The sequence below is a fragment of the Propioniciclava sp. MC1683 genome (genome assembly GCF_014164675.1).
In the GTDB taxonomy this organism is placed as follows: domain Bacteria; phylum Actinomycetota; class Actinomycetes; order Propionibacteriales; family Propionibacteriaceae; genus Propioniciclava.
Genome location: NZ_JACJFX010000009.1, coordinates 1 through 57548 on the forward strand (window position 1 = coordinate 1; position 57548 = coordinate 57548).

General features: G+C 70.6%; 50 protein-coding genes (1 of these 50 running past the window's edge). 23 read left to right on the forward strand and 27 right to left on the reverse strand.

From position 1 onward, the window contains the following. Window positions 1-303: 303 nt before the first annotated feature. Complete coding sequence (locus tag H5397_RS07660; RefSeq protein WP_182816249.1) at window positions 304-1245, reverse strand: DUF2510 domain-containing protein; 942 nt, start codon at window positions 1243-1245, stop codon at window positions 304-306. 151 nt (window positions 1246-1396) lie between these two features. Between H5397_RS07660 and H5397_RS07665 the strand changes: the two genes are divergently transcribed. Continuing rightward, entirely contained in the window at window positions 1397-2380 is a 984-nt protein-coding gene (locus tag H5397_RS07665) for a hypothetical protein (protein ID WP_220492107.1), read from the forward strand. Between the two features lie 76 nt (window positions 2381-2456). On the opposite strand, the gene pstB is transcribed toward H5397_RS07665, so the two are convergent. From pstB to H5397_RS07720, 11 genes are all read right to left on the reverse strand, one after another. Beyond that, window positions 2457-3236 carry a phosphate ABC transporter ATP-binding protein PstB gene (gene pstB / locus H5397_RS07670; protein ID WP_182816251.1) on the reverse strand — a complete coding sequence of 260 codons (780 nt, stop codon included), beginning with the start codon at window positions 3234-3236 and terminating at the stop codon, window positions 2457-2459. Between the two features lie 21 nt (window positions 3237-3257). Beyond that, on the reverse strand, window positions 3258-4325 hold the full coding sequence (gene pstA / locus H5397_RS07675) for a phosphate ABC transporter permease PstA (protein WP_182816253.1): 1068 nt from the start codon (window positions 4323-4325) through the stop codon (window positions 3258-3260). Then, on the reverse strand, window positions 4325-5290 hold the full coding sequence (pstC, locus tag H5397_RS07680) for a phosphate ABC transporter permease subunit PstC (RefSeq protein WP_182816255.1): 966 nt from the start codon (window positions 5288-5290) through the stop codon (window positions 4325-4327). The genes pstA and pstC overlap by 1 nt, the downstream gene beginning before the upstream one ends. 108 nt (window positions 5291-5398) lie before the next feature. After that, a complete protein-coding gene (pstS, locus tag H5397_RS07685) occupies window positions 5399-6517 on the reverse strand; it encodes a phosphate ABC transporter substrate-binding protein PstS (RefSeq protein WP_182816257.1) in 1119 nt (372 codons plus the stop codon). 228 nt (window positions 6518-6745) lie between these two features. Further along, window positions 6746-7636: an NUDIX hydrolase gene (locus H5397_RS07690; protein WP_182816259.1), complete on the reverse strand. Its 891-nt coding sequence runs from the start codon at window positions 7634-7636 to the stop codon at window positions 6746-6748. Beyond that, window positions 7636-9741, reverse strand: a complete 2106-nt coding sequence (locus tag H5397_RS07695; protein ID WP_182816260.1) for an RNA degradosome polyphosphate kinase — start codon at window positions 9739-9741, stop codon at window positions 7636-7638. The genes H5397_RS07690 and H5397_RS07695 overlap by 1 nt, the downstream gene beginning before the upstream one ends. Then, the gene (gene mshD, locus H5397_RS07700) at window positions 9742-10593 is read right to left on the reverse strand and encodes a mycothiol synthase (protein WP_182816262.1); all 852 of its coding nucleotides are present in this window, start codon (window positions 10591-10593) and stop codon (window positions 9742-9744) included. A gap of 21 nt (window positions 10594-10614) precedes the next feature. Beyond that, window positions 10615-13779 (reverse strand): DEAD/DEAH box helicase, encoded by a 3165-nt coding sequence (locus H5397_RS07705; protein ID WP_182816264.1) that lies wholly within the window; start codon window positions 13777-13779, stop codon window positions 10615-10617. Next, entirely contained in the window at window positions 13776-14456 is a 681-nt protein-coding gene (locus H5397_RS07710; protein ID WP_182816266.1) for a response regulator transcription factor, read from the reverse strand. The genes H5397_RS07705 and H5397_RS07710 overlap by 4 nt, the downstream gene beginning before the upstream one ends. A 64-nt stretch (window positions 14457-14520) precedes the next feature. Continuing rightward, a complete protein-coding gene (gene dtd, locus H5397_RS07715) occupies window positions 14521-14961 on the reverse strand; it encodes a D-aminoacyl-tRNA deacylase (protein WP_182816268.1) in 441 nt (146 codons plus the stop codon). Between the two features lie 13 nt (window positions 14962-14974). Then, a complete protein-coding gene (locus H5397_RS07720; RefSeq protein ID WP_182816270.1) occupies window positions 14975-16600 on the reverse strand; it encodes a hypothetical protein in 1626 nt (541 codons plus the stop codon). A 154-nt stretch (window positions 16601-16754) separates the two neighbouring features. Here H5397_RS07720 and H5397_RS07725 point away from each other — a divergent pair, with 154 nt between their 5' ends. The 4 genes from H5397_RS07725 to rfbA are packed head-to-tail and all read left to right on the forward strand — an operon-like array spanning window position 16755 to window position 20549. Beyond that, window positions 16755-17249: an FABP family protein gene (locus H5397_RS07725; RefSeq protein ID WP_182816272.1), complete on the forward strand. Its 495-nt coding sequence runs from the start codon at window positions 16755-16757 to the stop codon at window positions 17247-17249. A gap of 1 nt (window position 17250) precedes the next feature. Further along, window positions 17251-18177, forward strand: a complete 927-nt coding sequence (locus H5397_RS07730; RefSeq protein WP_182816274.1) for a folate-binding protein YgfZ — start codon at window positions 17251-17253, stop codon at window positions 18175-18177. Further along, window positions 18177-19631 (forward strand): NAD-dependent succinate-semialdehyde dehydrogenase, encoded by a 1455-nt coding sequence (locus H5397_RS07735; RefSeq protein WP_182816275.1) that lies wholly within the window; start codon window positions 18177-18179, stop codon window positions 19629-19631. Before H5397_RS07730 ends, H5397_RS07735 begins: the two co-directional genes overlap by 1 nt. A 48-nt stretch (window positions 19632-19679) precedes the next feature. After that, window positions 19680-20549 (forward strand): glucose-1-phosphate thymidylyltransferase RfbA, encoded by an 870-nt coding sequence (gene rfbA / locus H5397_RS07740; RefSeq protein WP_182816277.1) that lies wholly within the window; start codon window positions 19680-19682, stop codon window positions 20547-20549. Here the strand turns inward: rfbA and H5397_RS07745 are convergent. From H5397_RS07745 to H5397_RS07765, 5 genes are all read right to left on the reverse strand, one after another. After that, window positions 20537-21919, reverse strand: coding sequence for a bifunctional dTDP-4-dehydrorhamnose 3,5-epimerase family protein/NAD(P)-dependent oxidoreductase (locus tag H5397_RS07745; RefSeq protein ID WP_182816279.1), 1383 nt, complete (start codon window positions 21917-21919; stop codon window positions 20537-20539). The two genes, rfbA and H5397_RS07745, sit on opposite strands and share 13 nt — an antisense overlap. A gap of 2 nt (window positions 21920-21921) precedes the next feature. Further along, window positions 21922-22920 (reverse strand): dTDP-glucose 4,6-dehydratase, encoded by a 999-nt coding sequence (gene rfbB, locus H5397_RS07750; protein ID WP_182816281.1) that lies wholly within the window; start codon window positions 22918-22920, stop codon window positions 21922-21924. Between the two features lie 34 nt (window positions 22921-22954). After that, window positions 22955-24817, reverse strand: coding sequence for a translational GTPase TypA (gene typA / locus H5397_RS07755; RefSeq protein ID WP_182816283.1), 1863 nt, complete (start codon window positions 24815-24817; stop codon window positions 22955-22957). A gap of 101 nt (window positions 24818-24918) precedes the next feature. Next, complete coding sequence (locus tag H5397_RS07760; RefSeq protein ID WP_182816285.1) at window positions 24919-26187, reverse strand: hypothetical protein; 1269 nt, start codon at window positions 26185-26187, stop codon at window positions 24919-24921. Then, window positions 26184-27176, reverse strand: coding sequence for a glycosyltransferase family A protein (locus tag H5397_RS07765; protein WP_182816287.1), 993 nt, complete (start codon window positions 27174-27176; stop codon window positions 26184-26186). The genes H5397_RS07760 and H5397_RS07765 overlap by 4 nt, the downstream gene beginning before the upstream one ends. A gap of 80 nt (window positions 27177-27256) precedes the next feature. Here H5397_RS07765 and H5397_RS07770 point away from each other — a divergent pair, with 80 nt between their 5' ends. Genes H5397_RS07770 through H5397_RS07785 form a run of 4 tightly spaced genes read left to right on the forward strand, consistent with a single transcriptional unit; the run spans window position 27257 to window position 31078 of the window. Next, window positions 27257-28360 carry a UDP-N-acetylglucosamine 2-epimerase gene (locus H5397_RS07770; protein ID WP_220492108.1) on the forward strand — a complete coding sequence of 368 codons (1104 nt, stop codon included), beginning with the start codon at window positions 27257-27259 and terminating at the stop codon, window positions 28358-28360. Window positions 28361-28392: 32 nt separating this feature from the next. After that, window positions 28393-28995, forward strand: a complete 603-nt coding sequence (locus H5397_RS07775) for an acyltransferase (protein ID WP_182816289.1) — start codon at window positions 28393-28395, stop codon at window positions 28993-28995. Continuing rightward, window positions 28995-30092, forward strand: coding sequence for a DegT/DnrJ/EryC1/StrS aminotransferase family protein (locus tag H5397_RS07780; protein ID WP_182816291.1), 1098 nt, complete (start codon window positions 28995-28997; stop codon window positions 30090-30092). The genes H5397_RS07775 and H5397_RS07780 overlap by 1 nt, the downstream gene beginning before the upstream one ends. Then, window positions 30092-31078: a Gfo/Idh/MocA family protein gene (locus H5397_RS07785; RefSeq protein WP_182816293.1), complete on the forward strand. Its 987-nt coding sequence runs from the start codon at window positions 30092-30094 to the stop codon at window positions 31076-31078. The genes H5397_RS07780 and H5397_RS07785 overlap by 1 nt, the downstream gene beginning before the upstream one ends. Window positions 31079-31085: 7 nt before the next feature. Here H5397_RS07785 and H5397_RS07790 read toward each other — a convergent pair whose 3' ends face one another. Genes H5397_RS07790 through H5397_RS07800 form a run of 3 tightly spaced genes read right to left on the reverse strand, consistent with a single transcriptional unit; the run spans window position 31086 to window position 34139 of the window. Then, complete coding sequence (locus H5397_RS07790) at window positions 31086-33032, reverse strand: DUF6541 family protein (protein WP_182816294.1); 1947 nt, start codon at window positions 33030-33032, stop codon at window positions 31086-31088. 10 nt (window positions 33033-33042) lie between these two features. Next, window positions 33043-33417 carry a DUF2304 domain-containing protein gene (locus H5397_RS07795; RefSeq protein WP_182816296.1) on the reverse strand — a complete coding sequence of 125 codons (375 nt, stop codon included), beginning with the start codon at window positions 33415-33417 and terminating at the stop codon, window positions 33043-33045. Beyond that, complete coding sequence (locus tag H5397_RS07800) at window positions 33414-34139, reverse strand: glycosyltransferase family 2 protein (RefSeq protein WP_220492109.1); 726 nt, start codon at window positions 34137-34139, stop codon at window positions 33414-33416. The genes H5397_RS07795 and H5397_RS07800 overlap by 4 nt, the downstream gene beginning before the upstream one ends. A gap of 202 nt (window positions 34140-34341) precedes the next feature. Here H5397_RS07800 and H5397_RS07805 point away from each other — a divergent pair, with 202 nt between their 5' ends. The 6 genes from H5397_RS07805 (at window position 34342) to H5397_RS07830 (ending at window position 39943) form a co-directional block, all read left to right on the forward strand. Continuing rightward, a complete protein-coding gene (locus H5397_RS07805) occupies window positions 34342-35835 on the forward strand; it encodes a methylmalonyl-CoA carboxytransferase subunit 5S (protein ID WP_182816298.1) in 1494 nt (497 codons plus the stop codon). A gap of 5 nt (window positions 35836-35840) precedes the next feature. Further along, window positions 35841-37400 (forward strand): acyl-CoA carboxylase subunit beta, encoded by a 1560-nt coding sequence (locus H5397_RS07810; protein WP_182816299.1) that lies wholly within the window; start codon window positions 35841-35843, stop codon window positions 37398-37400. Between the two features lie 11 nt (window positions 37401-37411). Beyond that, window positions 37412-37678, forward strand: coding sequence for a hypothetical protein (locus H5397_RS07815; protein ID WP_182816300.1), 267 nt, complete (start codon window positions 37412-37414; stop codon window positions 37676-37678). Window positions 37679-37696: 18 nt separating this feature from the next. Then, window positions 37697-38062, forward strand: a complete 366-nt coding sequence (locus H5397_RS07820; RefSeq protein ID WP_182816302.1) for a biotin/lipoyl-containing protein — start codon at window positions 37697-37699, stop codon at window positions 38060-38062. Between the two features lie 117 nt (window positions 38063-38179). Further along, window positions 38180-38542: an NAD(P)-binding domain-containing protein gene (locus H5397_RS07825; protein WP_182816304.1), complete on the forward strand. Its 363-nt coding sequence runs from the start codon at window positions 38180-38182 to the stop codon at window positions 38540-38542. Window positions 38543-38557: 15 nt separating this feature from the next. Beyond that, window positions 38558-39943 (forward strand): DUF6056 family protein, encoded by a 1386-nt coding sequence (locus tag H5397_RS07830; RefSeq protein ID WP_182816306.1) that lies wholly within the window; start codon window positions 38558-38560, stop codon window positions 39941-39943. Window positions 39944-39951: 8 nt separating this feature from the next. Here the strand turns inward: H5397_RS07830 and H5397_RS07835 are convergent, their stop codons facing one another. Genes H5397_RS07835 through H5397_RS07845 form a run of 3 tightly spaced genes read right to left on the reverse strand, consistent with a single transcriptional unit; the run spans window position 39952 to window position 42159 of the window. Beyond that, window positions 39952-41079 carry a hypothetical protein gene (locus tag H5397_RS07835; protein ID WP_182816308.1) on the reverse strand — a complete coding sequence of 376 codons (1128 nt, stop codon included), beginning with the start codon at window positions 41077-41079 and terminating at the stop codon, window positions 39952-39954. Next, a complete protein-coding gene (locus H5397_RS07840; RefSeq protein WP_182816309.1) occupies window positions 41057-41476 on the reverse strand; it encodes a DUF2304 domain-containing protein in 420 nt (139 codons plus the stop codon). Before H5397_RS07840 ends, H5397_RS07835 begins: the two co-directional genes overlap by 23 nt. Further along, a complete protein-coding gene (locus H5397_RS07845) occupies window positions 41476-42159 on the reverse strand; it encodes a glycosyltransferase family 2 protein (protein WP_182816311.1) in 684 nt (227 codons plus the stop codon). The genes H5397_RS07840 and H5397_RS07845 overlap by 1 nt, the downstream gene beginning before the upstream one ends. Window positions 42160-42269: 110 nt before the next feature. Between H5397_RS07845 and H5397_RS07850 the strand changes: the two genes are divergently transcribed. The 7 genes from H5397_RS07850 (at window position 42270) to H5397_RS07880 (ending at window position 51749) form a co-directional block, all read left to right on the forward strand. Then, window positions 42270-43787 (forward strand): DUF6056 family protein, encoded by a 1518-nt coding sequence (locus H5397_RS07850; RefSeq protein WP_182816313.1) that lies wholly within the window; start codon window positions 42270-42272, stop codon window positions 43785-43787. Then, the gene (locus H5397_RS07855) at window positions 43784-44977 is read left to right on the forward strand and encodes a glycosyltransferase family 4 protein (protein ID WP_182816314.1); all 1194 of its coding nucleotides are present in this window, start codon (window positions 43784-43786) and stop codon (window positions 44975-44977) included. Before H5397_RS07850 ends, H5397_RS07855 begins: the two co-directional genes overlap by 4 nt. Then, complete coding sequence (locus H5397_RS07860; protein ID WP_182816316.1) at window positions 44974-46068, forward strand: hypothetical protein; 1095 nt, start codon at window positions 44974-44976, stop codon at window positions 46066-46068. Before H5397_RS07855 ends, H5397_RS07860 begins: the two co-directional genes overlap by 4 nt. Beyond that, the gene (locus H5397_RS07865) at window positions 46065-47180 is read left to right on the forward strand and encodes a glycosyltransferase (protein ID WP_220492110.1); all 1116 of its coding nucleotides are present in this window, start codon (window positions 46065-46067) and stop codon (window positions 47178-47180) included. Before H5397_RS07860 ends, H5397_RS07865 begins: the two co-directional genes overlap by 4 nt. Next, on the forward strand, window positions 47173-48630 hold the full coding sequence (locus H5397_RS07870) for a lipopolysaccharide biosynthesis protein (RefSeq protein WP_182816318.1): 1458 nt from the start codon (window positions 47173-47175) through the stop codon (window positions 48628-48630). The genes H5397_RS07865 and H5397_RS07870 overlap by 8 nt, the downstream gene beginning before the upstream one ends. 237 nt (window positions 48631-48867) lie before the next feature. Beyond that, on the forward strand, window positions 48868-50187 hold the full coding sequence (locus tag H5397_RS07875; RefSeq protein WP_182816320.1) for a cell wall-binding repeat-containing protein: 1320 nt from the start codon (window positions 48868-48870) through the stop codon (window positions 50185-50187). A gap of 116 nt (window positions 50188-50303) precedes the next feature. Next, window positions 50304-51749: a cell wall-binding repeat-containing protein gene (locus tag H5397_RS07880; protein ID WP_182816322.1), complete on the forward strand. Its 1446-nt coding sequence runs from the start codon at window positions 50304-50306 to the stop codon at window positions 51747-51749. 50 nt (window positions 51750-51799) lie between these two features. Here H5397_RS07880 and H5397_RS07885 read toward each other — a convergent pair whose 3' ends face one another. From H5397_RS07885 to H5397_RS07895, 3 genes are read right to left on the reverse strand one after another with little or no spacing between them, the layout of a single operon-like run. Further along, a complete protein-coding gene (locus H5397_RS07885) occupies window positions 51800-52339 on the reverse strand; it encodes a GNAT family N-acetyltransferase (RefSeq protein ID WP_309224320.1) in 540 nt (179 codons plus the stop codon). Window positions 52340-52380: 41 nt separating this feature from the next. Continuing rightward, window positions 52381-53436 carry a GNAT family N-acetyltransferase gene (locus H5397_RS18795; RefSeq protein WP_182816326.1) on the reverse strand — a complete coding sequence of 352 codons (1056 nt, stop codon included), beginning with the start codon at window positions 53434-53436 and terminating at the stop codon, window positions 52381-52383. A 44-nt stretch (window positions 53437-53480) separates the two neighbouring features. Then, the gene (locus H5397_RS07895) at window positions 53481-54353 is read right to left on the reverse strand and encodes a PIG-L deacetylase family protein (protein WP_182816327.1); all 873 of its coding nucleotides are present in this window, start codon (window positions 54351-54353) and stop codon (window positions 53481-53483) included. A 209-nt stretch (window positions 54354-54562) separates the two neighbouring features. Between H5397_RS07895 and H5397_RS07900 the strand changes: the two genes are divergently transcribed. Next, window positions 54563-56023, forward strand: a complete 1461-nt coding sequence (locus tag H5397_RS07900) for a cell wall-binding repeat-containing protein (protein ID WP_182816329.1) — start codon at window positions 54563-54565, stop codon at window positions 56021-56023. A 74-nt stretch (window positions 56024-56097) separates the two neighbouring features. On the opposite strand, the gene H5397_RS07905 is transcribed toward H5397_RS07900, so the two are convergent. After that, window positions 56098-57548, reverse strand: the 3' portion of a protein-coding gene (locus H5397_RS07905) for a glycosyltransferase family 39 protein (protein ID WP_220492111.1). It continues 55 nt past the right edge of the window; 1451 of the gene's 1506 nt are visible here — the last part of the coding sequence; its start codon lies beyond the right edge, outside the window; its stop codon occupies window positions 56098-56100.

Sequence of the window (57548 nt, forward strand, 5' to 3'; positions counted from 1 at the left end):
CTACCGAGGCGTCACGAAGAACGACAACTGGCTCCACCAACGAGTCGCGGCGATCAACCTCCGCCGCCTCCTGAACCTCGGCCTCAGCTTCGGCAACACCGGCTGGGCGATCGCCTGACCAGCCCCGCAACGAGCTTGAACACCAAACCACACGGGTCCACCACGACCCTCAGACAAGCGCGACGACCCCGCTGTCGCACTCAACTGCGCTGACTCACACTCGCGGCTCGACAGCCGCGGCGGCGTCCCACCCGCCACCCACGTCCAACCCGCCGTCAGATAGACGCCTTGTTCAGCAGGCTCCTAGGCCTCGACGCGCAACTGGCCCTGGATCTGCCGCGCGGTCTGCAGCAGGTCGGGCCGGCTGTCGGGGATCGACGCGTAGTAGATGCTCGACGACTCGGGCGCGGTCGCCACGATCATGATGATCGCGGTCTCGCCCTTCTCCTGCAGGCCGGGGATGTCGAAGGTGAGGTGCATCTCGACCAGCCAGGCGTCGTGCCCGTCGACGGTCGTGGCCTGGTTGACCCGGTCGGTGCGGCCGATCTCGGCGTCGCCGTAGAACACGCCCAGGACGCAGCGCGTGACGATCTCGGCGCCCTGCTCGGGGGAGAAGAAGCCGTCACCGGCGACCAGCTCGCCGACCACGAGGGAGGCGACCCAGCTCGAGCCGCGGCCGTCGTAGTTCGACTCGAGCATCACGTCCTGGCCGAAGACGTCGCGGCCGAACGGCACGCGGGTCTCCTCCTTGACCACGCCCCACGGCTCGCCGAGCTGCGGGTAGGAGAGCTTGCCGCCCTGGACCCGGCCGGGCGGGTTCACGTGCGGGGCGGGGGAGACGTCGACGGCGCTGCGGCGCGGGCACAGGTCGGCCGTCGGGTTGGACGCCGGCTGCTCGCCCCCCAGCGGGCCCAGCCGGCCGCCGCCGAGGAGGAAGAGGGACCCGACGATGAGGCCGACCAGCAGGACGGCGACGGCGGCCAGGGCCAGGATCGGGCCCGGCCCGGAGCGGCGCCGGGTGTCGTAGGACGAGTAGTCGTAGGGGGCCTGCGGGTGCGGCTGGGTGCCGTCCTGCATGGGCAACGCGCCGGGGCCGGTGGGCGCCGCGAACGGCTGCATCGGGTCCGCCTGCGGCGGGCCGGCGTACGGGTTGGCCGTGAGCTGCGGCGTCCACTGCATGCCGTCCCACCACCGGAACATGCCCTGCTGGCCGCCGGGGTCGGGGTACCACCCTGCCTTGCTCATGGGTCGAGTCTAGATGGGGTGCCTGACCCCCGAACGGGGACCGCCCGGATGGGTGCCATGGCACCCATCCGGGCGGTCCCCGTTCAGGGGTCGCTCACGTTGCCTGTGGATCACGGTCGCGGCGCACCCTCGCTGCGCCACGATGGAGCACATGGACACCCCCACCCCATCCAGCAACCGTTCCCGCGCCGAGAGAGCAGCGGCGTCCCGGGCCGAACGCGAGCGACGCCAACGCTTGGCCGAGGACCTCGCCCAACCCCACGACGGCGTGGTGACCCGCGCGATGCTCCACGCCGCGGGGTTGACCCGCGGCCAGGTGCGCAGCGAGGTCGAGCGGGGGGCGTGGCACGCGATCGGGCGACACACGATCAGCGTGTGCGGCGCGGAGGCCGGGGAACGCGCCCGCTGGTGGTGGGCCTTGTGGGAATCGGGCGAGCGGGCGGTGCTCGACGGTGCCACCGCACTGTTGGCAGCCGGGCTCAAGGGGTGGACCGAGCCGACCATCCACGTGTCAGTGCCCAACAGCGCGAGCGTGCGCCCGCTGGTGGGCGTTCGCCACCATCGGCCGCGCTCGCTCGGCCGCGTGGTCGAGGCCGGCCTGCGGCGCACAGCCCCCGAGGTGGCGGTCATCCGGGCTGCGCACTGGGCGTCCAGCGACCGTGCGGCGGCCACCCTGATCGCGATGACGGTGCAACAGCGGCTGCTGCTGACGGGGACGCTGATGGGGGCGTGGGCCGACGTGAAGGTGTCGCAGCGGCGGACTCTGCTCTGTGAGGTCATCGCGGATGTCTGCGATGGCGCCCACTCGCTGTCGGAGCTGGACTTCGCGCGCATGTGTCGTGAACGCGGCATCCCGGAACCGACGCGCCAGGCAGTGCGCGCAGGCGCGAACGGACGGGTGTACTTGGATGTGCTGTGGGAGGACCTCGGCGTCCACGTTGAGATCCAGGGCGCTCAGCACGCCCAGGGGCTCGCCGGAATCGACGACGCACTGCGCAGCAACCAGCTCCAGTTGCGCAAGGCGGTGAAGACCAGCCTGCAGGTTCCCGTGCTGGGGCTCCGCCTGCGTCCCGATGACTTCATGGCGCAGGTGGCGGAGGCGCTTGCGGCGGCCTCCAGGGAGTCGGCTGCCTGAGCGACCCCCGAACGGGGACCGCCCGGATGGGTGCCATGGCACTCATCCGGGCGGTCCCGAACGACAGGTCGGACGGTCAGCCGAAGCGACCGGTGATGTAGTCCTCGGTCGCCTTCACCTGGGGGGTGGAGAAGATCTTCTCGGTGGTGTCCATCTCGATCAGCTTGCCGGGCTGGCCGGTGCCGGCGATGTTGAAGAACGCCGTGGTGTCGGAGACGCGGGCGGCCTGCTGCATGTTGTGGGTCACGATCACGATCGTGTAGTTGGCCTTGAGCTCCTGGATCAGGTCCTCGATGGCCAGCGTCGAGATCGGGTCGAGGGCCGAGCAGGGCTCGTCCATGAGCAGCACGTCGGGCTGCATGGCGATGGCGCGGGCGATGCACAGGCGCTGCTGCTGGCCACCGGAGAGGCCGGAACCGGGCAGGTCGAGGCGGTTCTTGACCTCCTCCCACAGGTTGGCGCCGCGCAGGGCCTTCTCGGCGGTCTCGTCCAGCTCGCTCTTCGAGGCGCGCTTGTTGTTCAGCTTGAGGCCGGCGAGCACGTTCTCCTTGATCGACATCGTGGGGAACGGGTTCGGGCGCTGGAAGACCATGCCGATCTGGCGGCGCACGTTCACCGGGTCGACGCCGGGGCCGTAGAGGTCCTCGCCGTCGAGCAGGATGTGCCCGTCGACGTAGGCGCCGGGGATGACCTCGTGCATGCGGTTCAGCGAGCGCAGGAACGTCGACTTGCCGCAGCCCGACGGGCCGATGAACGCCGTCACCGCGCGGGGCTCGATCACCATGGAGACGTCCTCGACGGCCTTGAACTTGCCGTAGTAGATGTCGAGGTTCTTCGCTTCGATTCGCTTGGACATGGGTGGTTCGTGTCTCCTTGGTTAGCGGCCGGCCTTGGGGGCGAACCGCTTGGCAATGATACGGCCGACGAGGTTCAGCGTCATGACGATGAGGATCAGGGTGAGGGCACCGGCCCAGGCGCGGTCCACGTACGCCTCCTGGGGCACGCTGCGGTACGCGTACTGCCCGTAGACGAACGTGGGCAGCGTCATCATCGGGCCCTGGAAGAAGTTGTTGTTGATGCTCTGGGTGAAGCCCGAGGCGATCATCAGCGGGGCGGTCTCGCCGATGATGCGGGCGATGGCCAGGATCACGCCGGACACGATGCCCGAGATGGCGGTCGGCAGGACGATCTTCAGGATCGTGCGCCACTTCGGGACGCCCAGGGCGTAGGACGCCTCGCGCAGCTCGTTCGGCACGATGCGGAGGAGCTCCTCACACGAGCGGACCACGACGGGGATCATCAGCACCGACAGGGCGATGGAGCCGGCGAAGCCGCTGACGAAGCCCGGGCGGAAGACCAGGCCCATGAGCGCGTAGGCGAACAGGCCGGCGACGATGGAGGGCACGCCGGTCATGACGTCGACGAAGAAGGTGATGCCGCGGGCCAGCGCCTTGCCCTGCCCGTACTCGGACAGGTAGATGGCGGTGAGCAGGCCGATCGGCACCGAGATCAGGGTGGCGACGCCGGTGATGGCCAGGGTGCCGTAGATGGCGTGGATCGCGCCGCCGCCCTCACCGACGATGTTGCGCATCGACCAGGTGAAGAACTGGCCGTCGAACCGGTTCAGGCCGGCCCGCAGGGTCGAGATCGCGACCCAGAGCAGCGGGATCAGGGCCAGGAGGAAGGCGCCGACGACGAAGCCCTGCATGAGGCGGTCGGCGGCCTTGCGGAGGCCCTCGATGCTGGCCGAGGCCACGTAGATCGCGACTTGGTGGAGCACGAACGCGAAGAAGGCGGCCAGGCCGGGGTTGAAGGAGCCCAGCAGGACGGTGGCCAGGACGCCGACGACGACCGCGGTCGCCGCGATGGCGGGCGTGGCCCAGCGGGGCAGCTGCCCTGCGGTGAGCGAGTTCGAGGCCCGGGAGGGCGTGAGCGTGGCGGTCATCAGTTGGCTCCTGAGAAGGCGGCACGGCGGGCGACGATCCAGCGGGCGACCATGTTCACGGCCAGGGTGATGACGAACAGCACCAGGCCGGCGGCGATGAGCTGGTTGACCGCGATGCCGGAGGACTCGGGGAAGTCGAGGGCGATGCGGGCCGCGATCGAGATCGGGTTCTGCTGGGTGAGCATCTCGAGCTTGATCACGTTGGCGCCGGACAGGACCATGGCGACCGCCATGGTCTCGCCCAGGGCGCGGCCCAGACCCAGCATGATCGCCGAGACGATGCCGGCGCGGGCGAAGGGGAACACGGCCATCCGGACCATCTCCCAGCGCGTGGCACCGAGGGCCAGAGCGGCCTCCTCGTGCAACTTCGGCGTCTGGAGGAAGACCTCGCGGCACAGCGACGTGATGATCGGCAGGATCATCACCGCGAGCACGAGCGAGGTGGTCAGCAGGGTGCGGCCGGTGCCGGAGGCGGGCCCGGCGAAGATCGGGATCCAGCCCAGGTAGGTGGTCAGCCACGCGTGCAGGGGCTGGAGGGCGCCGGCCAGGGCGATGCCGCCCCACAAGCCGTAGACGACCGACGGCACGGCGGCCAGCAGGTCGATCACGTAGCCGAGGGTCGCGGCCAGGCGCCGGGGCGCGTAGTGGGAGATGAACAGGGCGATGCCGATCGCGACGGGCACGGCGAAGACGAGCGCCCAGAACGACGACCAGACGGTGCCGAAGGCGAGCGGGATGACCCAGGACCAGAACTCGCCGAACCCGCGCTCCTCGAGCTCGGCCGGGGTGGCCACCAACGCAGGGAACGCCATCGCGAGCAGGAACGTCGCGACGGCGCCGAGGATGACGAAGATCAGCACACCGGCTCCCGTGGACAGGCCCTTGAAGACCCGGTCGCCGACGCGCGGCTTGCTGGGGACCAGTGACGACCCGGACGGTGCCGGTCGTTCGACGGTTGTACTCATGGGCCTTCCCGAGATGTCGTGGTGCGTGGGTGGTGAGCCGCTCCGCGGAAGGGCCCGCCCGGGTCCGAGACCTGGGCGGGCCCAACCTTGGGTTCAGTCAAGCAGCAATCACTTGATCGAGTCGATGGCGGCCTTGACGTTGGCCTCCATCTCGGACGACAGCGGGGCGTTGCCGGCCTTGGCCGAGGCGGCCTTCTGGCCCTCGTTCGAGGTCACGTAGGAGAGGTACTCCTTGACGAGCGCACCCTGGGCGGCGTCCTTGTACTCCTCGCACACCATCGCGTAGGCGACCAGCGCGATCGGGTACTGGTCCTCGGCCTTGCGGTCGAGCTTCAGCGCCCAGTCGTGCTCGCCGCGGCCCTCGACCTTGGAGGCGTTGTCGACCAGCTTGGCGGCAGCCTCGGCCTCGGGGCCGAAGTGCTGGTCGCCGACCTTGACCTGAACGTGGTCGAGGTCGGGGGCCTGGCCGGCGTCGGCGTAGCCGATGGTGTTGGTGCCGGACTTCACGGCGTCGACGACACCGGAGGTGCCCTTGGCGGCCTCACCGACGTAGGCGGTCGGCCAGTCGCCGGACGCGTCCTCGGTCCACACCTCGGGGGCGACCTGGGCGAGGTAGTCGGTGAAGTTCTCGGTGGTGCCCGAGTTGTCGGAGCGGTGCACGGCGGTGATGTTCGCGTCCGGGAGGGTCTTGCCCTCGTTGAGCGCGGTGATGGCCGGGTCGTTCCACTTGGTGATCTTGCCGGAGAAGATGCCGGCGATCGTGGCGGCGTCGAGCTGCAGGTCCGTGACGCCCTCGACCTTGTAGATCACGGCGATCGGGGAGATGAAGACGGGCAGGTTCAGGGCGTTGGAGGTGTCGGCGCAGGTGGCGAAGTTGCCGGCGCCCATCTCCTCGTCCTTGAACGCGCGGTCGGAGCCGGCGAAGTCGGCGGCGCCGGCCTTGAAGGCGTCGCGACCCGCGCCGGAGCCGTCGGGGGAGTAGTTGACGGTGACGCCCGGGTTGGCGGTCTGGAACTCGGCGATCCAGGTGGTCTGGGCGGCGTTCATCGAGGACGCACCCTTGCCCGTGAGCGTGCCGGAGAGCGCGGAGCCGCCCGCGGTGGAAGCGCCACCGGCGGTGTTGGCCGGGGCGGGGGCGGCGGGCTCGTTGGCGGCGCCGCAACCGGTCAGGACGAGAGCGGAGGCGGTGAGGATGGCGAGCGGGGCGCCGATCTTCGAGAGCTTCAAGGTTCTTCCTTCGTGCGAGCGTTCGGGGACGACCCCCGAGTGACTGGTCAGATCCAATCTCCGTCAGCGACGGTACGGACGCGTCGTGACGAGATTCGATCGCGAAGATGAACGCCCGGTGAACGAGTTGTCTCGATCAGGACAAGAAGTCCCGTCGCACCCGGCCACAGGCTCGTCGAGGCGGTAACGAACCCCTTCGGGACGCCGCGGCAACCGATGGCAACCGGCTCAGACGCGGGGCCGGTGGTACTCGTGGGCGATGTGCCGGCCCTCGGCGTCCAGGTGGACGACGATCACCGCGCCGGTCTGCATCGGGCGGGGTTCGACGCCGAGTGCGGTCAGCATGTCGGGCAGGATGGGCCGGTGCCCGCACACGGCCATGGGCGCCTTCTTCTCGACCGACTCGGTGGCCAGCCGCTTCATGAGCTGCCGAACGCCCTTCGCGTTGTGCTCGCCGATCTCCTCGGTGAGCACCTGCCAGCCGTCCACGTCCATCCGCTGCTGCTTGGCGAACGGCTGCAGGGTCTGCACGCACCGCGTCGAGGTGCTGGACGCCAGCGCCGCCACCCCGAACGCCTCGAACAGCGGGACCAGGCGTTTGGCCTGCTTGCGCCCGCGCGCGGTGATCGGGCGGGCCTGGTCACGCCCGGACCAGTTCTTCCGGTCCATCGCCTTGCTGTGGCGCACCACGAGGAACGCCGTGCTCGGCTGCCGGTACTCCAGCGCCTTGCGCACGACCTCCTTCTCGTCGTCGTAGGTCATCCGCCCCAGCGCGTTGGCCGGGCTGAGCCAGGCGACCTTGTCGACCTCCTTGTCGGGCTTGCGCTTGCTGGCCTCGATCGGCTCGGCGCGCCAGTAGTGCACGACCTTCGTGCCGCCGCCGACGGGGTAGCTGATCGCCCCGAGCGGTTCGCGCAGCACCACGCGCACCCCGGACTCCTCGTGGGTCTCCCGTACCGCAGCGACGGCCTCGTACTCGTCGGGGTCGAGGTGGCCCTTGGGGAGGGTCCAGTCGTTGTACGCGGGCCGGTGGACGAGCAGCACGTGCGGCTCCTTGCCCGGCCGGTGGCGGATGGTGACGGTACCGGCGGCGACGGTGAACTTGCGCTGCTTGGGCATCAGCGGGCCTCCGCCCGGCGGGCGTGGAGGCTGCTGATCAGGTGCTCCTGGAGGTCCAGCAAGGCTTCCCCGTCCTCGTCGGTCGTGCGCATGGTCCACGTGCTGTCGTGCAGCCACCACGAGGCGGTGCCCGGGTCGAAGGCGAGGTCGAACAGCTCCCGCACCCGGCGTTCGTGGCGCTCGTGCGGCAGCGGGACCAGGACCTCGACGCGGCGGTCGAGGTTGCGGTGCATCATGTCGGCGCTGCCGAGGCCGACGTGGGGCGTCCCGCCGCCGGCGAACCAGAACAGCCGGCTGTGCTCGAGGAACCGGCCCAGGATCGACCGGACCCGGATGTTCTCGCTGAGGCCCTCCACACCGGGGCGGACCGTGCAGATGCCGCGCACCCAGATGTCGACCGGGACGCCGGCCTGCGACGCGCGGTAGAGGGCGTCCACGATGGCCTCGTCGACGATCGAGTTGACCTTGATCCGGATCCCGGCCGGGCGGCCGGCGCGGGCGTGCTCGACCTCCTGGGCGATCTGCTCCAGCAGGCCCTTCCGGACACCGTGGGGGGCGACCAGGAGGCGGCGGTACGCCCGGTCCTGGGTCATCCCGGACAGCGCGTTGAACACCCGGCCGACGTCCTCGGTGATGATCGGGTTCGAGGTGAGCAGGCCCATGTCCTCGTAGATGCGGGCGGTCTTGGGGTTGTAGTTGCCGGTGCCGATGTGGGCGTAGCGCTTGAGGCCCTCGGGCTCGTCGCGCACGACCAGGCACAGCTTGGCGTGGGTCTTCAGCCCCAGCAGGCCGTAGACGACGTGGCAGCCGGCCCGCTCGAGCTTGCGCGCCCAGCGGATGTTGGCCTGCTCGTCGAAGCGGGCCATGATCTCGACGACCACGAGCACCTGCTTGCCGGCCTCGGCGGCTTCGACGAGGGCGTCCACGATCGGGGAGTCGCCCGAGGTGCGGTACAGCGTCTGCTTGATCGCGAGCACGGCCGGATCGGCGGCCGCCTGCTCGACGAACCGCTGCACCGAGGTGGCGAAGCTGTCGTAGGGGTGCTGCAGCAGCACGTCGCGGTCGTGCAGGGCCTTGAACATGTCGGCCGGCTGGGCCGTCTCGACCTCGGCGAGGTCGGGGTGCGTCTTGGGCAGGAAGTTCGGGTACTCCAGGTCGCTGCGGTCGGCGGTGCCGGCGATCTGGAACAGGCCGGTGAGGTCGAGCGGTGCCGGCAGGTGGAAGACCTCGGACGCCGACACGTCGAGCTCGCTGACGAGCACGTCGAGGATCTCGGCGGGGATGCCGCGTTGGACCTCCAGTCGCACCGGCGGGCGGCCGAGCTTGCGGCGCAGCAGCTCCTTCTCGAGGGCGACCAGGATGTTCTCGGCATCGTCCTCCTCGACCTCGAGGTCCTGGTTGCGGGTGACCCGGAAGGTCGTCCAGCCGAGCAGCTCCATGCCGCCGAACAGGGTGCCGAGCTGGTGGCCGATGATCTCCTCGATCGGCAGGTACCGGTCGTCGGCCAGCTGCGTGAAGCGGGGCACGTTGGTCGGCACCTTGATCCGGGCGAACTGGCGGTGGCCGTTGGCGGGGTTGCGCACCAGGACGGCGATGTTGACCGAGAGACCGGAGATGTAGGGGAACGGGTGAGCCGGGTCGACGGCGAGCGGGGTCAGGATCGGGTAGATCCGCTCCTCGAACAGCTTGGCCATGGCGTCGTGCTCGGCGTCCGTCAGGTCGTCCCACCCCACGATGCGGACGCCCTCCTCGGCCAGCGCCGGACGCACCTCGTCGGTGAAGACGCGGGCCTGCTCGTCGGTCAGCTCCCGCACCCGGGCGAGGATCAGCTCGTGGAGCTCGCGGGGGAGGATGCCGGAGGCGCCCGGGAGGGCCAACTCGGCGGCGATGCGCCGCTTGAGGCCGGCGACGCGCACCATGAAGTACTCGTCCAGGTTCGAGCTGAAGATCGCCAGGAACCGCGCCCGTTCGAGCAGGGGGACGCGCGTGGCGTCCCGGGCGAGGTCGAGCACCCGGTTGTTGAAGTCGAGCCAGCTCAACTCCCGGTCGTGGTACCGGCCCTCCGGCAGGGCAGCTTCGTCGACGGGCATGCTCACGGGGGCCATTCAACCAGCCGCCGGCCGGTACAGGGTGTCCGTGTGGACGACGCGGAACCCGCTGCGCTCGTACAGCGCCACGGCGGGGGCGTTGCCGGCGTCGACGTAGAGGATCACTCTCGAGTTCCCGCCCGCGGCCAGGTGCGCCAGGCCCGCGTCGAGCAGGACGCCGCCCAGGCCGCGCCCGCCGCCGCGGGGGTGGACGCCCAGGACGTAGACCTCCCCGGTGACGTCGTCGTGGCGCTTGGTCCAGTGGAAGCCGACCACGCCCTCGGCGTCCTCGGCCAGGATCAGGCCCGCCGGGTCCCACCACGCCTCGGCCTGCCGGTTGGCGAGGTCCGCGGCCGAGAAGTGGCCCTGTTCGGGGTGGTCGGCGAAGGCCGCGGCGTTGACCGCGAGGAAGGCGTCGGCGTCCGCGTCGGTGAAGGGCCGCAGGCGGACACCCTCGGGCACCTCCCGCGGCACGGCGTCCGTGAGCTCGCGTTCCATGATGTGGAGCCCGCGCCCGGGGACCATGCCCGCCGAGGCGGCGAAGCGCTGGGCGCCGTGCAGGTCGCCGAACGCCCACACGGCGGGCTCGGGCACGTCGGCGAGGAGCGCGGCGAAGAGCGAGGTGCCGTGGCCGGAGCGCCGGTGGTCGGGGTGCACGACCAACTGGCCGGTCGCGTTGGCCGGCTGCCACTGGGCGTAGCCGACGACCGTGTCGCCGTCGCGGGCCACCCAGTGCAGGGCGTCGGGACGCCCGAGCTGGAGGCGGGCCTCCTCGTTGAGGGGCGCCACCGTGTCGGCGGCCTCGGCCGCGGCGCACAGGTCCAGCACGCTCGCGTGCTGGGCCGGGGTCAGGCTGCTGAGGGGCTCCACGGGACCACCCTAGCCCGCGGGTCAGGCCTCCAGCAGCCCGCGGATGTCGTCGGCCGACAGCGGCGCCACGCGGTCGGAGGCGGCGCCGACCACGTCGTCGAACAGCCGGCGCTTGGAGTCGGCGAGGGCGACGACCTTCTCCTCGATCGTGTCGGCCGCCACCAGCCGGTAGACGTTGACCGGCTTGTCCTGGCCGATGCGGTGGGTGCGGTCGACGGCCTGGGCCTCGGCTGCCGGGTTCCACCACGGGTCGAGGATGAACACGTAGTCGGCCTCGGTCAGGGTCAGCCCGAACCCGCCCGCCTTCAGGGAGATGAGGAAGACGGGGGCGTCCCCCTCGCGGAACGACGCGATCCGCGCCGCACGGTCGCGGGTGCGGCCGTCGAGGTACTCGAAGGCGATGCCCTCGGCGTCCAGGCGCTGCCGCACCAGGGCGAGGAAGCCGGTGAACTGGCTGAACACGAGCGCCCGGTGGCCCTCGGCCACGACCTCGTCGAGCAGCTCCAGCAGCGTGTCGATCTTGGCCGACTGGGCGGGGTACCCGTCCTCGACCAGCGCGGGCGAGAGGCTGAGCTGGCGGAGCAGGGTGAGCGAGCGCAGGATCGTGATCCGGTGGCGTCCGAGGTCGCCGACCAGGCCGAGCACCTTCTGCCGCTCGCGGGCGAGGTGGCGGTCGTAGAGGCGGCGGTGCCCGGGGGACAGCTCGACCGGCACGACCTGTTCCTGCTTGTCCGGCAGCTCGGCGGCCACGGCCGCCTTCGTGCGCCGCAGCACCAGCGGCCGGATGCGCCGGTGGAGGCGGGCCAGGGCGTCGGCGTCCCCCGCCTCGACCGGCTTGCGGTACGCCTCGGTGAAGGCCTGGGGGTGCGGGAACAGGCCCGGGGCGGTGATCGACAGCAGCGACCACAGGTCCATCAGGTTGTTCTCCAGCGGGGTGCCGGTGAGGGCGACCTTCACCCGCGCGCGGAGCCTGCGCACGGCCTGATAGGCCTTGGAGGCGTGGTTCTTCACGAACTGCGCCTCGTCCAGCAGGACTGCCGACCACTCCAGGTCCGCGTACGCCTCGGCCTCCAGCCGCAGCAGGGTGTAGGAGGTGAGGACGATGTGGGCGCCCCCCACGGCGTCCGCGAGCTCGCTGCGGCGCCGCTTGTGGGTCTCGGCGATGGTCACCACGCGCAGGTCGGGGGTGAAGCGGGACGCCTCGGCGGCCCAGGTGCCCACCACCGACGTGGGTGCCACGACGAGGAGGGGGCGGTCGAGCTCGCCCGCCTCGAGGGCCGACTGCGCCAGCGCGAGGGCCTGGAGGGTCTTGCCCAGGCCCATCTCGTCGGCGAGGATCCCGCCCAGCCGCGAGCGCCACAGGAACGACAGCCACGCGAAGCCCGTCAACTGGTAGGGGCGCAGGTCGGCGCGCAGGCCGGCGGGGACGGGGACCTCGGGCAGCGACTCGAGGTCGAGCAGGGCGTCCACCGAGCGCTGCCACGCCTCGGACTGCTCGGTGACCACGCCCAGCTCGACGAGCTCGGCCCACAGGCCGGCGTGCTCGGGGCGCAGCCGGAACGTGTCTTCGTCGTGGTCGACGAGCAGCCGCGCCTCGTCGATGAGCCTGCGCAGCTGGTCGAGCTCGGGGCGGTCGAGGGCGAACCACGTGCCCGAGTCGAGCAGCAGGTGGTCGTGGCCCAGCGAGAGCGCCGCGAACAGGGTGGCGAACGGGACGACCTCGCCGTCCACGGTGACCTCGACGTCGAGGTTGAACCAGTCGCCCGCCTCGGGCTCGCTGATGGTGAGGGAGACGACCGGTGCCCCCTCGGACTCCCGGAACGTCGGGGCGGGCCGACTGAGCTCGACCTCGACGCCGTCGAGGGCGTCCAGGGCGGGGAGGGTGCTCGCGGTGAAGGCGAAGAGGGGGCGTCCGGTGAGGAAGGCCGGGCGCAGCTCGGGCCGGCCGCGCGGGCCCTCGACCCGCCACGGCCCGTCGGGCACGGACGCCGCGAGCTCGGCCTCGGCCTGCTGGTCGCGCAGCGGCGGGTCGGTGAGGGCCGGGGTGAGGCCCAGGTCGTGCGACTCCTCGCCGAGGGTGTACCGGAAGGCCCAGCGGACGGTCGCCGTCCCGTCGCCGAACTCGACCCGGCAGACCAGGGTGGGCGGGGCGGCGGCGGGCAGGGTCACGCCCTCGGCCAGCCGCAGGGGGAGGCGGCGCCCCAAGGAGGGGGCGAAGCCCGCGGCGAAGAGCAGGACGTCGCGCGCGGGGACCCGCAGGGTCTCGCCCTGCGCGAAGAGGGAGTGCTCGGCCGCGTCGAGCGGGCGGGCCAGCGGGACGAGGTGGGTGGCCCCGTCGCGCTCGAAAACCGCACCGTGGGCGGGGTAACCGGTCCAGGCCTGCCAGGGCAGGTCGACCTCGGCATCGCCGAAGACCATCGTCGGCGTGACCAGCAGGTCGTCGCCGTCGGCGGCCACGTGCAGCACCGGCTCGAGCACTCCGTCGGAGACGCGGGGCTCGGGGAGGCGCGCCCCCGAGTCGTCGGTCCCGGCCAACAGGGCGACCCCGGCCTCTGCTGCCTGCCGCAGCAACGACCAGAGGTCGCCGCGCAGTTCGCGCAGGGGGAGGGCGTCGACGCGGTGGCCGTAGGCGAACTCGTTGCGGCGGCGCGACTCGAGGAGGTCGAGCAGGACCTGGCGCTGCTCGCCGTCGAAGGTGCCGGCCTGCCGGCGGACGTCGTCCCAGTCGGCGCCCGCCTTGACCCAGGCGTCCCGGGCGCCGGGGCGGAGGGGACGCAGGGTGTACTCACGGCGTCCGCGGTTGAGTTGCAGGGCGAGCGGGACGCTGCCCTGGCCGGCCGCCGGCCGGGGGACCAGCGGCGCCAGCGCCTGCTGCCACAGTGCCGGTCCGCGGCGTCCGGCGTTGCGGCGGGCGGTGAGCAGCAGGGCGGCTGAGTGCTTGCAGTCGCGCCGCACGGGGCAGGTGCACGTGGCGACCAGCGACGCGGGGCCGGCCTTGGCGACGACCGAGCACTGGTAGGGCTGGCTGTCGGTCCCCTGGACGGTGGCCATGACGAGGTCGCCCGCGGTGCGGATCGCCTTCACGCGACCCTCGTCGGCGTAGTCCTGGCCCCGGGCCAGCGTGGCCGCCCCGAACCGACGCTCCAGGTCGGTGTCGGAGATGCCGGTGAACCAGTCGGGGATCACCCGGCGTCACTCCGGCGGGCGTCGGGGCTGAAGCGGTAGCCGACGTTGCGCACGGTACCGATCAGGTACTCGTTCTCGGAGCCGAGCTTGGCCCGCAGCCGCCGCACGTGCACGTCGACGGTGCGGGTGCCGCCGTAGTAGTCGTAGCCCCACACGTCGGACAACAGGGTCTCGCGGGAGAACACCCGCCCCGGGTGCTGGGCCAGGTACTTCAGCAGTTCGAACTCGGTGTAGGTCAGGTCGAGGGCGCGGTTGTTGAGCGTGGCCTGGTAGGACGCCTCGTCGATCACCAGGCCGCCCGCGGACACGACGCCGGTCGTGGCGTCGGTGCGCACCGCGAGGCGGATCCGGGCGTCGAACTCGGCCGGGCCCGCGGCGTCCAGCATGATGTCGCGCACGCCCCACTCGGGGTTGACGGCGGCGAACCCGCCCTCGCCCAGGACGAGCAGGACCGGGGTCTCGCTCCCGGCCGAGCCGAGCAGGCGGCACATCTGGCGGGCGGCGGCGAGGTCGGAGCGGCCGTCGAGGACGACCACGTCGGCGCGGCCCGCCTCGGTGACGACCGCCGCGTCGGGCCGCATCTCACGCACGGAGTGGGCCAGCAGGGCGAGTGCGGGGAAGGCCGGCTCGCTCGAATCGGTGCCGGCGCGTGGGGAGACGGACAGCACGTGGGCCATCGGCACCCCCTCCCGACCCGGTGTGGGTCGGCGTCAAGTGTAGGGGGAAGCGGGCCGGTGGTGGTCAGCGCGCCCAGATGGCGCTGTCGAGCAGCAGCGTCACCGGGCCGTCGTTGACGAGGTCGACCGCCATGTCGGCGCCGAACCGGCCGGTCTCCACGGTGGCGCCGCGGGCGCGCAGGGCCGCGACGAGGGCGTCCACGAGCGGTTCGGAGACCGGGCCGGGCGCGGCGTCGTTCCAGCTCGGACGCCGCCCCTTGCGGACGTCGGCGTACAGCGTGAACTGGCTCACGACCAGGATCGGGGCCCCGAGGTCGGCGGCCGAGCGCTCGTCGCGCATGATGCGGAGGTTCCACACCTTGTCGGCGAGGCGGTCGACGTCGGCCTGCGTGTCGCCGTGGGTGGCCCCCACCAGCAGGCACAGGCCGGGGCTCTCGATGGCGCCGACGACCTGGCCGTCGACGGTGACGCCGGCGCGGGTGACGCGCTGGACGACGATGCGCATGGTCGCTCCCGGGCTACTGGTAGGAGATGAAGTGCGGGGTGGGGTGCACCTGCTCGACGGTCTGCTTCGGGGTGAGCATGGGGGTGTCCTCGTCCTCGAAGTTCTTCCAGCCCAGGAAGACGCTGTCGGGCAGGCCGCGGCGGATGACCTCCCACGTGGCCTGCTTCGAGCCCTGGGGGCCCTGCCCGTCGACGTGCACCAGGTACTGGATCTCGGGGCGGGACGTGTCGAGCCGCTCGCGCTCGATGATCATGCGGGTCTGGAACTGGTGCAGGGTCAGCACCTTGGGCGGGAGGTCGTTGGCCTGCACGAGGTCGGCCAGCCACGCGCCCACCTCGTTGACCTCGTCGATGTGCACCTGGCCGATCTGGCGCAGGTGTTTCTGGTCGGGCTTGAGCCGCCACTCGGGGTCGAGGGCCAGGCCGACGGTCGGGCGCTTGAGCAGGTCCTCGTAGTGCTGGGCCTGGGTGAGGAAGCTCTTGCGGCCGGGCTGCAGGTCGAGCACCACGTAGATGTCGTTGGCCTCGGCGGCCTCGATCCAGGGCATCAGGAGCTCGACCGGCGTCTGGTAGGTGTAGTCGCCGTCCGCGCCCGGGGCGGCCGAGGCCACCGTCGCGATGATCTCGAACGAGCCCATCACCGTCTGGTCGGGCATGTGCTCGCGGTACTGCTCCAGGAGCTTGTTGAGCCGCTCCACTGCCGCGGCCGGGGGCTGCTCGCCCATCATGCCCAGCGCCGCGGTCTGCGGGTGCCCGTACAGCGCGACCATGTGGTGGGTCGGGAACGGCACGATGCCGCCCCCGGGGAGCTCGGGGGCGGTGCGGGTGGCCTCGACCTGACCCGCCAGCTGCTCGTCGGTGCCGAAGCCGTCGCCGATCGCGAGCACCGGCCCCTCGTGCTGCTTCACCGTGGCGGTCGTGGCGGCCGTCATGCCCGGGTGGGTGGCCTCGGTGGCGGTCAGCTTCGCCGCGGCCAGGACGGACTGGGTGAGCGGGTCGGTCGCCGGAGCGGCGAGGGCGAGGACGGGCGGGGGCTCCACCTGGGCGGGGAGCCCGGGCAGGTCCACCTCCGCGGCGGTCGCCGGCGCGGGGACGACCTCGCGGTCCCCGACGTGCTGCGGGGTGCCGTAGGCGAGGACGGTGCGGGTCTGGAGGCGGTCGAGCTCGGCGGCCAGGTCGGGGGAGTCGACGAAGGCGGGGATGCCCAGCTCGCGGGCCAGGGCGGCCGCGACCGTGTGCGGGTCGGCGGCGGCGCTGGGTTCCGGGGAGGCGGTCGGGTCGGCCGAGGCGGTCGGTGCGGGCGATGCGGTCCCGGTGGGTTCGGGCGACGTGGTTGGGCTCGGGGTGCCGACCGTGGGGGCGGCGGACGCCGGCGCGGCGGCGACCACCACCACGGCCGTGGCCGCGGCGAGGAGTGCCCGCGACGCGGCGATCGCGCCGTCGGGGCCGGCGGGGATGACGGTGTCGGTGGACGGGGTCCGCGCCACCACGCGGTGCGTGTTCGGGTCGACCTGGGGAGTCTCGGTGCTGTCGGGCGGCAGGGGGCCGGTGGGGGTGGAGGGACCGTCGCCGGTGCAGCCTGCGACGATCAGGACGGTGCCGGTCGCTGCGCCAGCAAGGAGGTGTCGGCGGGTGATCACCCGCGCCAGTCTACTCCGAGCGCTTGTCAGGGCGAGGACGCGGGTCGGCTGGCGCGGACGCGGGTCGGCTGGCGCGGACGCGCGACGCCTCGGCCTTGCGGAATCATCCCCGGCACGCGAGCGTTGGGGTGAGGAGAACTTCCGAAGGAGACGCATGTTCGAGATCCCGACCGACCTGAACCCCGCACTCGTGGGCCTGGCCTGGCTGCGCGGCCGCTGGGAGGGCACCGGCTACCGCGAGTGGCCGGGCGAGGAGAAGGTGCAGTTCGGCGTCCAGATCGACTTCACCGAGAACGGCAGCGACTACCTGCACTACCTGGCCCAGATGTTCCTCCTCGACGAGGAGGGGCGTCCCGAGCGGCCGCTCACGATCGAGACCGGCTTCTGGCGGGCGAACGAGTCCGCCGACGTGGACGTCGTGATGTGCAGCCCCGAGGGCTACTCCGAGATCTGGTACGGCAAGCTGCAGCCGGGCCGCGTGGACCTGACCACCGACGCCGTGGTCCGCTCGCCCCTGGCCACCGTCGAGTACACCGCCGGACGCCGCCTCTACGGCAACGTCGACGGCAAGCTCATGTACAGCTTCGACCGCGCCACCACCGACGAGGCGCTGCGCCCCTACATGTGGGCCACGCTGAACCGGGTCTGACATGGCGCGCGTGCTGAACGAGTCCGGCCCCGACGCCGGCGCAGCCTGGCACTACGGCGACCCGCTGCGTGAGCAGCGCCGCCTCGAGGCGGGCGAGGCCACGGTCGACCTCTCCCACCGGCCCGTCTTCACCGTGGCCGGGCCCGACCGGCTCACCTGGCTGCACGCGCTCACGTCGCAGGCCTTCGAGGGGCTGCTGCCCGGCCAGCACGTGACCGCGTTCATCCTCGACCCCAACGGCCGCATCGAGCACGTGTTCGGCGGCGTGGACGACGGCGAGACCTTCTGGGCGCACACCGAGCCCGGCCACCTCGAGCCCCTCCTGGCCTGGCTCTCGCGGATGGTGTTCGCGTCGCGCGTCGAGCTCGCCGACCGGTCCGCCACCCACGCGATGGTCATCGCCGGGGGCGGCCCGACCGTGGTCGCGCGCGAGGACCTCGACGCCACCCTGGGCGAGGTCCGCGCCGGGACGTGGGCCGCCGAGGCCGTCCGCATCGCCGCCGGCCAGCCGCGCATCTTCCTCGACACCGACGACAAGACGATCCCCAACGAGGTCGCGATGCCCGACGGCGACCGCCTCGGCGCGGCCGTGCACCTGCAGAAGGGCTGCTACCGCGGCCAGGAGACCGTGGCCCGGGTCCACACCCTCGGACGCCCCCCGCGCAGGTTGACCGTCCTCCTCCTCGACGGGTCGGAGGAACGCCTGCCCGAGGTCGGTGCCGACGTGGTCCTCGACGGCCGCGTCGTCGGCCGGATGGGCACCTCCGCGATCCACCACGACCTCGGCCCGATCGGGTTGGCGCTGGTGAAGCGCAACACCCCGACCGAGGCCACCCTGACGGTCGACGGCATCGCCGCGGCGCAGGAGGTCGTGGTCGACCCCGAGGTCGGGCTGCACGTGCGGCCGAACCTGGGCGGGCGTCCGTGATGGACGCCGACGCCCTGCTCGCGCGCCTGCCGCGCACCCACTACATCGACGGCGCCTGGACCGACGACGAGACTTCCCTCGCCGTCGAGAACCCCGCCACCGGGCGGACGCTCACCCACGTCGCCGACGCCTCGCCCGAGGTCGCGATGGCGGCCCTCGACGCCGCCGTCGCCGCGCAGGCGTCGTGGGCCGCGACCGAGCCGCGCGTCCGCGGCGAACTGCTGCGGGCGGCCTACGAGCGCATCGTCGAGCGCGCCGACGAGTTCGCCACCGTGATGACCCTCGAGATGGGCAAGCCGCTGGCCGAGGCCCGCGGCGAGGTCACCTACGGGGCCGAGTTCTTCCGCTGGTTCGCCGAGGAGGCGGTCCGCGTGCACGGCCGCTACGCCGTCGCGCCCCTGGGCGGCTCGCGGCTGGTCACCACGAAGCAGCCGGTCGGGCCGGTCCTGGCCATCACCCCGTGGAACTTCCCGCTGGCGATGGGTACCCGCAAGATCGGCCCTGCGCTCGCCGCGGGCTGCACCGTGGTGCTCAAGCCGGCGTCCCAGACCCCGCTGACGTCGTTGCTGCTGGCCGAGGTGCTGCACGAGGTGGGCGTGCCCGCCGGTGTGGTCAACGTCTTCACCACGTCGCGCTCGGGCGCCACCACCGGCCCGCTGCTGGCGGACCCGCGCCTGCGCAAGCTGACGTTCACGGGGTCGACCGAGGTGGGCCGCTCGCTGCTGGAGCAGGCGTCGGCCAACATCCTGCGCACCTCGATGGAGCTGGGTGGCAACGCCCCCTTCGTTGTCCTGCCCAGCGCCGACGTCGGGCGCGCGGTCGAGGGCGCCGCGCTGGCCAAGATGCGCAACATCGGCGAGGCCTGCACCTCGGCCAACCGGTTCATCGTGCACCGTTCCGTCGCCGAGGAGTTCACCGCCGGCCTGGCCGCGCGGCTGGGGGCCATGACGGTCGGTGACGGGCTCGCGGCCGGCACCGAGGTCGGCCCGCTGATCAACGCGGACGCCCTCGCCAACGTCACCGCCCTCGTCGAGGAGGCCGTCGCCGACGGCGCCCGCCTCGTCACCGGCGGCGGGCGGGCCGACGACGCGGGGGAGGGCCACTTCATGCGGCCCACCGTGCTCGCCGACGTCGACCCGGGCTCGCGGGTGGTCCGGGAGGAGATCTTCGGGCCGGTCGCGCCCGTGCTGGTCTACGACGACGTCGACGAGGCGATCGCGCTGGCCAACGACACCGAGTTCGGCCTGATCGGGTACGTGTTCGGCGAGAACCTCGGCGAGGCGGTCCGGGTGGCCGAGGCGCTGCAGACCGGCATGGTCGGCCTCAACTCGGGCGTGGTGTCGAACCCGGCGGCGCCCTTCGGTGGCGTCAAGGCCAGCGGCCTGGGTCGCGAGGGCGGCTTCGAGGGCATCGAGGAGTACCTGGAGACGAAGTACATCGGCCTGTCCCTCTGACGGGCACCGTGCGGTCACCCGGCTGGCCTGCCCGTGGGAGGATGCGTCATGCGTGGAATCGTCCTGGCGGGTGGCTCGGGCACCCGGTTGCACCCGATCACGCGGGGGCTGTCGAAGCAGCTGGTCCCGGTCTACGACAAGCCGATGATCTATTACCCCTTGTCGACCCTCATGTTCGCGGGGATCCGCGATGTGCTGGTGATCACGACCCCGCACGAGTCGGAGTCCTTCCAGCGGCTGCTCGGGGACGGCTCCCAATTCGGTGTGTCGATCAGCTATGCCACCCAGCCCGAGCCGAAGGGTCTGGCGCAGGCGTTCACCATCGGCGCAGATTTCGCCCGCGGTGAGAAGTGCGCCCTTGTCCTGGGCGACAACATCTTCTATGGGCCGGGTCTGGGGCGACAGCTCTCCCGGTTCGGCGACATCGAGGGCGCCGCCGTGTTCGGCTACTGGGTGGCCGACCCGACGGCCTACGGCGTCGTCGAGTTCGATGACACGGGAAAGGCGATCTCGATCGAGGAGAAGCCCGCGCACCCGAAGTCGAACTACGCCGTGCCGGGGTTGTACTTCTACGACGAGCAGGTCACCGAGATCGCGGCCAGCCTGCAGCCGTCGGCCCGCGGCGAGTACGAGATCACCGACGTCAACCGGGTCTACCTCGACCAGGGGACCCTGCAGGTCGAGGTCCTCCCGCGCGGGACGGCCTGGCTCGACACGGGAACGTTCGACTCACTCAACGACGCGTCCAACTTCGTGCGTACCATCCAGGCCCGTCAGGGCCTCCAGGTCGGCTGCCCCGAAGAGGTGGCGTGGCGCCAAGGCTTCCTGACCGATGACGAGTTGCGTGCCCGGGCAGAGCCCCTCGTGAAGTCCGGTTACGGCGACTACCTGCTGAACCTTCTAGCTCAGGAGAGGTAGGCGCGCAGGGCCTCGTCGGCGTCGGGTGGCGTGAACCCGGTGGCCTGGATCTTGGTGAGGTCGAGGGTGCTGTGCCGGGGGCGTGGTGACATGACCTTGCCGGCTGCGAAGTCTGCGGTCGTTTGGCGGGAGACCGTTTCGGGGTCGGCTCCGACGAGGGTGAACACCTCGCGCGCGATGTCGAACCACGACCGGGTGGGCCCTGAGTTGGTCAGGTTGTAGATCCCCGGCGCGGGCCGTGCCTGGAGCAGGTGCTGGATGCCGTCGGCCAGAGTGGCCGTGAAGGTGAGCCGGCCGTACTGGTCGTCGACCACCGATGGTTCGATGCCGCGGCGGGCGAGGTCGGCCATGGTGCGGACGAAGTTCCTGCCCTCGCCGATGACCCAGCTGGTGCGCACGATGTAGTGGTCGGGCAGGGTCTGCACGAGGGCGTCGGCGGTGGCCTTGGTGACCCCGTACACGCCCAGGGGCGCGACGGGTTCGTCCTCGGTGTGCACCTCGGTCTGGCCGTCGAAGACGTAGTCGCTGGAGACATGCACGAGGGTGATGCGGTGTTCGCGGCACACGCCGACCAGGTGTGCGACGGCGTCGACATTGCCCGACCAGGCGCCGCGGCGTCCTTCGTCGGTCTCGGCGGCGTCGACGGCCGTCCAGGCGGCCGCGTTGATGATGGTGCCCACCCCGGCCCAGTCGAAACGTGCGACGGCGTCCGCGTCGGTCAGGTCGAGGTCGTCGCGGTCGAGCGCGGTGGCGTCCGGCAGGAGGGCGACCAGGGCGCGCCCGAGCTGTCCGCCGGCGCCCGTGATGACCGTGCGGCGCGGCGCCATGGGGGAGACGTCGGCCAGGCGGGGGTGCGCACGGTCGGCGTCCGACACGATCGCCTCGGCCAACGGGATCGGCCAGTCGATGGCGACGGTCTCGTCGGCCAGGTTGAGGTAGGTGTAAGGCGCCCGCGCGGCCGGCGACCAGTGGTCGTTGACGAGGTAGGAGTACGTGGTGTCGCGCTCCAGGGCCTGGTAGCCGTTGGCGACGCCCCGGGGCACGAAGACGGCCTTGTCGGTGCCCATCTCGAGGGTGTAGGTCGCCCCGAAGCTCTCACCGGGTCGCAGGTCGACCCACGCGCCCATGATGCGGCCGTGGGCGAGGCTGACGAGCTTGTCCCACGGCTCGGCGTGCAGCCCGCGCGTGACGCCGCGCTCGGCGTTGTAGCTCATGTTGTTCTGGACGGGCCCGAAGTCGGGCAGCCCGAGGGCGACCATCTTGGCGCGCTGCCAGTTCTCCTTGAACCAACCGCGCGAGTCGCCGGGCTGGGGCAGGTCGAGCACCAGCAGCCCCTGGATGGGCGTGGTGTGCACCGCGAGGTCCGCCACGGTCACTGACCCGATTTCGCGTACTTGGCCTCCGTGGCTTCCTTCATCGGACGCCACCAGGCCTCGTTGTCGCGGTACCAGTCGATGGTGGCGGCCAGCCCGTCCTCGAAGGAGGTGTAGGCCGGCGTCCACCCCAGTTCGGTACGCAGCCGCGTCGAGTCGATCGCGTACCGCAGGTCGTGCCCCGGGCGGTCGGTGACGTGCTCGTACGCGTCCGCCGGGTGACCCATCAGGCGCAGGATCATCTCGACCACGGCCTTGTTGTTCATCTCACCGTCGGCGCCGATGAGGTAGGTCTCGCCGATGCGGCCGGCGTCGATGATCCGCAGCACCGCGCTGTTGTGGTCGTCGACGTGGATCCAGTCGCGGACGTTCTGCCCGGCCCCGTACAGCTTGGGGTGCACCCCGTCGATGAGGTTGGTGATCTGCCGGGGGATGAACTTCTCCACGTGTTGGTAGGGCCCGTAGTTGTTCGAGCAGTTGCTCAGAGTGGCCTGCACACCGAACGAACGCACCCACGCGCGCACCAACAAGTCACTGCCGGCCTTGGTCGCCGAATACGGCGAGGACGGGTTGTAGGGCGTCCACTCGTGGAACCGGTCCGGGTCGTCCAGCTCCAGGTCGCCGTACACCTCATCAGTACTGATGTGGTGATACCGGACGCCGTGCTTGCGCACCGCCTCCAACAACACGAACGTGCCCACCAGGTTGGTCTGGACGAACGGAGACGGGTCGTTCAACGAGTTGTCGTTGTGCGACTCGGCCGCAAAATGCGCCACCACATCCGCACCCGCCACCAAGCGGTCCACCAGCCCGGCATCACAGATGTCGCCCTCCACGAGCGTGACCCGGTCGGCGGGCAGGCCGTCCAACGACTCCCGCCGGGCCGCGTACGTCAGCTTGTCCAGCACCACCACCCGATGGTCGGTGTGCTCCACCAAGTGGCGCACGAAGTTCGAACCGATGAACCCGGCACCACCGGTCACGAGGTAGCTGCCCACGCGGACAGCCTATCGAGACCGGTGGACGGTGGGGTCAGGCGTCCTTCTTGGCGCGGTTGCGCTCCTTGGCGCGCTCATGGGCGACGAGCGTCGTCTTGCGCATCCGCACGGCGGCCGGGGTGACCTCGAGGCACTCGTCGGCGCGGCAGAACTCCAGCGCCTGCTCCAGGGAGTGCACCCGCGCGGGCACGAGGCGCTCGAGCTCGTCGGCGGTGGAGGAGCGCACGTTGGTGAGCTTCTTCTCCTTGGTGGGGTTGACGTCCATGTCGTCGGGGCGGGAGTTCTCGCCGACGATCATGCCCTCGTAGACCTCCTCGCCGGGGGCGACGAACATCGAGCCGCGCTCCTGCAGGTTGAACAGCGAGTAGGCGGTGACCTTGCCCATGCGGTCGGCGACCAGCGAGCCGGTCTGGCGGGTCTTGATCTCGCCGGCCCACGGCTCGTAGCCCTCGAAGACGTGGTGCATGATCCCGGTGCCGCGGGTCTCGGTGAGGAACTCGGTGCGGAACCCGATCAGGCCGCGCGCGGGGACGATGAACTCAAGGCGCACCCAGCCGGTGCCGTGGTTGACCATCTGCTCCATGCGGCCCTTGCGGGTGCCCATGAGCTGGGTGACGGTGCCGAGGTGCTCCTCGGGGACGTCGACGGTCAGCCGCTCGACCGGCTCGTGCTGCTTGCCGTCGATCGTGCGCATCAACACCTCGGGCTTGCCGACGGTGAGCTCGAAGCTCTCCCGCCGCATCATCTCCACGAGGATGGCCAGCTGCAGCTCGCCGCGGCCCTGAACTTCCCAGGTGTCGGGCCGGTCGGTCGGGTTCACCTTGATCGAGACGTTGCCGACCAGCTCCTGGTCCAGACGGGCCTTGACCAGCCGCGCGGTCAGCTTCTTGCCCGACTTGCCCGCCAGCGGAGAGGTGTTGATGCCGATCGTCATCGAGATCGACGGCTCGTCGACGTGGATGAGCGGTAGCGCGATCGGGTTGGCCGGGTCGGCCAGCGTCTCGCCGATGTTGATCTCGGGGATGCCGGCGACGGCCACGATGTCGCCGGGGCCGGCGGTGTCGGCGGCCACGCGCTCGAGGGCGTTGGTCATGAGCAGCTCGGAGAGCTTCACGTTCTGGGAACTGCCGTCGCGGCGGATCCACGTGACGTTCTGGCCGCGCTTGATCGTGCCCTCGATGATGCGGCACAGCGCGAGGCGGCCCAGGTACGGCGAGGAGTCGAGGTTGGTCACGTGCGCCTGCAGCGGCGCGCCCTCGGTGTAGGTCGGGGCGGGGATCGTGTCCATGATCACCTCGAACAGCGGCTCGAGGTTGGCCGAGTCGGGCAGCTCGCCGTCGGCGGGCTGGGTCAGGGACGCCCGGCCGGCCTTGGCGGCGGCGTACACGATCGGGAAGTCGAGCTTGTCGGCCTCCTCGTCGTCGACCAGGTCCATGAACAGGGCGTAGACCTCGTCGACGACCTCGCTGATGCGGGCGTCGGCGCGGTCGACCTTGTTGATCACCACGATGATCGGCAGGTGCTTGGCCAGGGCCTTGCGCAGCACGAACCGGGTCTGGGGGAGCGGGCCCTCCGAGGCGTCCACGAGCAGGAGCACGCCGTCGACCATCTCGAGGCCGCGCTCGACCTCACCGCCGAAGTCGGCGTGGCCGGGGGTGTCGATGATGTTGATGGTGACGTCCTGCCCACCGATGGTGTGCTTGACCGCGGTGTTCTTCGCGAGGATCGTGATGCCCTTTTCGCGCTCGAGGTCCATCGAGTCCATGACGCGCGTCTCGACGTCCTGGTTCTCGCGGAAGGCGCCCGACTGCCAGAGCATGGCGTCCACCATGGTGGTCTTGCCGTGGTCGACGTGGGCGATGATGGCGATGTTGCGCAGGTCGGCGCGTGTGGGCATGCGGGGATCCAGACTGGTTGCGGGGATTGACGCTTGATTCTACGCGCCACACCGGTCGCGACGTTAACCGGCCGACCGGACGCCGGGGCGGGCCGGGCGCCTCACGCGCGTCGGCGCGCCTCCCGCGTGACCGCCACGGACGCCGCGGCCCACGACACCAGGGCACCCACGACGACGCCCGCGGCGGCCCGCATGTCGGGGGCCAGGGGCGCCGCCGCCAGGGTGAGGACGACCGCGATCCCCGCCACCAGCCACACGGTGACGGCCGTCCAGTACCGCTCCAGCGCGATGAGGGCGGCGACGATGAGCAGGGCGACCGCGAGCACGCAGCTGGCCGCCAGCAGGAGGGCGATCACGGCGGGCGCGATGTCGTAGCCGGGGCCCATGTAGAGCCGCAGGGCCCACGGCCCGAGCAGCCAGCCGCCCCCCAGGGCGAGGGCCGCGCAGGCGAAGCCCCCGGCCGAGAGCTTGGCCACGAGGCCGAGGAGGTCCCCCATCCGGCCCGACCGGATCAGGCGCGTGGCGACCGGGACGGCCATCGCCTGGACCGGGGCCAGGGCGACCAGGGGCAGGCGGGCCAGGGTGACCGCGCCGTAGACCGGCGCCATGGCCGCCGAGATGCCGAGGATGGCGGAGGCAACGGCGGGGAAGGCCGTGACCTGGACCGACTGCAGGCCGTTCGCCAGCCCCAGGGCGCCGACCGCGGAACCGACCGACCGGAGGCTGGACCCGCTGGTGTCGGTGCCGAGCTGGCGCAGCACCCGCCCCACGACGGGGACCCAGCCGAAGCAGCCGATCACGATGACCAGGGCGGCCAGCCCGAGCGTGGGCGCGACCCCGCCCAGGACGAACCCGGCGGCGAGGACCAGTCGGAGCAGGGCCTCCAGCACGATCACGCTCACGTAGGCGGTGACCTGGTTGGTGCCTAGGAGGACGGCCCTACTCATGCACTGGACGGCGAAGCCGCCGGTGGCCACGAAGACGAGGGCGGCGACGAGCACCGACTGGCGCAGGAGCTCGCCCACGCCCGGCAGCAGGGCGATCACCAGGACGACCACGACGGCGACGGCGATGGCGAGCCCCGTCACCTGCAGGGCCCGCCCGGGCACGCGGACCCGGTCGAGGTGTGCGTTCGTCGCGAGGCGGACGATCTCCTGCTCGACGGCGGACAGGGCGCTGCCGATGCCGAACACGAGGCCCCACAGGGCGAGGAACTGGGCGGTCTGCTCGGGGGTCACCCAGCGCGAGACCACGCCCAGGAGCACGAACCCCAGCGCGCTCGCGGTGAAGAAGGCCACCGCGATCAGCAGGCCCGACCGCCGGCCCAAGCCCTCCGACCGCGCCTCCTCCGGCTGGTCGGCCGGTGTCATCGCTTGGCTGCCATCACCAGGCCGCGCAGGAACCCCGTCCCGAACACGGCCGTGAAGGGGACCAGCAGGCCGGCCACGGCGGACACCTCGCGCGCCGTGCCGCCCGATGCGCGGGTGGCAGCTGCTGCGGCAGCCGTCGCCGCGGCCACCCCGGCGACGCCGACGGCCGGCTTCCGCACCACGAGGGTCGCGGTCGCGGGGAGCGCCACCCCCAGGGCCGCGAGCAGGCCGATCGCCCGGGACCGGGTGCCGACGTACCCGTCGACGAAGGTGGTGCCGCGGAAGTAGACCTGCTTCAGCCACCGCCGGGCCGAGTCGCGCCCGTAGTAGTCGACGGTGAACGCGGGGTCGATCCCGATCGGGGTCATGCCCGCCACGTTGCGCAGCATCTTGGTGTCGTCGGAGGCGAACCGTTGGTCGGCGAACAGCGAGTCGAACTCACGGCTGGCCTCGATCAGCGTCTCGCGCGGGGCCGCGAAGGCCCCGGTGCCCTTGGGGTAGGCGTCGAAGTCGTCGGGACCGAAGCGGACGACGCGCGGCTGCCTGAAGTAGGCGCGCCAGCCGACCTTCGTGATGCCGTACATGAACGCCGCGTAGGGATTGCCGTCGGTCATCACCTCGACGTGGGCGTTCCACGCCGACGTCGGCTCCTCCGCCAGGTGCCGCCGCAGGGGGACCAGCGAGTCGGGGGAGACGATCACGCGGGAGTCCAGCAGGAAGACGTGCTCGGTGGCCAGGGCGAGGAGCCCGTTCAACCGGGCCGCGAACCGCCCCGCGTTGGCCTGGCGCAGGACGCGTGCCTGCCCCTCGGCCACGAGCTGGTCGATGATGGCGGCCGTCTCGGGACCGCTGCCGTCGTCCACGACCAGCACGTCCAGGGGCCACTCGGCGCGCCGCGCGGCGATGTGCAACGCCTCGACCGAGCGCCGGATCCAGTCGCCCTCGTTGTAGCACGGGATGACGACGCCCAGGGGGTCCGCTGCTGACATGGTCCAACTTTCTCGCGCCTACGTCGTTGGTATCGTAGCCGGGTCCGTCACACGCTGATCCGAGCCCGGAGGCCCCACCCGTGTCCATCGCTTTCGTCGCGGGAACCACCGCAGAGATCATCAAGCTGGCCCCCGTGATGCAGGAGCTGCGTGACCGGGGCATCAGCTACCACCTGTGGAGCACCGACCAGCACGTGTCGGGCATGCGCGAGACCCTCGACAACCTCGGCCTCCCGCAGCCCGACCGCCACCTGCTCCCCGAGGGGCGGCGCAGCCACATCGCCAAGTCGCGCCAGGTCCCGGGTTGGGTGGCGTCGATCCTGCTCGGCGCACTGCGCGACCGGCGTGCCCTGAAGGCGGACCTGCGGGACGGGACGAAGCCCATCGTGGTGGTCCACGGGGACACCTTCACCACCGTGCTGGGCGCCCTCATCGGGAAGCTCGTCCGCGCCCGTGTCGGGCACGTGGAGGCCGGCATGCGCAGCGGCGACATCCGCCACCCCTTCCCCGAGGAGCTGAACCGGCGCATCGTGGCCCAGCTGGCCACGCTCCACTACGCGCCCACCGCCCGCGAGGTGGCCAACCTCCGCCGGGAGCGCGCACGCGGCGAGATCCTGGACACGGGCGCGAACACCGCGGTGGACGCCCTGCGCACCATGCTGGAGGCGGCCCCGGACGAGCAGGGCCTCCCCGAGAGGTTCGGCCTCGTCACCCTGCACCGGTTCGAGCTCGTCACCGACTCCAAGGCGTTCCGCGAGATCCTCCAGGCCCTGTCGGCGAGCGCGACGGCCGAGCAGCCGCTGCTGATGGTGGCGGGCCAGGCCGAGCGGGCCAAGATCGACGAGCTCGGCCTGGGCGGCCTGTTCGGCGAGCACTTCCGGCTGATGCCCAAGCGTCCCTACGCCCAGTTCCTGCCGCTGGTGAAGGCGGCCAGCTTCGTCGTCACCGACTCGGGCGGTCTCCAGCAGGAGTGCGCCGTCCTGGGCAAGCCGTGCGCCGTGCACCGCGAGCGCACCGAGTCCCACCAGGGGTTGGGCGAGAACGTGCTGCTCACGAAGCTCGACACCGGGGCGGTGAAGCGCTTCATCGCCGACTGGGAGTCCTACCGGCACCCCTCGACCCTCCACGTGCACCACCCCTCGCAGCGGGTGGCGGACAGTCTCGCGTCAGCGCTGAAGGGATAGAGTTCCTGCTGACGCGAGAGTGAGGACCGGACGTGGCTCGAATCGTTCCCAGTGCAGATGTGGCGGACTCCGCACGGATCGGGGAGGGGTCGTCGATCTGGCATCTCGCCCAGGTCCGCGAGGACGCGGTGCTCGGCGAGAACTGTGTGGTCGGGCGGGGTGCCTATGTGGGCACCGGTGTGGTCATGGGTGACAACTGCAAGCTGCAGAACTATGCGTTGGTCTACGAGCCGGCGCGGCTGGAGAACGGTGTGTTCGTGGGCCCGGCCGCGGTGTTCACCAACGACCACTACCCGCGGGCGATCGAGCCGGACGGCCGGATCAAGCGGGCTGATGACTGGGAGCCGGTCGGGGTGACGTGCCTGGAGGGGTCGGCGATCGGTGCGCGTGCGGTGTGCGTGGCGCCGGTGACGATCGGGCGGTGGGCGATGGTGGCCGCCGGTGCGGTCGTGATCAAGGACGTGCCCGACTTCGCGCTCATGGTGGGGGTCCCTGCCCGCAGGGTGGGGTGGGTCGGACGCCGCGGCGTCCCGTTGCAGGCTTCCGAGGAGTCGGGGCACTGGGTGTGCCCGGCCTCGGGTGACCGGTTCGTCGAGGACGGGCCGGATCGACTGATCGAACTGGAAGGCAACTGATGAACAACCCGGGTGACTTCATTCCCCCCGCGAAGCCCCTGATCGGCGACGAGGAGCGGGAGGCGGTCGATCGCGTGTTGCGGTCGGGCATGTTGGCCCAGGGTCCCGAGGTGAAGGCGTTCGAGGAGGAGTTCTCGGCGCACTTCGGTCTGGGTCGCGCGTGCGTGGCGGTGAACTCGGGCACGTCCGGCCTGCACCTGGGCCTGCTGTCGAGCGGCATCGGTGCCGGTGACGAGGTCATCGTGCCGTCGTTCACGTTCGCGGCGACCGCGAACTCGGTGGCTTTGACCGGTGCGACGCCGGTGTTCGCCGACATTGCGCTGGATGACTACACGCTGGACCCCGCTGCGGTGGAGGCGTCGATCACCGAGCGCACCAAGGCGATCATGCCGGTGCACCTGTACGGGCACCCGGCGAAGATGAAGGAGCTGCGTGAGATCGCGGACCGTCACGGCCTGATGATCTTCGAGGACGCGGCCCAGGCACACGGTGCGTCGCTGGATGGCACGCCGGTCGGCGCCTTCGGGACGTTCGGCATGTTCTCGCTCTACCCGACCAAGAACATGACCTCGGGCGAGGGCGGCATGGTCTCCTGTGTGAACGAGACGGTCGAGCGCAACGTGCGCCTTTACCGCAATCAGGGGATGTTGCAGCAGTACCACAACGAGGTCGTCGGGCTGAACAACCGGATGACCGACATCCACGCGGCGATCGGCCGGGTGCAGCTGACCAAGGTCGACGGGTGGACCCAGCAGCGGCAGGACAACGCGGCGTTCCTCAGCAGCAACCTCGAGGGCGTCGTCGTCCCGGCGGTCGGCGAGGGTGCCGTGCACGTCTACCACCAGTACACGATCCGGGTCGCGGAGGACCGCGACGGACTGTCCAAGGCCCTGCGCGAGGAGTACAACGTCGGGTCGGGCATGTTCTACCCGGTGCCGAACCACCGCCTCAAGCCGTTCCAGGTCGACAAGGACCTGCCGAACACCGAGCAGGCGGCGCGCGAGTGCCTGTCGCTGCCGGTGCACCCGTCGCTGTCGCAGGGTGACCTGGAGCGCATCGTGGCCGCGGTCAACGCGCTGGTGAAGGCGGGTGCGTGATGGCGAACCTGCGCGCCGGCCTGGTCGGCATGGGCATGATGGGCCGCCACCACGCCCGGGTGCTCGGCTCCCTGGAGGGGGTCGACCTGGTCGGCATCGTCGACCCCGACGGTGACAAGTTCAAGGCCGCCGGCGGCCGTCCGGTCTACGACACGGTCGACCAGCTGCTGGAGCAGAAGATCGACTACGCCATGGTCGCAGTGCCGACCGTGCTGCACGAGGAGGTGGGCCTCAAGCTCGCTGCGGCTGGCGTCCACGCCCTGCTGGAGAAGCCGCTGGCTCCCAGCGTCGAGGCGGCGACGCGGCTCCAGGAGGCCTTTGATGCGGCTGGCCTGATCGGTGGTGTGGGGCACATCGAGCGCTACAACCCGGCGGTGCAGCAGGCGCAGAAGCGGATCGAGGCGGGCGAGCTGGGTCGCATCCTGCAGGTCAACACGCGCCGGCAGGGTCCGTTCCCGGGTCGGATCGCCGACGTCGGGGTCGTCATGGACCTGGCCACCCACGACATCGACCTGACCCAGTACGTGACGGGTTCGACCTACCGTCGCGTGGGCGCGGAGACGGCGTTCCGGTCGGGCCGCGAGCACGAGGACCTCGTCGCCATCACGGGCCAGCTGACCAACGACGTCGTCGCGAACCACCTGGTCAACTGGCTGACCCCGTTCAAGGAGCGGGTCTCGATCGTGCTCGGCGACGAGGGTTGCTTCGTGATCGACACCCTCACGGCCGACCTGACCTTCCACCGCAACGGCACCCAGGAGACCGAGTGGGTCGACCTGGCCCAGTTCCGGGGTGTGTCGGAGGGCGACTCGATCCGTTACGCCTTCCCCAAGCGGGAGCCGCTGCTCGTCGAACACGAGAACTTCCGCGACGCCGTCCTCGGCGTCGGCGGCACGGTGGTGACCTTCGCGCAGGGCGTCCACACCATCCAGGTGGCCTCCGCCGTGCTGGAGTCGTCGCAGGGTCACGGCGAGATCGAGCTCTGAGGCGTCGTCACCCGCAGGCGGTGATCTCGTAGAGGCGCGAGTGCCCGTCGCGGGCCACCTCGCGGAATCCGCGCGCGGTACTGATCTGGTCGAGACCACGCATCGTGGGCATCGCTGCGGCGTGCTCGATGTTGCCCCCGAGGTCGAGCACATACCTGACGTGCGCCTCGCGGAGGATCGGGCACACCGTGGGGTCGGTGGCCGCCTCGTCGAGGTTCACCGCCACGGTGCGACGGGCCGGCGTCTCCTCGTAGTAGAAGTGCGGCAGCAGGACGTGGCGGCCGATGAGTGCGTAGGTCAGCGAGGACCCGTCGCCGGGATAGTTGGCGATCACGGCGTCCTCGGGGACGATGCGCTGCGCCTGTTGCAGCAGTCGGAACTCCGAGGGGGTGATCATGGACGAATCCTCATCGAACCGGTAGGCGTCCGCGGCCTGCTTGCGGGCCAGGTTCATGCCCTCGGTGTGCTGCGTGCTCTGGGCGAGGCCCACCACCACCAGGATGCCGACGACCACCGCCAGCCACGGGCGCGCCAGCCCCTTGAGTGCGCCGACCTCACCGAGCCGTTGCTGGATCGTCACGACGAGGTGGTCCAGGCCGAGGACGGCGAGGGGGAGCGCGACCACCGGGAGGTTCGCGACGAACCGGTGGAAGTCGTTGTACCAGATGCCGACCAGCATCAATCGGTACTCGTCGGCCGGGAAGCTGGCGGCGACGATGAAGAAGTAGGCGACCACCCCCCAGATGGCCACGAGCCAGCCCAGGCCGCGTCGCACCGCCGCGTACCACCCCACGATCATCAGCAGGCTCACGACCCACGAGGCCAGGCCGTCGGTGGTCGCGTTCGTGACGGCGATGCCGGCGGCCGCCGGCGTGTCGAAGGCGGCCGCCCAGGAATCCAACGGGGTGCCGGGGCGAAGCACCGGCCAGGCCGCGACGACCAGCACCACGTACGCGAGGGCGCCGAGCATCGTGGCGACGCCCCGCCGGCCCCATGTTGCGCGAGGCCGGTTCAGGACGCGCAGGCCCACCATCGCGGCCATGATGCCGGTGACCAACAGCATCAGCATGACCACATTCGGGTGCGACAACACGAGCCCGGGCAGCAGGGCCATCCCGAGGATGGTCATGCGGGGCGCGTCGAGCCACACGTCCTGCCCGAGGCGGCCGAGTTGCACCGCGATGCCGAGGGCGATCGGCAGGATCGACAGGCCGAGGATGTTCGGGTGGAGGGGGCCGAAGTCGAGGATGCGCAGGGGGAAGGCGGGGAACGCCGCCGCCAGCACGCCGACGGGCACGACGACGAGCGGGTTGGGTCGAAAGATGCTGCGGACGAGGAAGAGCGCCGACATCGGCCAGATGATGGTCACGATCGCCAGCACGGTCGCGTTGGAGGCCGCGTTGATGTGGCCCCCGTTGCCCTGCATGACGAGTGCGGCGACGTCGTGGAACGCGGCGGGGTAGAAGCCGCCCTGGGTGCCATTGAGGTTCGCGACCGTCAGCGATGAGCCGTCGCCGCTGTCGACGATGGAGCGGATGGCGTTCAGGTGCCACACATTGTCGAACCGCTGGGCCATGAACTCGGGGCGCTGGAAGGCCTCGACGAGGTTCCAGGCCAGCAGGCCCGCGCCCGTGGCCGCGGCCAGCCACCACACGCTGGGCGCCGCGGGGAACTCGAGGCGTGCCCCGGTGAACCGGCGATCGCGCCACCACCCGAAGGCCGCTGCCACCACGAGGAACACGACCAGCCCGACCGCGGGGACGAGCCCGTTGAACCGCACGCCGATGAGCTGGGCGACGACGGCGGTGACGGACACGAGGGTGATCGAGACCATGGGTGCGAGGGCAACGGCGAAGAAGCCGCGCATGCGGCCGACGAGGACCACGGCCAGGCCGGGGACCAGCAACCAGGCGGCTGCGATCAGGTAGCTCGGCAGGAACCCGAGCCAGGTCATCGGTTCCATGTCAGCCCCGCGCCGGAGGGTCGGTCGGCTCGGGCTCCTGACGGGTGACCCGGTCGAGGCGTTCGTTGAGCAGGGCCACCTCCTCGCTGAGGGTGCGCGTCTCGTCCTCGAGCTTCGACACCTCCAGCGAGAGGTGCAGGGTGACGCCGAACAGCAGCAGGATCGAGGCGAAGAACAACAGGTTGGAGGGGAGGATCACGCCCAGCCACGCGGCGATGATCTCGAGCAACCCCGGCCAGAGCGTGACGACGACGATCGCCGCGCTCACGATGAGCCACAGGGCGGCGTACTTCTCGCGCATGCGCCCGGACCGCAGGATCATGAAGATCGTCGCCACCACGACGAGGGCGACGACCAGGAAGGCGATGCCGCTCATCCGGTGTCCCCCCTGGCACGGGTGCGGCGCGTCGCCGCGATGAGGAGCGCGAGCAGGGCGCGCATCAGGTAGACGGCGGCCTTCCACGGGTGGGCGCTCGGCGTCCCGCCCTGCCTGGGGCGCATCGCGACGGGTACCTGGGTGACCGTGTATCCGGACCGCACGGCCGTCATCAGCGAGTCGACGGTGTCGCCGAGGTACTCGGCGGGGTAGTGGCGGGTGTACTGCGCGATCGCGGCCCGGTTGGCGGCACGGAACCCCGAGGTGACGTCGGTGAGCTTCACCTTGGCCACCGCCGACAGCGACGCAGCGAGCAGGCTCATCGCCCACCGGCGCGGGCCGCGCGCGTCGTACTCGCCCTTGCCGGCGAAGCGGGCGCCGATCGAGATGTCGGCGTCGGCCAGGCCAGCCAGGACGCGCGGGATGTCGGCGGGGTCGTGCTGGCCGTCCGCGTCCACCTGGATGGTTTGGTCGTACCCCTCGCGCCAGGCGTACTTGTAGCCGGCCCGCAGGGCGCCGCCCACGCCGAGGTTGTACGGCAGGCGCAGCACGTGGGCGCCCGCGGCCGCGGCGCGTTCGGCCGTGTCGTCGGTCGAGCCGTCGTCGATGACGAGGAGGTCGACCTCGGGGCAGGTGGCGATGACCTCGGCCACCGTCGAGCCGATCACCACCGACTCGTTCCACGCGGGCATGACGACCAGCGTGCGCAGCCGATGGTTCATGGCACCCCTTGTCTCTGGAACGCCCCCAAGCTTACCGGTCGCGGGCCCTGCGGCAGGGCACGGCGTGCCGCTTCATCGGCGGCTCTCGGCCGTCCCGCTTGGCGGGCCTTCGGCGTCCGGATGTTGGACGCAGGACAGCCACGCCTCGGGATTATTCGTTACTCCGACGACATGTAGTAACCGGGGTGGCATGATAGGCACCATGAGCCCACGAACCATCGGCGTGACTGAACTTGCTCTGCGCGACGCGCACCAATCCTTGATGGCGACCCGCATGGCCCTGGAGGACATGGTCGACGCTTGCGAGGACATCGACAAGGCCGGCTTCTGGAGCGTCGAGTGCTGGGGTGGTGCGACCTACGACGCCTGCATCCGCTTCCTGAACGAGGACCCTTGGGAGCGCCTGCGGACGTTCCGCAAGCTGATGCCCAACAGCCGCCTGCAGATGCTGCTGCGCGGCCAGAACCTGCTCGGCTACCGCCACTACGAGGACGGGGTGGTCGAGCGCTTCGTCGAGAAGTCCGCCGAGAACGGCATGGATGTCTTCCGCGTGTTCGACGCCCTGAACGACCCCCGCAACATGGCCCAGGCCATGCAGGCGGTGAAGAAGACCGGCAAGCACGCCCAGGGCACCATCTGCTACACGATGTCGCCACTGCACACGACCGAGGGCTACATCAAGCTCGCCGGCCAGCTCATCGACATGGGCGCCGAGTCCATCGCGCTCAAGGACATGGCCGCCCTGCTGCAGCCGCAGCCCGCCTACGACATCGTCAAGGGCATCAAGGACACCTACGGCGACGTCCAGGTCAACGTGCACTGCCACTCGACCACGGGCGTGACCCTGGTCAGCCTGATGAAGGCCATCGAGGCCGGCGCCGACGTGGTCGACACCGCCATCAGCTCCATGAGCCTCGGCCCTGGCCACAACCCGACCGAGTCGCTCGTCGCGATGCTCGAGGGCACCGGGTACACCACCGACCTCGACATGGACCGTCTGCTGCGCATCCGCGACCACTTCGCGAAGGTGCGCCCCAAGTACGCGCAGTTCGAATCGGCGACCCTGGTCGACACCGACATCTTCTCCAGCCAGATCCCCGGCGGCATGCTGTCCAACATGGAGAGCCAGCTCAAGGCCCAGGGTGCGGGCGACCGCATCAAGGAGGTCATGGCCGAGGTTCCCCTGGTCAAGGCGGACGCCGGACACCCGCCGCTGGTGACGCCCAGCTCGCAGATCGTCGGCACCCAGGCGGTGTTCAACGTCCTGATGGGCAAGTACAAGGTGCTCACCGGCGAGTTCGCCGACCTGATGCTCGGCTACTACGGCGAGTGCATCGGGGAGCGGAACCCCGAGGTCGTCGAGGTCGCCCGCGCACAGACCAAGAAGGAGCCGATCACGCAGCGTCCGGCCGACCTGCTCGAGCCCGAGTGGGACAAGCTGGTCGCGGAGGCCACGGCCCTGCCGGGCAACGACGGCTCCGACGAGGACGTGCTGACCTACGCCATGTTCCCCTCGGTCGCGCCCGGCTTCTTCGCCTCCCGCGCCGACGGCCCCAAGAACGTCGGCAAGACCCCCGAGCAGATGGCCAAGGCCGCCGAGTCGGCCAAGGACGCCGCGGGTGCGGTCAAGGGCCCCATCTCCTACACGGTCACCCTGGGTGGCCGCGAGCACTCCGTCACGGTCGAAAGGGCCTGAACACGATGACCAAGAAGACGCCCTCCATGGGCAAGCAGGTCGAGAAGCTGAACGAGGCCCGGGTCGCCACCCGCCTCGGCGGCGGGGAGGCGCGCCTCCAGAAGCAGCGGGACGCCGGCAAGCTGACCGCGCGCGAGCGCGTCACAGCGCTGGTGGACGAGGGCACGTTCCAGGAGATCGGCCTGTTCCGCCGCAACCGCACCACCGCCTTCGGGATGGACGCCGCCGACATGCCCGCCGACGGTGTCGTCACCGGCACCGGGGCCGTGTTCGGCCGCCCGATCCACGTGGCCAGCCAGGACTTCACGGTCGTCGGCGGCTCGGCGGGTGAGACCCACAGCCTCAAGGTCGTGCAGATGATGGAGGCCGCCATGAAGTGCGGCACGCCCTTCGTCTTCATCAACGACTCCGGCGGTGCCCGCGTGCAGGAGGGCATCGACTCGCTGCACGGCTACGGCGCGGTGTTCTACACCAACGTCGAGCTCTCCGGCGTCGTGCCGCAGATCTCGATCATCTCCGGCCCGTGCGCCGGCGGCGCGGCCTACAGCCCGGCGCTGACCGACTTCATCATCCAGACCCGCAAGGCCCACATGTTCATCACGGGCCCGAGCGTGATCAAGCAGGTCACCGGCGAGGACGTCACCCAGGACGTTCTGGGTGGCGCCGACACCCATCAGGCCGTCTCCGGCGTCAACCACTTCGTGGTCGACGACGACGAGCAGGCCGTGCTGGTGGCCAAGAAGCTGCTCAGCTTCCTGCCGCAGAACAACACCGAGGACCCGCCCGAGGTGGAGCCCGACCGCTACGTCGAGCACGACGAGTCGATGTACGACCTGGTCCCCACCGACGGCAACAAGGGCTACGACGTCCGCGACGTCATCGGGCGCATCGCCGACCACGGCGACTTCCTCGAGGTCCAGGCCGGCTACGCCAAGAACATCGTGATCGGCTTCGGCCGCATCGTGGGCAAGACGGTCGGCTTCGTCGCCAACCAGCCGATGGCGATGGCCGGCGTCCTCGACATCAACGCCTCCGACAAGGCCAGCGCGTTCATCCGGTTCTGCAACGCGTTCAACATCCCGCTGGTCACGCTGGTCGACGTACCGGGCTTCCTGCCGGGTGTCGCCCAGGAGCACGGCGGCATCATCCGCCACGGCGCGAAGATGCTGTACGCCTACGCCGCGGCCACGGTGCCGAAGGTCACGGTCGTGCTGCGCAAGGCGTACGGCGGCGCGTACCTCGCCATGTGCGCCAAGGACATGGGGGCCGACACGGTGTTCGCCTGGCCGACCGCCGAGATCGCGGTCATGGGGGCCGAGGGTGCGGCGTCCGTGGTCTTCCGCAAGGAGATCGAGGGTGCCGAGGACCCCGCCGCCCGCCGTGCCGAGCTCGTCCAGGAGTACAAGGACACCTACAGCACGCCGTTCGTGGCGGCCGCCCGTGGGCTCGTGGACGACGTCATCGACCCGGCCGACACCCGCCGCTACATCGCGATGCAGCTGGAGATCCTGGTCAACAAGCGCGAGCTGCGGCCCGCCAAGAAGCACGGCCTCGGGCCGGTCTGATCGGGGCATCCATGTCCGACGACGTCAACGCCCAGCTGCTGGCCGCGGTCAACCGGCTCACCGAGCGGGTGGAGAGCCTCGAGGCCGAGGTCAAGAGCATCAAGCTGCTCAACGCGCAGAACGTGCCCGAGGAGACGGTGGTCGCGATCGCCGCGGCCGTCGCCGCCTACCTCGGCCACCGCGCCAAGCGCCGCCAGGCGCACTTCACGCGGTCGGCGTCGTGGCAGACCACGACCCGCCGTTCCCAGCACGTCCACGCGCCGCTGCACCTGCGGTGATCTGAAAGGCATCACACCATGAAGCTGAAGGTGACCGTCAACAGCATCCCCTACGAGATCGAGGTCGAGGTCGCCGAGGAGGAGAAGCCCGCCGTCGGGTCGATCGTCATCGGTGGCGCCGGGGGCATGAACACCCCGGTCGCGGCCACGGCGTCCGTGCAGGCCACGTCGGCCAACGCGGTCACCGCGCCCCTGTCGGGCTCGGTGTCGCGCATCCTCGTCGAGGAGGGCCAGGCCATCAAGGCCGGCGATGTCCTCTGCGTCCTCGAGGCCATGAAGATGGAGACCGAGATCACCGCGCCGGCCGACGGCAAGGTCGCCCGCATCCTCGTCAGCCGCGGCGACTCCGTCGCGGGTGGCGAAGCGCTCATCGAACTGGGTTGACGTCCCTCCGCCTCGCGCCGCCCGGCGTGAGGCGTGCGGGGTGGCGGTGCAGCCGCAGTAGGATGCGTGTGTTTCGGACGGCTGCCACCACGCGCGGCCGCAACGTCGGGAGGTTCGGTGGCAGGACGTCTGGTTGTGCTGGGGCTCGGTTATGTGGGGTTGCCCCTGGCCCAGGCCGCAGCCCGCGCGGGGTGGCGGGTGGACGGCTTCGACGTGTCGAACCGGGTGGTGCAGTCGCTGAGCGCGGGCGCTTCCCACGTCGACGACCTGTCGGATGCCGACGTGGCCGAGATGCTGGAGCTTGGCTTCCGGGCGTCCACCGATCCCGGCGTGGTCGCGGACGCCGACGTCGCGGTGATCTGCGTGCCCACCCCGCTGGGGGACGGGGGCGCCCCCGACCTGGACGCCATCGCCGCCGCAGCCCCGCTCTTCTTCGACACCCGCGGCGTGAGCCAGGCGCCCGGGGTGGTCCGCCTGTAAGGCGGCGGCCACGTGATGACAGCCGGGAAGGGTTGGGTGGGTTTGGCCGCACGGCAGCAGGGGAGGGCGCTGCGGCTCCTGGTGCTCGTGGTGGCGTTCATCCTGGTCTTCCGCCTGAACCAGATGACCGACTACACCGCCGACGACTTCATCTACCACTACTTCTACCAAGCGGGTACGCCGAATGAGGGCACCCGGCTGCTCACGGGACCCTTCGACATCTTTGGGTCCTTGGCGGTGCATTACCAGGTGCAGAACGGGCGCATGCTCTCGCACTTCATCGTCCAGTTCTTGTGCCTGTTCGACAAGACGGTGTTCGACGTGGCCAACACGCTGGTGTTCCTGGCCCTCGGCTACCTGGTCCTGTGGCACATCCACGGACGCCTCCGCGTCTCGGCCCTGCAGCTGGTGGCCGTGCTGGGGGCGCTCTGGGTCTTCATCCCGTACTTCGGGCAGGCAGCACTGTGGCTGTCGGGATCGGTGAACTACGTGTGGATGGCCGCGGTCATCCTCCTCACCCTGCTGCCCTACCGGCTCCACCGCCCCCGGCAGGTGCCGCCCCGGTGGATGGTCCCCGCCATGCTGGTGGTCGGGCTGGTCGCGGGCAGCACGAACGAGAACAGCGGGGGCGCGTGGCTTCTCATGGCGGGCGCGTTCATGCTCAGCTGGCGGGCCGCGGGCCGACGCGTCCCCCTGTGGGCCTGGGTGGGCGTGGTGGGCGCGGCCGTCGGGCTGTTCCTGCAGCTCGTCGCACCCGGCAACCGAGCGCGCGCCGCCAAGCTGGGCGGTGGTCTGGATGCGTCGAACGCCGCCGAGCGATTCAGCTACATCCTGAAGCTGGCGGCCGAAACCTCCGGGGTGCTGGTGGCGGTGTTCGTCCTGCTGCTGGCCGTGTGCCTGCTCCGCGCCAGGGCGTTCACCGGCGACCTGCCGATCGCCGCGGCGTACGCGGTGGCCGGGCTCGCATCGGGCTTCATCATGGTGGTGACTCCGACGATGCCGCACCGGTCCTGGATCTGGTCGGTGGTCTTCCTCATGGTCGCCATCGGGCTGGTCGCCCGGGTCTGGGGCGCACCTGACCAGGTCAAGCACCTGGCCCTGATCGCGGTGGTCGGGGTCCTGCTGGTGTGGGGTGGGGTGCAGTACGCGGGGGCGTCCGCGTCGATCGAGGAGACGCACCGTGAGGTCGCCGGGCAGCTGCGGGTGATCGAGGAGAACAAGGCGCGGGGCAACCTGGACGTGGTCGTGACCAAGTTCCGCCAGCCCACCAATCGGTACGACGCACTGGCCTACACCGGCAACCTGCGCGACGACCCCGCGGCCTCCTTCAACCAGTGGTACGCCCACTACTACGGGCTGCGCTCGATCACCATCGACAACCCCGACCAGATGTATCGCTGACGGTCCGCCTACAGCGGCCACGCCCAGTAGCCGAGGAAGCCGGCCCAGCCGTCGCGCCAGCCGACCGACCCGGCCGGGGGGCGCGTGGCGAGGTAGGCGGCCACGGCGATCCACGCCCACACCACAACCGGACGCCGCGGCGTCGGCTCCGCGGCGCGCGCCGGCAGCAGCGCTGCGGCGACGATGAGCAGCCCGGTGAACGCCGCCGACGTCCACCGTTGCCAGTCGACCGCTGTGACGTGCACGAACGCGAACCCGGCCAGCGCGGGCAGCCAGGCCAGCCACGTGCCGGGCACGGACACGCGTGACCAGCTCAGCCACCCCGCATGCACGGCGGCCAGCAGCACGGCCCACAGCACCATCAGGACGGCCTTCTCGACAGGGAAGGCGGCGACGACGGCGAAGGAGTCGCGCAGCGAGTCACCGAGGTAGGGCAGCACCGAGTAGTCGGTGTCGGTCGGGCGCTGCAGCAGCGCGACGGTCGCCGGGTCGCGGAGGAGGGCGTCCACCTGCGCGGGGCTGGCCCGCCCCCACAAGAGCACGATCCCGGTGGCGACCCCCGCGGGCGCGAAGATGGCCGCGGCGTTGCGCCACTCGGCCCACCGACCTTCGCGCACGACCAGCGGCAGGATGAACAGCCCGTACGACACGAGCGTGCCCTCGTGCACGAACACCAGGGTGGCGAGCAGCACCGCGGAGGTGATCTGCGCCCAGCGGCGACCACCCCACAACGCCATCATGGCCAGCACGACCAGGCCCAGTTGGTCGGGCCGGTGCTTGTTGAGGGCCGCCTCGAGGGTGAAGGGGCTGGCAGCCAGCAGGAGGGCCAGCCACAGGGCGGGGCCGGTGCCGCGCCGGGCGAGCGCCACGATGACGCCGAGGACGGCCAGGGCGGAGAGGATCGACGTGCCCAGCGCGGCGCCCAGCACCAGCTCGGGTGTGGTCGGGCCGGGCAGGAGCCGGAGGAGCTCGCCGCCGAGACCGCGACGCACGAACCCGTGCTCGTAGGTCACGAGCCAGTAGGACTTCTCGAACTCGCTCGCCCCCGACCGCCACCCCTGGGCGAGCTGCCACACGACCGCAGCGGCGACGGCGACCCGCAGGGCCCGCAGTTCAGCCGCGGGCCTCAGCTCCATCGCCTCCCTCGCGCGCATCGTCCTGCCCCGGGGGCGGCGGCAGCGCGGGCCGGGGCGCCTCGGCGGCCCCGTAGCGCTCGGCCGCCTCCAGCAGGGCGACGCGGCGGGCGAGCCGGATCATCCGGTCGTGCTCCTTCTGCCGGGCGATGTACTGCAGGATCGCGTAGATCACGAACGCGCCGGTGACGCCGTACAACAGCAGGTCAGCCCCGCGGCCGACCCCCATGAGCTGGGCGACCCAGGTGGTCAGGGCCGGGTTGAACACCGTCACGACCATGGCGATGGCGAGCAGCGCGAGGCCAGCCTTCTTCCAGGCGCTGATCGTGCTGGGGCCGCTGGTCAGCATCAGTCGCACCAGGTAGAGGCTCACCAGGACGATGGCGATCTGGACCCACATCAGCGCGCCACCTTGCGCAGCAGGATGTCGAACGCGATGTTGACGGCGTTGATCATCGGCTGGCCCTTCGAGCGCGAGTAGTCGGTGTAGGTGATCTGGACGGGCACCTCCACATAGGTGTACCCCTTCGCGGCGATGATCTCGAGGATCTCGGAGGCGTGGGCCATGTCCGGCACCGTGATCTGGATCTCGTCGGCCACCCGCCGGCTCAACACACGCAGCCCGTTGTGGGTGTCGGTCAGCTTCAGCCCCGACACGGAGTTGCTGAACGCCAGGGCGAGCTTCATCACCAGACGCTTGGCGCGCGGCATGCCGACGGGGGACTCTTCCAGGAAGCGTGACCCCAGCGCCACGTCGGTGCCCTGCTCCTCGATGACCGCGAGCATGCGGCCCACGTCGTCGAGGCGGTGTTGGCCGTCGGCGTCGAATGTCACCACATACCGCACCCCCGGCAGGCCTCGGGTGAACTCGATGCCCGTCTGCAGGGCGGCGCCCTGCCCCATGTTGATCGGGTGGTTGAGCAGGTAGGCGCCGGTGCCCTCGATCTCGGCGGCGGAGCCGTCGCTGCTGGCGTCGTTGACGCACACGACGTGCTCGTACTGCGACCGGACGGCCTCAACCACCTGCCGGACCACCGGCTGTTCGTTGTACACCGGGATCACGACGGCGACATCAGACCTCATTCACGCCATCCCTCACCCGGCCGACACGACGGGGCAAGTGTAACGGTTGCTCCGGGTGCTCTAGTGTCGAGGGGTCCAGTGCAGGCGCGAGTACTCGGAGGATGGTCTTCATGGCAGCCCCTCGTCGACCCGACATCGATGCGCCGCTGCGTGCCGGCCCCCTGCTGTTGGCGGCGCTGTTCGTGGCGGTGTTCGTCCTGGGCCTGCTGTTTCCCCCGACCGGCGACGACTGGAGCCGGGTCGCGTTCCAGAACCGGACGCCGGCGGGATTCCTGGCCCAGGCCGTGGGCTCCTATGAGGGGCACAACGGGCGCATCGTCGGGAACAGCCTGTCCTTCCTCCTGATCGAACCGGTCTGGGTGCGCGCGGCGGCGAAGGCCGCTACGGTGGTGGGGCTGGTCGTCGCACTGCAGGCGGCGACCCGCGTCCGGGCCGCGTGGGCGTCGCTCGCCGCCTTCGCCGGCGTGTTCCTGCTGCCCGCCGGGCTGTTCCGGGAGAGCTACGTCTGGTCGGCCGGGTTCTACAACTACGTGCCGCCGATGGTGGCCGTCCTGCTCCTGGTGGCCGTGCTGGGCGGACGCCGTGACCAGGTCGAGGGCCTGCGCCGCGTCTGGCTCGCGGTCGGCTGGGCCACGCTCGGTTTCGTCGCGTGCTTGTTCGTCGAGCACGTCACGGTCGCGATCCTCGCGCTGTCCCTGGTCGGCGTGGGGGCTCCGCTGCTGGTGCGTCGCGCGCCCGAGCCAGACGCGGTGGGCTGGGCCGTGGGTTCGGTGCTGGGCACCGTGGTCATGTTCGCGTCTCCCGGCTTGCGTGAAGTGGCGGCGCACGAGGACGCGTACTTCTCGTATGCCGCCTCGATCGGCGACCTGGTCGACCGGGCCATCGTCAACTACGCGGTCATCACCGACTCGTTCGTGCTCTCCAACCCGGTCCTGTTGGTGCTGACGGCCGCAGCCCTCGTCGGGGCCGCGGTCGTGCGGCCGGGGCGCACCGGTGCGGCGGGTTGGTTCGTGCTCGCCGGCGTCGCCGTCGTCGTGGGCTGGGCCGCGGTCAGTCGGCTGGCCCTGGCCGAACAGCTGCGGTGCACGGGGCCCGCGGCGGACAGTTGCACCACGACCGTGCTCGGCCTCGACGTGGCCGTGCTCTTCCTGCTGTTGGCGGCGCTGGTCGTGGCCGGCCTCGACCGTCTCGTCACCGCCCGGGAGCGCCGCGTCTGGCTCGCGCTGTTGGGCGCGACCGTCCTCATGCTCGGCCCGCTGCTGGCCGTGTCACCCATCGGCCCGCGCAACCTCATCGGGCCGACGGTGACGCTCACCGCACTGCTCGTCCTGCTCGCCCGCCCCGCGGTGGACGCGTGGGCGCGACCTCGCGCGCCGCGTCTCCTGGCCGCCGTGGTCGGCGCGTGCACCCTGGCCGGGCTGGTGCTCCTCCTGGTCATCCATGGCGCCAACGCGCGGACCGCGGCCGAACGCGTCCGCCTCATGGAGGACGCCGTCGCGAACCGGCAACCGGCGGTGGCGCTGCCCGCCTTCCCGTTCCCGTCCTGGGTGCATGACGCCAGCGACGAGAAGATCGGCAACCGCTACTACCTCGAGCGGCCCCGCGACATCGAAGTCACCTTCCCGTGAGAAGCGCCCCGCACTCCCGCCCGCTGCGCGTGGTGATCGTCTCCCGGCTGTACGCGCCCGAACCCGCGGCCGCCACGTTCCGGCTCTCGGCGCTGGAGCGAGAGCTGGCCCGTCGCGGTTGCGACCTGACGGTGCTCACCACCACGCCGGCACCCGGTTCGCCCGAGGCGATGGCGAGTTCCCGCTCTGTCCGCGTCAGGCGGTGGCCGGCCCTGCGCAATCGCGAGGGCTATGTGCGCGGCTACCTCCCCTATCTCTCCTTCGACCTGCCCGTGCTCGGGCGCCTGCTCGCCACCCGCCGGCCCGATGTGATCGTCGTCGAGCCCCCGCCGACGACGGGCCTGGTGGTGCGGCTTGCGGCGTGGCTGAAGCGCGTCCCGTACGTGTACTACGCGGCCGACATCTGGTCGGTGGCCGCCCAGGAGACTGGGGCACCGACGCCGGTCACCCGCCTGCTCCGCTGGATGGAGCGGGCCGCTTGGCGAGGCGCATCGCCCGTCATGACCGTGTACCCCTCCTTGGTGGAGGGCGTTCGCGCGATCGACCCAGAGGTCGCCGTCGCGTTGGTCGGCCACGGCGCCGACACCGCGGTGTTCCGCCCCGACGGGGAGGTACCTTCGATGGATGGCCCCTACCTCGTCTACGCCGGCACCGCCTCCGAGGTGCACGGGGCGGGAATCTTCATCGATGCGCTGCCCCTCGTCCTGGCCCGGGTTCCCGACGCTCGGCTCGTGGTGATCGGCCAGGGCGAGGACCGCCCGGCGATGGAGCGGGCGGCCCGGTCATTGCCAGACGGCACGGTCACCTTCCTGCCCCGCCTGGATCCCGCAACCACCGCGAGCTGGATCCGGGGGGCGCGGGCATCCCTCGCGAGCGTCCGCCCCGGGCCGTACGGCTTCGCGCTGGCCACGAAGGTCTTCGCGGCCGCCGCCTGCGGCACGCCCGTGGTGTATGTCGGGGCCGGCGAGGGGGGCGAACTCGTCAGCCGCGAGGCCCTGGGTGCCGTCGTGGACTACGAGGTGGGTGGCGTCGCCGACGCGATGGTCGCCGCCCTGCGCGCTGGGTCGGATGCGACCAGGCGTGACGCGCTCGTGCGCTGGGCGCACGAGCACGGTTCGATCGACGCCGCGGCCGGCCGAGCCGCCGACACGATCATGCGAACCGCCCGGGCCACACGGGGGGCGTCGTGAACCGCGCCGCCCGACCGGTCCCGGTCCTGCATATCAACGACTGCGCCTTCACCACCACCGTCCTGATGCGCGAGGCGGGTCGGCGGGCCCTCCCGTGGGAGTACCTGCCCCTGGCCGTCACCGAACCATCGTGGCGTGGTGCGACGCGGGTCGTCCGCCGCGCGCTCCGCGGGGCGGGCTGGGAGGCACGGCTGGCCGGAGCGGCCCGACGCGCCGACCTGCTGCACATCCACTTCGCCACCGTCGTGCGCCACGCCGGGTGGGTGCCGCGCCCCCACGTCCTGCACCTGCACGGCACGGACGCCCGCAGCTACCAGTACGACCGCCGGCTCGGACCGCTCGTGCGGCGCGCGATCGAGCGGGCGGACGCCGTGCTGTACTCCACGCCCGACCTGGCGCCCCACGTGGACTGGCGCCCCGACGCCACCCTCCTCCCCGTGCCCATCGACACCACCGCGCTACCCGTCTGGGCCCCGGCTGAGCGCCCGCGAGTGGTGTTCGCGTCCCGCTGGCACGAGGTCAAGGGCCTCGCGGTCCAGCTCGCCGTGGCCGAACTGCTCTCCCGACGGCTCGGGAACGACGTCGAGCTGGTCGGCGTCGATTGGGGCCCGGGGGCGGGGCTGGCCCGGGCGGCCGGCGTCCGGTTGGTGCCGAAGGCCGACCACGCGACCTTCCAACGATTGCTCGCCACCGCCCACGTCGTGGTGGGCCAGCCCACCGGCATGCTGGCCGCCAGCGAGCTCGAGGCGCTCGGCATCGGCGTGCCCGTGGTGGCGCCGCTCCATGGCCCGTGGTACCGGGCCAGCGGGGCGGCGATCCCCCCGGTGCTGGGCGGGGTCGACCTCGGCGCGGCGTACGCCCTCCCGTCGCAGGACCCGACGGTGCCCGGAGCCAGGGCCTTGGAGCGCGGGGAGGAACGGGTGCTCGCGGAAGGGATCGCCACAGCGGTCGTGGGGGCGCTCGGTGAACCCGGGGGAGTGTCGGCAGGGATCGACGCCGCGGCGTGGCTGGCCCGCGAGCATGGGTCTGCGTCAGCTGTGGATGCGCTGCTCCCTCTCTATGATCGGGTCATGGCCGAGCGGGAGGCATGATGGCGCGGATCCTCGTGATGACCGTGGCGCACCCGCCCGCCGACGCCCGCATCCAGCACCGTCAGATCCGGGCCCTGCTCGACTTCGGCCACGAGGTCACCTTCGCTGCGCCCTTCGCGGCGTTCGGGGCGCGCCCTCCCGCGGGGGTCCGGGGCGTCGACCTCCCTCGCTCCCGCGGGAATGCGCTCAGCCGCCTGCCCGCCCTGGCGGCCGCGATGCGACTGGTCCTGCGCGAACGGGGCCGCCACGACGTCGTGCTCGCCCACGACCCCGAGCTGCTCCCCGCGCTGGCCGCAGCCCGGCTGCCCGGCCGACGCCGACCCGTGGCCATTTGGGATGTGCACGAGGATGTTCCGGCACAGGTCGCGATGTTGGCCATTCCCCGGGCGCTCAAAGGCCCGTTGGCCCATGTGATTCATCTGGCTGAACTCGTGGCAGAGCGTTGCTTTCGGTTGCTCCTGGCCGAAACGGCTTATCAGGACCGGTTTCGCCGCGTGCACCCCGTCGTGCCCAATTCGGTTCGGGTGCCGCCGGGCGGGCCGTGGCCGGCCGAACCGACGGCGCGGGTGGTCTACCTCGGCAGCCTGACCTGGCCACGCGGCGCCGCCGAGATCATGGAGTTGGCGCGTCGCCTGCCCGAGGTGCGCTTCGAGGTGATCGGCAACGCCAAACCCGACGTGGCCGCCGCACTGGCCGAGGCGTCCACCGCGCTGCCAAACCTCGACTACCAGGGCTTCGTGCCCAACGACGAGGCGCTGGCCCGGCTGCCCGGGGCGCTCGCGGGGCTCAGCCTGCTGCACGACGAGCCGAACTACGCGCATTCCGAGCCGACCAAGATCATGGAGTACATGGCGCACGCGGTGCCGTCGATCACCACGCCGAACGCCGCCTCCCGCGCGCTGGTCGAGGCATCGGGGTGCGGGGTGGTGGTCGGGTTCGGTGACGTGACGGGCGCGGCCGACGCCCTCCGCCGGCTCGACGAGGACCGTGCCGAACGGGAGGCGTTGGCGTCCTCGGGCTACGCCAAGGCGAGCGAACGCGACTGGAACCGCGACGGGCGGGAGTTCGCCGACCTCCTCGCGCGGTGGGCCGAAGAGGACGGCGTTGGCTGAGGGGCGCTCGCGGGTGGTGGGGGACGCCGCCCTGAGCACGCTCGGCATGTTGATGTCGGGCGGCGCCCAGTTCGTCCTCTCCGTCGTCGTCGGCCGGGTCTTCGGCCCAGGGACACTCGGCGCCGTCCGGGGTGCGCTGTCCCTGGCCAACACGGCGAGCCTGTTGTGGCCCTCCGCGGCGGGTCAATCGGCGTCCTTGTTCGTGGCACGTGAGCTCGCGGCGGATCGCGCGGAGGTCGCCGGGCAGGTCGAACGACACCTGACGCTGAGGGTGGCGCTCGCCGTTCTGGTGCTCGCCCCCACCATGGCGCTGGCGTCGGTGTTCGTGCTGGGGCTGGGGTGGGGGGATGCGGCGTGGGTGGCCGCACTCGTGGTCGCCCTGGGCGCCTACCAGATCGCCCGGGGCATCCGGTTCGGGCGCGCCCGCGTGCGGATGGCCACCGTGGCCGAGGCCGCGAACGCGGTGCTGGGCGTGGCGCTGCTCGCGGTCGTGGCGTGGCTGCACCTGCCGGGATGGTTGCTGGGACCGCTCGTCGTGGGGAACGCGGCCTACGCGGTCGGGGTGCTGTGGCAGGCGCTGCGCGGCGCCGCCGGCATGGACCCGAGCCTTCGCCGCGAGCTCGACCTCTTCGTCCTGTGGGGTGTGGCCGGCACGGTGGCCTCGACGGGGCTGCTGCAGCTGTCGATGGTCATCGCCAAGGCGATCAGCGCCGGCCACGATGCCGGGCTGTACGCCGCGGCGATCTCGTTGGCCACCCCCCTCTCCATGGTCGCCCGGGCGCTGTCGATGGCGCTGTTCCCCGAGATGGCCCGGCAACTCGGGAGGCAGGACGAGGCGGCAACCCGCGCCATCGTCGACCGGGCCACCCGCGGCCTCATCGCGGTGATGACCCCCGGCTTCCTGATGCTGCTGGTGGTGGCCGAACCCTTGGTCACCCTCGTCTACGGTGCTGGGTTCCACGGCGCCGTCGAGCCGTTGCGGATCTTGCTGGTGGCCGTGTTGATCACGACGATTCCGGTGGCCGCCGTGAACTCGATCAACGTGAGGGGGCGCGCGGGCGTGCGACTCTCCGCGTTGCTGTCGTGGGTGGGGTTGCTCCTCGGGCTGGGGCTCATGGCCGTCCTGCACGGCCCCTTCGGGATCACGGGCGTGGCTTGGGGGTACCTGTCCGGCGTGTCGGCCACGGCCCTGGTGGCCTTCGGCCTAGTCTGGCGACGCGATCAGCAGCGATGGGCGTGGCCCACCCTTGCGCTGTTGCTGGCGGTGGGCGTCGCTGTGGCCTGGGCCGAGCTGGGAATCGCCACATCGAGTTGGTCGGGGAGCCTGCTGGGCGTGGTTGTGTTTGCCGTGGTGTGGTCCCCGGTGGCTCGGCAACTCCTCCGCCCGCGACACGGCCCCGGGCCGCGTGTTTCGACGGGCAATGCTGCGATGACTGAGGAGGACGGTTGAACAAGATCCTGTCGGGTGAATGCCCCGGCCAACGAAAGGTCTCGCAACCCTCGTCTTGAGATTGAGGGTCTGTTGTCTCGGTTGCCGACCTCAAGTTGCGAGAATATCGGGCCCCCAATACAGTACTCACGTACTCCTGAGGTGCAGTGATGCGGAGAGGGGTGGGTCACCCCGCCCACTCACTCGCTGCTGTAACTGGGAGTCGCATCATCACACCTATCTAGGAGGATTGCTCGCATGAGCAAAAAGACTCGTGCTCTGGCACTGCTTTCCGCCGGCGCACTTACCCTGACCATGGCGCCGCAGGCTTTCGCCGCAGTCATCGACACCGATCCCCAGTTCCGTTACACGGAGTGGAACGCGGGCATCCACCGCATCGCCGACAACGACGCGATCTCGACGGCCATCGAGGCTTCCATGTCGCGCACCGACTGGGGCTACGACGTTCGCACCCAGCTGCAGTACAACGCCCCCAACACCACGTGGCACGGGGCGCCGGCGCGCGCTGACCTCGCCGAGGGCGCGGTCGTTCAGCTGCCCATCGGCAAGGACCAGTGGGTCCAGGCCACGGTGGTGAAGAACACGACTCAGCGAACCATGCACATCATCGTTGCCCGCGACGACGAGTACACGGACGCGCTTGCCGCCACGCCGCTCGCCGACGTGCTCAACGCCCCGCTGCTGCTGAACCCGAAGGACAAGCTCGACCCCCGCGTCGAGACCGAGATCAAGCGTCTCGCTTCCTACGCTGCTGGCCGTGGCGAGCACGTGCAGGTGCACCTGCTGGGCGGCACCAACGCCCTCTCGCACGACGTCGAGAACGCGATCGACAAGGCCATCGACGCGAACAACCTCAACCGCACCACGACGCGCCACCAGGGCGTCGACCGTTACCAGACGGCCGTCTCGCTCGGCCTCGTGACCGTGAACTACTACGGCATCGAGTCCCGCGACAAGTCCTGGGACGTGAACGTGTACCTGACCACGGGCAAGAACTTCCCTGACGCGCTGGCCGCCGGTGCCGCCGCTTCCGCGAACGACGGCATCGTGCTCCTCACCAACGACGAGGCCCTCGACAACCGTGGCTTCACCGATGACTTCCTCATCGGCCTGCGCACGTGGGTCAAGGACAAGGCCGGCCAGCGCGTCGGCTGGTCGTTCAACACCACCGAGAACTTCGCGGTGGGTGGCCAGGCGACCCGTGCGGCCGCTGCGAACGACATCCGCGTCGCCAAGTCCTACGACGGCCGCGACCGCTACGAGACCGCCACGCTGCTGGCCACGGACACCTTCAAGGCCCCCGGCGTTGCTGGTAACCCGAGCTACTTCGCGGTTGCTCCCGGCACCGACTACAAGTACGCCGTTGTGGCTTCGGCCTACATCGCCAACGCTGACGGCCCGCTGCTGCTGACGAAGGTCAACGAGCTGGTCCCGACGACCAAGGCGTACCTGCAGAAGAACGTCGAGAACCGTGACTCGATCTTCGTCTTCGGTTCGGAGAACGGTTCCATCACCAACGCCGTGTCCGCGGACATCAAGAAGGCTGTCAACTGGTGACCTGAGGTGCCCAGCTTTAGCTGATCACTTTTGTGCTGGCCCCCTCCCGCAAGGGAGGGGGCCAGCTGCATCCCCCCACGCGATTTGAGGTATGTTGGCTTCAGCAGATAAGACCCGTGAAAGGGGCCATCACCGTCATGCCTAAAGTCGCTCGAAGGGCCGTCACCACGATTGCCCTGGCAACCCTCGTCACCAGTGTTCCACTAGCGCTGCAGGCTTCGGCCGCTGACGCCGTACAGATCGACCGTGTGGCAGGTGCGGACCGCTATGCCACCTCCGTCGCGATCAGTGCCAAGGCGGAGCGGTCCCCCAACGGGGTCGTGTTCCTGGCATCGGGCGAGAACTTCCCTGACGCTCTGGCCGGCAGTGCGGTGGCGGCGCAGCTGAACGCCCCGGTGCTGCTCACGCGCCCCGGGGCCCTACCGCGCGACGTAGCCGGTGAGCTTGACCGTCTCGACCCACGGGAAATCGTCATCCTGGGCGGGCAAGCAGCAGTGAGCGCGGACGTGGAGAAGGCCGCCGCTTCCTATGGCCCAGTCCGCAGGATCGAGGGGGCGGATCGTTACGACACGGCCAGCGCCTTGGCCGACTTCGGATTCCCCGACACCCGGACGGCCTACATCGCCTCCGGCACCAACTTCCCGGACGCCTTGTCCGCGGCCCCGGCGGCGGCGCACCGTGGTGCCCCCGTGCTGCTCACGCGCCCCGACTCGTTGAGCCCGGGGGCCGCGCGCGTCGTCAACCGCCTGCGTGACCAGCCTCTACGGGTTGTTGGGGGCACGGGCGCCGTCAGCGGCGCGGTGAGCAGCGAGCTCGCCACGTACTCCAAGGAGCTGCTCCGCCTGCAGGGGCGGAACCGCTACGCGACCTCGGCTGTCATCTCGCAGGAAGCGTTCAACGCAGCGGGGACCGTCTACCTGGCCAACGGCCAGAACTTCCCCGACGCGCTCGCCGGCGCCCCTCTGGCGGCCAAGTCGAAGTCACCGGTGCTGCTGGTGACCAAGGATCTGGTCTCTTTCGAGGTGTGTGTTGAGATCGGACGCTTGGGGCCCACGCGGGTCGTGGCCCTCGGGGGTGAAGGAGCGATCTCCGCGGAGGCGCTGCGTGCCGCCGCGTACTGCTCGACGGGCGTCCCGCGGGTCGTCACTCCCGGCGAAGCCGGCGACCCGGGTGCCCCCGGCCAACCCGGAACGCCCGCTCCGCCTGCTGGCCCCGGGTCTTCGGTTGACACCTTGGACCGCTACCAGGCCGAGACTGCCCTGGCGACGATCATGCGCACCATCCCGTTGGCGGACAACGCGCGCTACAACCTGGCGGACCCGTTGGCAGACGACATCGGCGTCCTCCTCGAGGCCGCGAAGCGGCTGCAGGCTGCCGGGGCCCCGGCTTCCCCGCAGCAGGCCTACTACCTCGCGCAGGTGGACTTCATCGTGACCAAGCTCACCCAGGCCTCGGTCTACCCGGCCCAGGCTGAGCCCCCCTACGACGAAGCTCGGGCCGCCATCGGCACCATCCTGCCGATTCTCAACCCGATCCTGAACACGCAGCACACGCTGCCCTGACCACAAGCTCGTAGGTGGGCGGAAGCGCTTGCTTCCGCCCACCTCGTGGTTCAGGATCCGTGCACCCAGCTCATGCGGGGGCGCCCCAGGCGCAGGGTGATCACGCGCTGAGCTGGTGCGAACCCTGCGCGACGGACCGATGCCCGGGACGCGTGGTTGGAGTCCTCAACGAGGATCGACGCGACCGTGGCCCCGCGTTCGGCGGCAGCCGAGACCCGAGCCGCCACCAGCGCACCCTGAAGGCGATGTCCGCGATGGGTGGGGGAGACGAAGTCGTCGAACAGGTGGGCAGTAGAAGGGCGTGGGCCAAGATCGACGCGCAGATGCGCGTCACGGACTCGGCCGAACTCCACGTGCCCGAAGCCGCAGAGGGTCCCGTCCGGAAGCGCCGCGACGAAGAGTTCAACCTGCGGGTCCTCCGCACGCGCGCGGATCAGGGCAGCCTTCCCCGGGCGTAGTTCGTGGCCGAGATCGCTCGCGAAACGGGCCAGGTCGGCCGGGGTGGCCGGACGAACCTCGTAGGGAGCAGCCGGTTGGACCGGCATGGAGCGGTCTGTCGGTCTGGTGTAGATCCGCGACGTGAGGATCACCAAGTCTACGAGTCTCTTGAGCCGCACGTGCGGACGCGGCGTCACGGTCGCACCCGTCGGAGCAGCCGTGTGACAGGGTCCTTCCCTTGCCATGAGGTCCATTGGTACGACTGGGCGAAGTGCGAGGTCAGTTCGAACTTCCATGGGTACCTGCCGGCGCCGAGGTCGTACACGTCAGTGTCGCCCGCAGCGAAGAGGCCCTCGATGGCGCTGATCCTGGCCCTGGAGGGCCGCCACTGGGCGAAGTCAGGCTCATAGGCCGTGTTCCATGCCCACACCCGGCGATCGCGACGCCAGGCCAGCTCGTAGAAGGCGAGCCGACCCTCACCCGTTCGGGCAACGAAGGCCGTCGCGTGGCTCTTGTCGACGACCACATCGCGATAGGTGGCCAGGCGTCGAGGGTCTTCGAACAGGGAACGGCGTTCGCGCCGCCCGTGGTGCTCCACCAAATGCTCCTTCTCCCGCAGGTGGAGCGCGACGAACTCGGCAAAGAGTTCGGACGATATGGGGCTGATCTCGGTCACCTCGATCCCCAATTCCCGCCGTTGTTTGTTCAGCGATGTCAATGCGCTGCGAGGCACGGTGCGCCGGTACTCAGCGAAGCCAGTGAACCGGTGCATCTCGATGCGGGGGATCTCGACCAATGGCCGCACCGCCGCATTGTGCTCGTGGGTGCGGAGGAGGTGCAGGAGCAGGTGGGACTCGGAGGGCAGGTAACGCAGGTTGATCCGTTGGACCCCGCGGGCCGCCTCGAAGGCGTGCCCGAGCAGCGCCTTCGTGATGGTGCTCGGCTTGAGTCGGCGGGCATCGACGATGACATCGCGGTGATCACCCTCCATCGGGAACCCCAGCTCGCGCCAACGGATCGGCCCCGCCGACCGGGGCATTATCGCGAGGGGGAGGACACCCACCAACTCCCCATGGTCCTCGGCAACCGTGACCAACAGTTCGTGATCAGCGGGAGTTGTCCTGAGCCACGCCGCGACGTACTCGTAGGTCAGCTGGTGGGGGAGCGTTGGGTCGGCGGTTTCCAGTTCTCGCCAAGCGTCCCTGAGGCCCTCGAAGTCGGAGATCGAGCTGATGATCCTCACGTCCACGAGTCAGCTCCTCAGTCGGGGAAAGGCCATGGGCCATCGGTGCGTCAGCGACCAGCGCGCGATGCCAACGAGGCTAGCACGCGCCACAACGACCACGAGTTGCCGATCCGATGCCGGAGCACCTCCTCGAACAGACCCAGGGAGACGCGTCGGGACAGCGCCTCCAACGCGCGAGCGTCGGTCTGGTGGAACAGTTCGGCCGCGTGGGAGCCTGGGACCAGATGCCGTTTGGATCGAGCCAAGTCGTGGTACACCTCAAAACCCATGGTGGTCTGCGACGCGAAGATGGTGAACAACTGGTCACGGGCGCGCAATGCAGCATGGGTGAGGCCGAAGGCGTGCGTGACCAATCCTGCGGGCAGGAGGCTCGAGTTCTCGCCGACGAACACAGGTCCCTCGAAACCGGCGCGCTGGAGAGCAGACGCAATCAGGGTGGCGGACAGGCGGTGCTCCGGGTGCGCATCGACAGGCCCCACGGCGAACACCGCCTCGTAGCGGCCGTCGGCGACGATCTGGGCGAGCTCGCTGGTCACGCGGTCACTCATCGCAGCGAGTTGGTCGTTGACGCCCGACAGCACGGTCAATGACCGAATCCCCGTTTGGCGTTGGACTTCGACGGCCTCGGCCAAGCGGGTTGCGCCACGAACCTCGGGGGTGGCTCCCACGCCTCCGGCGCTGCTGTCGGTCGTGTAGACCAGATCCACCTCGATGCCCTGCTCACGCCAAGCGCCGAGAAGACCTCCGACGGCGATCACCTCGTCGTCCACATGGGGGAACACGAGCAGAAGGGGCCCGGTGAAGGCCGGGATCGGCAGGGGGCGCAACGATGTGGACAGCCGGCGGTAGTGCCGGTCGAGAATCGTCCGGTTGAGGACGCGGGCGCCTGGGGTGAGTGTGCGTGTCGTCCACCGCTTCACGCGTTTCACCCTCGATACACTTTCCGGCACGTCCCGGAGTCTAGCGAGACAGTCCCCAGGCCCGTTCACAAGCGGGAACATCCCGCGTCTTTCATCCAGTCGTGTCATGATATGCATAGCCGGAGCGCAGTTGCCCCGGTCTCGACACGAGAGGGATGTTTCTCATGCGCGCACAGCGTCTTGTTCGCTGCTCCGTTGCCACAGTAGGGGTGACCACCCTGTTGGTGGCGGGGCTCGCCACCACCGCCCAGGCCGAAAGTGCCCGCCTCGCGGGTGAAAACCGCTACGACACCTCCGCCAAGATCTCCGCCGACTTCGCCACGTCGGGCGGCACCGTCTACGTCGCTTCGGGTCAGGGGTACGCCGATGCCCTGGCCGGGGGCGCGGTGGCTGCCCAGCAGAACGCTCCGGTGCTCCTGGTGCGCCCCAACGCCGTACCTGCCCCGATCCAGGCCGAGCTGGAGCGCTTGAAGCCCGCGCGCATCGTCGTGCTCGGCGGCGACGCCGCCGTGGGGCAGGTCGTGGTCGACGAACTCAAGAAGACCGGCGTCGAACCGAGCGTGATCGCGGGGGCCAACCGCTTCGAGACGGCAGCCCTGCTGTCGGAGCGCACCTACCCGACGGGCGCCGAGACCGTGTACCTCGCCTCAGGTCAGAACTACCCGGACGCCCTCGCGGCAGGTGCGGCGGCGGGCAAGAATGCGGGTCCGATCCTGCTCACTGGACGCGACCAGTTGGCGCCGGCCGCGGCCAAGGAACTCAAGCGGCTCACGCCGAAGAAGATCGTCGTCCTGGGCGGCACTGGCGCCATCTCATCAGCGGTGTTCGATGCTGCGCGGGACGTCGCACCGGTCGAGCGCATCGCCGGTGCCGACCGCTTCGAGACAGCCACCAAGCTCTCGGCGGCCACGTTCGCCAGCGCCAAGACGGTCGTCCTCGCCAGCGGCGACAACTTCCCCGACGCCCTCTCCGGTGCCCCCCGGGCCGATGCGGCCTCGGCGCCGATCCTGTTGGTGTCGGCGGGCGCCGAGAAGAACAAGCCGGTGTGCGCCGAGATCGCACGGCTCAAGGCCGACAACCTCATCGTGTTGGGTGGCACCGGAGCCGTGTCGGCAGAGACGCTCACCCACATCCAGGACTGGTGCCCGGGCGCCGGCGAGCACGTGTTCCGGGGCAAGGTCAGCACCGACGTCAAGCTGCCTGAGCTCGGCGCCTCCATCGTCACGCTGACCTTCGAGGGCACGGGCAGCTTCACCGCCTCGACCCACGACGTGAATGGCACCCAGGTGAGCCTGCTGGTGAACCAGACGGGGGCCTACTCAGGCGTGCAGGCCTTCAACCTCGACGGCAAGGCGGCGAGCACCCTCAAGATCCAGGGCGACGGTGCGTGGGTGGCTCGGGTCCAGCCGCTGGCAGCTGCGCCGGCTTGGGACGTGACCGCCAGCACGACCGGCACGGGCGACACGGTGATCCGGCTCGGAGCCGCGCGGGAGGACAACGTCACGCTCGCCCTCGCCAGTGCTGATGGCAAGCAGTTCACGGTGTACGCCAACAAGGCCGACGGCAGCTGGGCGGGTACGTTCACGGGGCCGAGCGACGCGATCCTGCCCAAGGACGCGACCCTGCTGCGCGTCGAGGCTGACGGAGCCTGGACGATCACCAAGAAGTGACCCGCTGACGGCACGGGATCGACGTGCCGCAACCACTCGGGGGCGACGGGCCGCGGCTCGTCGCCCCCGACGCGTCAGGGGCGCTCGGTGGGGTGCTGGCACTCCGCGCTGTCACGCAGGTCGAAGATCACGTACCAGTTGGTCCTGCTGACCACCGTGCAGTGCTGCAGCACGTGCTCGCGAACGTCGGGCTGGGCGTCCCACTGACCGAAGTCGGTGAGCAAGAAGTAGTCCATCCCGGCCGTGCGGGTGACCCAGTAGGAGGGGAAGTCGTTCGTCTCGGGCATCAGCGCCCGGTCGAAGGTGGCCGGCCACCAGGTGTAGGACCGCCACCCGAAGTAGGTGAACAGGTGGCCGTAGTGGGCGGTGAGCCCCACGATGCGATCAGTCGGCGCGAAAAGGGACCCCAGCAACTGCCAGTTTCTGGCCTCTTGCTGGTGATCGATCGCGCCGAGGCGACTCCAGCCCGCCAGCCCCCCCACGACCATCGTCACGGCGACGAGCCCTGCGATCGTGGCCCGTAGCGCGCGGCGGGTGCGGGAGACCGAACGCCGGGCCACGCCCACCAGCACGCCCAGACCGAGACCCACCACCGGTACGAGCGGCAGGCTGTAGTAGTCGTGGGTGCTCATGTGGTGGGAAACCGTGAAGCCCAGTGCCACATAGCCGACGTACCAGCCGATCAGGCCGACGACGGCCGCCCCCTGTGGGATCAGCAGGGTTCCCAGGAGGCCAGCAAGCAGCCAGCCGGTTCCGAGCACGATGGTGAGCATGCCGGCCCAGTTGAGGTAGAACGACGAGCTCGCCCACAGCTCGGGGAACACTCGGCCGCCCATGCCCAGCACCTCGAGTCCGAGGGCACTCGTCGCGGTGAGATAGCCGGTCAGTGGCAGGACGGCGAGGAGACCGGCGACCCAGACCTGAGGCGTCCGGAGAGAGCGAAGTCCGAAGTGCCGCAGGACGAGTGCGGCAAGGAACGGTCCCAGGAAGTATCCCGCCGCGGGCTTGACGAACAACGCGGCCCCCGCGAAGGCTCCGGTCGCGGCGGCCCACCACCAGGCACCGGGCCCGGGGCGCTCCGATACCCAGCGCGTCGCAGCCCACAGGGTGCCGCACATGAGGCACACCATCAGGGGATCGGGCATGAACGCGCGACTGGCCTGAAGCGCATAGGGGGAGAAAAGCATGTACCCGGCGGCGACGAGTCCGCCGAGGCGACCTGCCCAGCGCCGAGCCGTCAGATGAAGGAACCATGCGCCCAGGGTCCAGAACGTGATCGAGAGCAGTCGGGGAAACCACAACTCCTCGCCGCCCAACAGGCCAAAAGCCCAGGCGGACACCGACTCCATCACCTGTGGTTCGATCACACCTCGCCTGAGTCGTCCCTCCAAGGCGAAGGCTCGTTGCCAGTCCGGCGCATCCGGATGCGTGGCGTAATAGAAGCCACGCGCGATCTCGGCCGAGTGCAGTTGGCGCGTCGGGTGGAAGTCCAGCGGCGGTTGGGTGAGCCCGACCAAGCGCACGG

What these genes read in the sequence shown, in the direction of transcription:
- H5397_RS07660 (WP_182816249.1), bottom strand. Translation starts at nt 1,245, where the DNA reads ATGAGCAAGGCAGGGTGGTACCCCGACCCCGGCGGCCAGCAGGGCATG.
- H5397_RS07665 (WP_220492107.1), top strand. Translation starts at nt 1,397, where the DNA reads ATGGACACCCCCACCCCATCCAGCAACCGTTCCCGCGCCGAGAGAGCA.
- pstB (WP_182816251.1), bottom strand. Translation starts at nt 3,236, where the DNA reads ATGTCCAAGCGAATCGAAGCGAAGAACCTCGACATCTACTACGGCAAG.
- pstA (WP_182816253.1), bottom strand. Translation starts at nt 4,325, where the DNA reads ATGACCGCCACGCTCACGCCCTCCCGGGCCTCGAACTCGCTCACCGCA.
- pstC (WP_182816255.1), bottom strand. Translation starts at nt 5,290, where the DNA reads ATGAGTACAACCGTCGAACGACCGGCACCGTCCGGGTCGTCACTGGTC.
- H5397_RS07690 (WP_182816259.1), bottom strand. Translation starts at nt 7,636, where the DNA reads ATGCCCAAGCAGCGCAAGTTCACCGTCGCCGCCGGTACCGTCACCATC.
- H5397_RS07695 (WP_182816260.1), bottom strand. Translation starts at nt 9,741, where the DNA reads ATGGCCCCCGTGAGCATGCCCGTCGACGAAGCTGCCCTGCCGGAGGGC.
- H5397_RS07710 (WP_182816266.1), bottom strand. Translation starts at nt 14,456, where the DNA reads ATGGCCCACGTGCTGTCCGTCTCCCCACGCGCCGGCACCGATTCGAGC.
- dtd (WP_182816268.1), bottom strand. Translation starts at nt 14,961, where the DNA reads ATGCGCATCGTCGTCCAGCGCGTCACCCGCGCCGGCGTCACCGTCGAC.
- H5397_RS07725 (WP_182816272.1), top strand. Translation starts at nt 16,755, where the DNA reads ATGTTCGAGATCCCGACCGACCTGAACCCCGCACTCGTGGGCCTGGCC.
- H5397_RS07730 (WP_182816274.1), top strand. Translation starts at nt 17,251, where the DNA reads ATGGCGCGCGTGCTGAACGAGTCCGGCCCCGACGCCGGCGCAGCCTGG.
- H5397_RS07735 (WP_182816275.1), top strand. Translation starts at nt 18,177, where the DNA reads ATGGACGCCGACGCCCTGCTCGCGCGCCTGCCGCGCACCCACTACATC.
- rfbA (WP_182816277.1), top strand. Translation starts at nt 19,680, where the DNA reads ATGCGTGGAATCGTCCTGGCGGGTGGCTCGGGCACCCGGTTGCACCCG.
- typA (WP_182816283.1), bottom strand. Translation starts at nt 24,817, where the DNA reads ATGCCCACACGCGCCGACCTGCGCAACATCGCCATCATCGCCCACGTC.
- H5397_RS07760 (WP_182816285.1), bottom strand. Translation starts at nt 26,187, where the DNA reads ATGACACCGGCCGACCAGCCGGAGGAGGCGCGGTCGGAGGGCTTGGGC.
- H5397_RS07765 (WP_182816287.1), bottom strand. Translation starts at nt 27,176, where the DNA reads ATGTCAGCAGCGGACCCCCTGGGCGTCGTCATCCCGTGCTACAACGAG.
- H5397_RS07780 (WP_182816291.1), top strand. Translation starts at nt 28,995, where the DNA reads ATGAACAACCCGGGTGACTTCATTCCCCCCGCGAAGCCCCTGATCGGC.
- H5397_RS07785 (WP_182816293.1), top strand. Translation starts at nt 30,092, where the DNA reads ATGGCGAACCTGCGCGCCGGCCTGGTCGGCATGGGCATGATGGGCCGC.
- H5397_RS07790 (WP_182816294.1), bottom strand. Translation starts at nt 33,032, where the DNA reads ATGACCTGGCTCGGGTTCCTGCCGAGCTACCTGATCGCAGCCGCCTGG.
- H5397_RS07795 (WP_182816296.1), bottom strand. Translation starts at nt 33,417, where the DNA reads ATGAGCGGCATCGCCTTCCTGGTCGTCGCCCTCGTCGTGGTGGCGACG.
- H5397_RS07800 (WP_220492109.1), bottom strand. Translation starts at nt 34,139, where the DNA reads ATGAACCATCGGCTGCGCACGCTGGTCGTCATGCCCGCGTGGAACGAG.
- H5397_RS07805 (WP_182816298.1), top strand. Translation starts at nt 34,342, where the DNA reads ATGAGCCCACGAACCATCGGCGTGACTGAACTTGCTCTGCGCGACGCG.
- H5397_RS07810 (WP_182816299.1), top strand. Translation starts at nt 35,841, where the DNA reads ATGACCAAGAAGACGCCCTCCATGGGCAAGCAGGTCGAGAAGCTGAAC.
- H5397_RS07815 (WP_182816300.1), top strand. Translation starts at nt 37,412, where the DNA reads ATGTCCGACGACGTCAACGCCCAGCTGCTGGCCGCGGTCAACCGGCTC.
- H5397_RS07820 (WP_182816302.1), top strand. Translation starts at nt 37,697, where the DNA reads ATGAAGCTGAAGGTGACCGTCAACAGCATCCCCTACGAGATCGAGGTC.
- H5397_RS07830 (WP_182816306.1), top strand. Translation starts at nt 38,558, where the DNA reads ATGACAGCCGGGAAGGGTTGGGTGGGTTTGGCCGCACGGCAGCAGGGG.
- H5397_RS07835 (WP_182816308.1), bottom strand. Translation starts at nt 41,079, where the DNA reads ATGGAGCTGAGGCCCGCGGCTGAACTGCGGGCCCTGCGGGTCGCCGTC.
- H5397_RS07840 (WP_182816309.1), bottom strand. Translation starts at nt 41,476, where the DNA reads ATGTGGGTCCAGATCGCCATCGTCCTGGTGAGCCTCTACCTGGTGCGA.
- H5397_RS07845 (WP_182816311.1), bottom strand. Translation starts at nt 42,159, where the DNA reads ATGAGGTCTGATGTCGCCGTCGTGATCCCGGTGTACAACGAACAGCCG.
- H5397_RS07850 (WP_182816313.1), top strand. Translation starts at nt 42,270, where the DNA reads ATGGCAGCCCCTCGTCGACCCGACATCGATGCGCCGCTGCGTGCCGGC.
- H5397_RS07865 (WP_220492110.1), top strand. Translation starts at nt 46,065, where the DNA reads ATGATGGCGCGGATCCTCGTGATGACCGTGGCGCACCCGCCCGCCGAC.
- H5397_RS07875 (WP_182816320.1), top strand. Translation starts at nt 48,868, where the DNA reads ATGAGCAAAAAGACTCGTGCTCTGGCACTGCTTTCCGCCGGCGCACTT.